Origin of the sequence: Roseomonas populi (assembly GCF_024594815.1) — a bacterium.
Taxonomy (GTDB): Bacteria; Pseudomonadota; Alphaproteobacteria; order Acetobacterales; family Acetobacteraceae; genus Roseomonas; species Roseomonas populi.
The window spans coordinates 1-55318 of record NZ_JANJOU010000033.1 but is presented as its reverse complement, the minus strand read 5'-3'; the positions used below and the strand labels follow the sequence as shown (position 1 = coordinate 55318).

57 protein-coding genes and 1 tRNA gene (1 of these 58 cut by a window edge) are annotated in these 55318 nt (G+C 70.5%); 26 read left to right on the top strand and 32 right to left on the bottom strand.

Annotated features, from left to right (window positions below; all coding sequences use genetic code 11):
* The 9 genes from NRP21_RS25470 to NRP21_RS25430 form a co-directional block, all read right to left on the bottom strand.
* Positions 1-219, bottom strand: the 5' end (the start) of a protein-coding gene (locus NRP21_RS25470; protein ID WP_257719051.1) for a TRAP transporter large permease. The gene continues 1089 nt to the left of window position 1, outside the view; 219 of the gene's 1308 nt are visible here — the first part of the coding sequence; its start codon is at positions 217-219; its stop codon lies beyond the left edge, outside the window.
* Positions 216-725 (bottom strand): TRAP transporter small permease, encoded by a 510-nt coding sequence (locus NRP21_RS25465; protein ID WP_257719050.1) that lies wholly within the window; start codon positions 723-725, stop codon positions 216-218. The genes NRP21_RS25470 and NRP21_RS25465 overlap by 4 nt, the downstream gene beginning before the upstream one ends.
* Before the next feature lie 13 nt (positions 726-738).
* Positions 739-1776 carry a TRAP transporter substrate-binding protein DctP gene (gene dctP, locus NRP21_RS25460; RefSeq protein ID WP_257719049.1) on the bottom strand — a complete coding sequence of 346 codons (1038 nt, stop codon included), beginning with the start codon at positions 1774-1776 and terminating at the stop codon, positions 739-741.
* Between the two features lie 256 nt (positions 1777-2032).
* Positions 2033-4075 (bottom strand): matrixin family metalloprotease, encoded by a 2043-nt coding sequence (locus tag NRP21_RS25455; RefSeq protein WP_257719048.1) that lies wholly within the window; start codon positions 4073-4075, stop codon positions 2033-2035.
* Positions 4076-4211: 136 nt separating this feature from the next.
* Positions 4212-4955, bottom strand: coding sequence for an ABC transporter ATP-binding protein (locus tag NRP21_RS25450; RefSeq protein ID WP_257719047.1), 744 nt, complete (start codon positions 4953-4955; stop codon positions 4212-4214).
* Positions 4952-5803: an ABC transporter ATP-binding protein gene (locus NRP21_RS25445; RefSeq protein ID WP_257719046.1), complete on the bottom strand. Its 852-nt coding sequence runs from the start codon at positions 5801-5803 to the stop codon at positions 4952-4954. The genes NRP21_RS25450 and NRP21_RS25445 overlap by 4 nt, the downstream gene beginning before the upstream one ends.
* A complete protein-coding gene (locus NRP21_RS25440; RefSeq protein ID WP_257719045.1) occupies positions 5800-6810 on the bottom strand; it encodes an ABC transporter permease in 1011 nt (336 codons plus the stop codon). The genes NRP21_RS25445 and NRP21_RS25440 overlap by 4 nt, the downstream gene beginning before the upstream one ends.
* Complete coding sequence (locus tag NRP21_RS25435) at positions 6807-7823, bottom strand: ABC transporter permease (protein WP_257719044.1); 1017 nt, start codon at positions 7821-7823, stop codon at positions 6807-6809. The genes NRP21_RS25440 and NRP21_RS25435 overlap by 4 nt, the downstream gene beginning before the upstream one ends.
* On the bottom strand, positions 7823-9421 hold the full coding sequence (locus NRP21_RS25430; protein WP_257719043.1) for an ABC transporter substrate-binding protein: 1599 nt from the start codon (positions 9419-9421) through the stop codon (positions 7823-7825). Before NRP21_RS25430 ends, NRP21_RS25435 begins: the two co-directional genes overlap by 1 nt.
* A gap of 74 nt (positions 9422-9495) precedes the next feature.
* Here NRP21_RS25430 and NRP21_RS25425 point away from each other — a divergent pair, with 74 nt between their 5' ends.
* Positions 9496-10161, top strand: coding sequence for a phosphoribosyltransferase (locus NRP21_RS25425; protein WP_257719042.1), 666 nt, complete (start codon positions 9496-9498; stop codon positions 10159-10161).
* Positions 10162-10242: 81 nt separating this feature from the next.
* Positions 10243-10962 (top strand): DUF1194 domain-containing protein, encoded by a 720-nt coding sequence (locus NRP21_RS25420; RefSeq protein WP_257719041.1) that lies wholly within the window; start codon positions 10243-10245, stop codon positions 10960-10962.
* A 33-nt stretch (positions 10963-10995) separates the two neighbouring features.
* Here the strand turns inward: NRP21_RS25420 and NRP21_RS25415 are convergent, their stop codons facing one another.
* Positions 10996-11430, bottom strand: a complete 435-nt coding sequence (locus tag NRP21_RS25415; protein ID WP_257719040.1) for a DUF3775 domain-containing protein — start codon at positions 11428-11430, stop codon at positions 10996-10998.
* 280 nt (positions 11431-11710) lie between these two features.
* On the opposite strand from NRP21_RS25415, the gene NRP21_RS25410 reads away from it, so the two are divergent.
* Positions 11711-11956, top strand: coding sequence for a hypothetical protein (locus NRP21_RS25410; RefSeq protein WP_257719039.1), 246 nt, complete (start codon positions 11711-11713; stop codon positions 11954-11956).
* Here NRP21_RS25410 and NRP21_RS25405 read toward each other — a convergent pair whose 3' ends face one another.
* From NRP21_RS25405 to NRP21_RS25395, 3 genes are read right to left on the bottom strand one after another with little or no spacing between them, the layout of a single operon-like run.
* Positions 11957-12784: an aldo/keto reductase gene (locus NRP21_RS25405; RefSeq protein WP_257719038.1), complete on the bottom strand. Its 828-nt coding sequence runs from the start codon at positions 12782-12784 to the stop codon at positions 11957-11959. It abuts the gene before it with no gap.
* A gap of 20 nt (positions 12785-12804) precedes the next feature.
* Positions 12805-13845 carry a WD40 repeat domain-containing protein gene (locus tag NRP21_RS25400; protein ID WP_257719037.1) on the bottom strand — a complete coding sequence of 347 codons (1041 nt, stop codon included), beginning with the start codon at positions 13843-13845 and terminating at the stop codon, positions 12805-12807.
* 2 nt (positions 13846-13847) lie between these two features.
* Positions 13848-14816: a CobW family GTP-binding protein gene (locus NRP21_RS25395; protein ID WP_257719036.1), complete on the bottom strand. Its 969-nt coding sequence runs from the start codon at positions 14814-14816 to the stop codon at positions 13848-13850.
* A gap of 140 nt (positions 14817-14956) precedes the next feature.
* Here NRP21_RS25395 and NRP21_RS25390 point away from each other — a divergent pair, with 140 nt between their 5' ends.
* Complete coding sequence (locus NRP21_RS25390) at positions 14957-15319, top strand: plasmid stabilization protein (RefSeq protein ID WP_257719035.1); 363 nt, start codon at positions 14957-14959, stop codon at positions 15317-15319.
* Between the two features lie 147 nt (positions 15320-15466).
* Here the strand turns inward: NRP21_RS25390 and NRP21_RS25385 are convergent, their stop codons facing one another.
* Positions 15467-17503 carry an AI-2E family transporter gene (locus NRP21_RS25385; protein ID WP_257719034.1) on the bottom strand — a complete coding sequence of 679 codons (2037 nt, stop codon included), beginning with the start codon at positions 17501-17503 and terminating at the stop codon, positions 15467-15469.
* A gap of 89 nt (positions 17504-17592) precedes the next feature.
* Entirely contained in the window at positions 17593-18918 is a 1326-nt protein-coding gene (locus NRP21_RS25380; protein WP_257719033.1) for an aspartate aminotransferase family protein, read from the bottom strand.
* Between the two features lie 136 nt (positions 18919-19054).
* Between NRP21_RS25380 and NRP21_RS25375 the strand changes: the two genes are divergently transcribed.
* The 7 genes from NRP21_RS25375 to NRP21_RS25345 all read left to right on the top strand — a co-directional run bounded on the left by NRP21_RS25375 (position 19055) and on the right by NRP21_RS25345 (position 25843).
* Positions 19055-20284 carry a glycoside hydrolase family 108 protein gene (locus NRP21_RS25375; RefSeq protein ID WP_257719032.1) on the top strand — a complete coding sequence of 410 codons (1230 nt, stop codon included), beginning with the start codon at positions 19055-19057 and terminating at the stop codon, positions 20282-20284.
* Between the two features lie 59 nt (positions 20285-20343).
* A tRNA-Arg gene (locus NRP21_RS25370) sits at positions 20344-20420 on the top strand.
* Between the two features lie 203 nt (positions 20421-20623).
* Positions 20624-21613 carry a Bug family tripartite tricarboxylate transporter substrate binding protein gene (locus NRP21_RS25365; protein ID WP_257719031.1) on the top strand — a complete coding sequence of 330 codons (990 nt, stop codon included), beginning with the start codon at positions 20624-20626 and terminating at the stop codon, positions 21611-21613.
* Between the two features lie 133 nt (positions 21614-21746).
* Positions 21747-22733, top strand: a complete 987-nt coding sequence (locus tag NRP21_RS25360; protein ID WP_257719030.1) for a Bug family tripartite tricarboxylate transporter substrate binding protein — start codon at positions 21747-21749, stop codon at positions 22731-22733.
* Positions 22734-22869: 136 nt separating this feature from the next.
* Positions 22870-23877: a Bug family tripartite tricarboxylate transporter substrate binding protein gene (locus NRP21_RS25355; protein WP_257719029.1), complete on the top strand. Its 1008-nt coding sequence runs from the start codon at positions 22870-22872 to the stop codon at positions 23875-23877.
* A gap of 23 nt (positions 23878-23900) precedes the next feature.
* Positions 23901-24866 carry an MBL fold metallo-hydrolase gene (locus tag NRP21_RS25350; protein WP_257719028.1) on the top strand — a complete coding sequence of 322 codons (966 nt, stop codon included), beginning with the start codon at positions 23901-23903 and terminating at the stop codon, positions 24864-24866.
* Positions 24866-25843, top strand: a complete 978-nt coding sequence (locus tag NRP21_RS25345; protein ID WP_257719027.1) for a Bug family tripartite tricarboxylate transporter substrate binding protein — start codon at positions 24866-24868, stop codon at positions 25841-25843. Before NRP21_RS25350 ends, NRP21_RS25345 begins: the two co-directional genes overlap by 1 nt.
* 82 nt (positions 25844-25925) lie before the next feature.
* Here the strand turns inward: NRP21_RS25345 and NRP21_RS25340 are convergent, their stop codons facing one another.
* Complete coding sequence (locus NRP21_RS25340) at positions 25926-26081, bottom strand: hypothetical protein (RefSeq protein WP_257719026.1); 156 nt, start codon at positions 26079-26081, stop codon at positions 25926-25928.
* A 283-nt stretch (positions 26082-26364) separates the two neighbouring features.
* On the opposite strand from NRP21_RS25340, the gene NRP21_RS25335 reads away from it, so the two are divergent.
* Positions 26365-27330, top strand: a complete 966-nt coding sequence (locus tag NRP21_RS25335; RefSeq protein WP_408639662.1) for a pirin family protein — start codon at positions 26365-26367, stop codon at positions 27328-27330.
* A 69-nt stretch (positions 27331-27399) separates the two neighbouring features.
* Here the strand turns inward: NRP21_RS25335 and NRP21_RS25330 are convergent, their stop codons facing one another.
* From NRP21_RS25330 to NRP21_RS25270, 13 genes are all read right to left on the bottom strand, one after another.
* Positions 27400-28725, bottom strand: coding sequence for an alpha/beta hydrolase family protein (locus tag NRP21_RS25330; protein WP_257719025.1), 1326 nt, complete (start codon positions 28723-28725; stop codon positions 27400-27402).
* A 251-nt stretch (positions 28726-28976) separates the two neighbouring features.
* A complete protein-coding gene (locus tag NRP21_RS25325; RefSeq protein WP_257719024.1) occupies positions 28977-29771 on the bottom strand; it encodes an ABC transporter ATP-binding protein in 795 nt (264 codons plus the stop codon).
* Entirely contained in the window at positions 29768-30574 is an 807-nt protein-coding gene (locus NRP21_RS25320; RefSeq protein WP_257719023.1) for an MlaE family ABC transporter permease, read from the bottom strand. The genes NRP21_RS25325 and NRP21_RS25320 overlap by 4 nt, the downstream gene beginning before the upstream one ends.
* Before the next feature lie 10 nt (positions 30575-30584).
* On the bottom strand, positions 30585-31679 hold the full coding sequence (gene alr, locus NRP21_RS25315; RefSeq protein ID WP_257719022.1) for an alanine racemase: 1095 nt from the start codon (positions 31677-31679) through the stop codon (positions 30585-30587).
* A complete protein-coding gene (locus tag NRP21_RS25310) occupies positions 31676-33208 on the bottom strand; it encodes a replicative DNA helicase (RefSeq protein WP_257719021.1) in 1533 nt (510 codons plus the stop codon). Before NRP21_RS25310 ends, alr begins: the two co-directional genes overlap by 4 nt.
* A 9-nt stretch (positions 33209-33217) precedes the next feature.
* Positions 33218-34516: an SAM-dependent methyltransferase gene (locus tag NRP21_RS25305; protein ID WP_257719020.1), complete on the bottom strand. Its 1299-nt coding sequence runs from the start codon at positions 34514-34516 to the stop codon at positions 33218-33220.
* A gap of 155 nt (positions 34517-34671) precedes the next feature.
* On the bottom strand, positions 34672-35238 hold the full coding sequence (gene rplI, locus NRP21_RS25300; protein WP_257719019.1) for a 50S ribosomal protein L9: 567 nt from the start codon (positions 35236-35238) through the stop codon (positions 34672-34674).
* 16 nt (positions 35239-35254) lie between these two features.
* Positions 35255-35533, bottom strand: coding sequence for a 30S ribosomal protein S18 (gene rpsR / locus NRP21_RS25295; RefSeq protein WP_043830720.1), 279 nt, complete (start codon positions 35531-35533; stop codon positions 35255-35257).
* 6 nt (positions 35534-35539) lie between these two features.
* On the bottom strand, positions 35540-36019 hold the full coding sequence (gene rpsF, locus NRP21_RS25290) for a 30S ribosomal protein S6 (protein ID WP_257719018.1): 480 nt from the start codon (positions 36017-36019) through the stop codon (positions 35540-35542).
* Positions 36020-36398: 379 nt separating this feature from the next.
* Complete coding sequence (locus NRP21_RS25285) at positions 36399-36623, bottom strand: hypothetical protein (RefSeq protein WP_257719017.1); 225 nt, start codon at positions 36621-36623, stop codon at positions 36399-36401.
* Positions 36624-36691: 68 nt separating this feature from the next.
* On the bottom strand, positions 36692-37375 hold the full coding sequence (locus NRP21_RS25280; RefSeq protein ID WP_257719016.1) for a Fe2+-dependent dioxygenase: 684 nt from the start codon (positions 37373-37375) through the stop codon (positions 36692-36694).
* Positions 37376-37490: 115 nt separating this feature from the next.
* The gene (locus NRP21_RS25275) at positions 37491-39746 is read right to left on the bottom strand and encodes a TonB-dependent receptor (RefSeq protein ID WP_257719015.1); all 2256 of its coding nucleotides are present in this window, start codon (positions 39744-39746) and stop codon (positions 37491-37493) included.
* 175 nt (positions 39747-39921) lie between these two features.
* Positions 39922-42174 (bottom strand): TonB-dependent receptor, encoded by a 2253-nt coding sequence (locus tag NRP21_RS25270; RefSeq protein WP_257719014.1) that lies wholly within the window; start codon positions 42172-42174, stop codon positions 39922-39924.
* 297 nt (positions 42175-42471) lie between these two features.
* Between NRP21_RS25270 and NRP21_RS25265 the strand changes: the two genes are divergently transcribed.
* The 8 genes from NRP21_RS25265 to NRP21_RS25230 all read left to right on the top strand — a co-directional run bounded on the left by NRP21_RS25265 (position 42472) and on the right by NRP21_RS25230 (position 48846).
* On the top strand, positions 42472-42744 hold the full coding sequence (locus tag NRP21_RS25265) for a hypothetical protein (RefSeq protein ID WP_257719013.1): 273 nt from the start codon (positions 42472-42474) through the stop codon (positions 42742-42744).
* A 99-nt stretch (positions 42745-42843) separates the two neighbouring features.
* Positions 42844-43803 carry an ACP S-malonyltransferase gene (fabD, locus tag NRP21_RS25260; RefSeq protein WP_257719012.1) on the top strand — a complete coding sequence of 320 codons (960 nt, stop codon included), beginning with the start codon at positions 42844-42846 and terminating at the stop codon, positions 43801-43803.
* An 8-nt stretch (positions 43804-43811) separates the two neighbouring features.
* Positions 43812-44267 carry a GNAT family N-acetyltransferase gene (locus NRP21_RS25255; protein WP_257719011.1) on the top strand — a complete coding sequence of 152 codons (456 nt, stop codon included), beginning with the start codon at positions 43812-43814 and terminating at the stop codon, positions 44265-44267.
* Complete coding sequence (gene fabG, locus NRP21_RS25250; RefSeq protein WP_257719010.1) at positions 44267-45004, top strand: 3-oxoacyl-[acyl-carrier-protein] reductase; 738 nt, start codon at positions 44267-44269, stop codon at positions 45002-45004. Before NRP21_RS25255 ends, fabG begins: the two co-directional genes overlap by 1 nt.
* A 204-nt stretch (positions 45005-45208) precedes the next feature.
* Complete coding sequence (locus tag NRP21_RS25245) at positions 45209-45448, top strand: acyl carrier protein (RefSeq protein WP_043830727.1); 240 nt, start codon at positions 45209-45211, stop codon at positions 45446-45448.
* Positions 45449-45600: 152 nt separating this feature from the next.
* Positions 45601-46884: a beta-ketoacyl-ACP synthase II gene (fabF, locus tag NRP21_RS25240; RefSeq protein WP_257719009.1), complete on the top strand. Its 1284-nt coding sequence runs from the start codon at positions 45601-45603 to the stop codon at positions 46882-46884.
* 38 nt (positions 46885-46922) lie between these two features.
* Positions 46923-47933, top strand: a complete 1011-nt coding sequence (mltG, locus tag NRP21_RS25235; protein WP_257719008.1) for an endolytic transglycosylase MltG — start codon at positions 46923-46925, stop codon at positions 47931-47933.
* A gap of 19 nt (positions 47934-47952) precedes the next feature.
* The gene (locus NRP21_RS25230) at positions 47953-48846 is read left to right on the top strand and encodes a DMT family transporter (protein WP_257719007.1); all 894 of its coding nucleotides are present in this window, start codon (positions 47953-47955) and stop codon (positions 48844-48846) included.
* A 26-nt stretch (positions 48847-48872) separates the two neighbouring features.
* Here the strand turns inward: NRP21_RS25230 and rutA are convergent, their stop codons facing one another.
* A complete protein-coding gene (gene rutA / locus NRP21_RS25225) occupies positions 48873-49958 on the bottom strand; it encodes a pyrimidine utilization protein A (RefSeq protein ID WP_257719006.1) in 1086 nt (361 codons plus the stop codon).
* 190 nt (positions 49959-50148) lie between these two features.
* Here rutA and NRP21_RS25220 point away from each other — a divergent pair, with 190 nt between their 5' ends.
* Positions 50149-50967: a TerC family protein gene (locus NRP21_RS25220; RefSeq protein WP_257719005.1), complete on the top strand. Its 819-nt coding sequence runs from the start codon at positions 50149-50151 to the stop codon at positions 50965-50967.
* Here the strand turns inward: NRP21_RS25220 and NRP21_RS25215 are convergent.
* The gene (locus NRP21_RS25215; protein WP_308219937.1) at positions 50906-51721 is read right to left on the bottom strand and encodes an SDR family NAD(P)-dependent oxidoreductase; all 816 of its coding nucleotides are present in this window, start codon (positions 51719-51721) and stop codon (positions 50906-50908) included. The genes NRP21_RS25220 and NRP21_RS25215 overlap by 62 nt on opposite strands.
* 27 nt (positions 51722-51748) lie before the next feature.
* Here NRP21_RS25215 and NRP21_RS25210 point away from each other — a divergent pair, with 27 nt between their 5' ends.
* From NRP21_RS25210 to NRP21_RS25200, 3 genes are read left to right on the top strand one after another with little or no spacing between them, the layout of a single operon-like run.
* Positions 51749-52642, top strand: coding sequence for a YicC/YloC family endoribonuclease (locus NRP21_RS25210; protein WP_257719004.1), 894 nt, complete (start codon positions 51749-51751; stop codon positions 52640-52642).
* Complete coding sequence (gene gmk / locus NRP21_RS25205; protein WP_257719003.1) at positions 52639-53274, top strand: guanylate kinase; 636 nt, start codon at positions 52639-52641, stop codon at positions 53272-53274. The genes NRP21_RS25210 and gmk overlap by 4 nt, the downstream gene beginning before the upstream one ends.
* 4 nt (positions 53275-53278) lie before the next feature.
* Positions 53279-54211 (top strand): AEC family transporter, encoded by a 933-nt coding sequence (locus NRP21_RS25200; RefSeq protein ID WP_257719002.1) that lies wholly within the window; start codon positions 53279-53281, stop codon positions 54209-54211.
* A gap of 35 nt (positions 54212-54246) precedes the next feature.
* On the opposite strand, the gene NRP21_RS25195 is transcribed toward NRP21_RS25200, so the two are convergent.
* Positions 54247-54522 (bottom strand): usg protein, encoded by a 276-nt coding sequence (locus tag NRP21_RS25195; protein WP_209370392.1) that lies wholly within the window; start codon positions 54520-54522, stop codon positions 54247-54249.
* A gap of 241 nt (positions 54523-54763) precedes the next feature.
* On the opposite strand from NRP21_RS25195, the gene groES reads away from it, so the two are divergent.
* Together groES and NRP21_RS25185 are read left to right on the top strand one after the other, a co-directional pair.
* Entirely contained in the window at positions 54764-55063 is a 300-nt protein-coding gene (gene groES / locus NRP21_RS25190; protein ID WP_257719001.1) for a co-chaperone GroES, read from the top strand.
* A gap of 52 nt (positions 55064-55115) precedes the next feature.
* The coding region (locus tag NRP21_RS25185) for a TCP-1/cpn60 chaperonin family protein (RefSeq protein ID WP_308219936.1) at positions 55116-55318 on the top strand (203 nt) is incomplete at its 3' end.

The window sequence follows — 55318 nt, the reverse complement described above, 5'->3', positions numbered from 1 at the left end:
CGCCCGCTCGAATACCATCCCGGCGAGGACGAACATGGGCAGGGCGAGGAGGGGGTATTTGGCGATGCCCGTCCAGATGTTGGTGGGCAGGGCCATGGCGCCCATGCCCTCCATCGCGATGACCAGGAAACCGGTGAGGCCCATGGCGACGCCGATCGGCACGCCGACAAGCATGAGCAGGATGAAGAGGCCGACGAGGAGGAGGATGGCGAGCGTCACGCGCGGGCCACCCGGATCATGCGGCCGATCAGGCGCGCGCAGATGACGAGGGACATGAGCGGCATCCAGCCCGTGTAGAGCCATTGCGGCACGCCGAGGCCGGGGGAGAGGACCTCGAAGCGGTACTCGTCCCAGGTGTAGAAGGCGCCGAACCAGGCGAGCGACCCGAAGACGAAGAGGCCGCAGAGGAGGACGAGGATCTCCACCATGCGGGCGGTGCGGATCGGCAGCTTCTCGGTGAAGTAGGTGACGCGGATGTGGCGGTCCGCCCCGAAGGCGGCGGCGCTGCCGAGGAAGGTCATCACCACCATGATCGCCACCGAGTACTCCTCGGTGAAGGCGATGGAGACGTCCGTCAGGTAGCGCATGGCGACGTTGGCCATGGTGATGACGGCCAGCACCGCCATGGCGGCGGCGGCCAGCGCGCCCTCTAGGGTGATGGGAACGCGCGGCGGGGCCTCCCCGAGCTGGAGGCCCGGGGCCTGGATATCGGCGTGCTCGGTCATGCGGTGCGGTGGGTCAGCTCACACGGGCGATGGCGGCCTCGGCCTTGCGGACGAGGTCGGTGCCGACGGTCTGCGCCCACTTGTCGTAGACAGGTTTCGTGGCCTGCGCGAAGGCGCGCTTCTCGGCGGCGGAAAGGTCGATCACCTCAACGCCGCGGCGGGCGCATTCCTCCAGCGAGGAGCGGTCGCTGCTGGGCGGAACGCCCAGGCCCTTGCGGGCGGCGTTGTTGCCGGCCTGCCCCGCCTCCCGCGCCGCCTCCACCACGATCTCGCGGTCCCGGGGCTCCAGGCTGGCGAGAACGGGCTTGCTGATGGAGACGATGCCGGCATCGGCGCAGTAGTTCCACATGGTCAGGTGCTTCTGCGCCAGCGTGTCCATGCGGAAGCCGAGGAAGAGGTTCACCGGGTTCTCCTGCCCGTCCACCGCGCCGGTGGAGAGGGCGGGCTGCAGGTCCGCGAAGGACATCTGCACGGGGTTGGCGCCGAGGGCGGTGTAGATCTCGGAGAAGATAGCGCCGGCGGCGAAGCGGATCTTCAGGCCGCGCAGGTCGGCGGGGGCGCGGATGGGGCGCTTGCTGTTGCTGATCTCGCGGAAGCCGTTCTCGCCCCAGGCCAGGGGCTCGATGTCGCGCTGGGCCAGGGTGCGGAACAGGGCGGCGCCCACCTCGCTCGCCACCAGCGCGTCGAAGGCGGCGTGGTTCGGCAGGAGGAAGGGGAGGGAGAAGAGGTTCATCTCCCGCACCTGGGGGGAGATGTTGATGGTGGAGAAGACGGCGCCGTCGATCACGCCCTGGCGGATCGCTACCAGCTCCCGCGTCTGGTCGCCGCCGACGAGGGAGGAGCCGGGATAGACCTTGAAGTTCAGCCGGCCCTCGCTGCGCTGGTTTACCAGGTCGGCCCAGACGAAGGCGGATTCCGAGAGGGCGATCGGGCGATTGCCGACCACCGTGATCTTGTATTCCGGCTTGTAGCGGGTCTGGGCCCGCAGCAGCCGCGGCGCGGCCAGCACGGGCAGGGCGGCGGCGGCCGAGAGCAAGGCTCGCCGGTTCATGGGCTGGGTCAATGCTTCCTCCCCCGGATCGTTGCGCGCACTCTGCGAGGGGAGGGCGGCGGCGGCAAGAGGGTGGCCGGGCGCCGCCCGCCGTGCGCTGCCGGGCAGGATCGGCGGCCGAGGCGGGACCGCAGCGCGGCGGCCCGGCCCGCGAGGGGGGTGGAGTCCTTGCCAAGGTGCGCCGCGCAGTCCGCGCGCCTTGGACCGTCACCTGCCCGGTGGCCTGCCGGCGGCCGGGCAGGGCCGCCGGAAGGGATCAGGCGTAGTTGGAAAGGGTTGTGTAGACGCCCCCGTAGCCGAAGCCGATGATGTCGTCGTGCCCGTCGCCGTTCACGTCGGCCAGCTCACGCGGGACGACGGCGTTGCTGGCCCAGCCGCCGGCCGAGGCACCGAAATCCGCGACCTGCAGCGCCATCGGCCCGAAATGGCCGCCCCCCGTGGCGAGGGAGGCGTAGGCGCCCCCGTAGCCGAAGCCGATGATGTCGGCCATGCCGTCGCCGTTCACGTCCGCCATCTCGCGGGGGAGGAGGGTGTTGTTGACCCAACCGCCGCTGTTGGCGCCGAAGGCGCCCAGCTCGAAGCTGGGGCCGGCGAAATGGCCGCCGCCGGTGGCGAGGGAGACGTACACCCCGTTGAAGCCGAAGCCGATGATGTCGTCCATGCCGTCGCCGTTCACGTCGGCCAGCTCGCGCGGCAGGAGATTGTCACTGACCCAGCCGCCGTTATTGGCGCCGAAGGCGCCCAGCTCGAAGCTGGGGCCGGCGAAATGGCCGCCGCCAGTGGCAAGGGAGACGTACACCCCGTTGAAGCCGAAGCCGACGATGTCGTCCATGCCGTCGCCGTTCACGTCGCCCATCTTGCGGGGAAGGACGTCGCTGCTGACCCAGCCGCCGCTGTTGGCTCCGAAGGCGCCCAGCTCGATGGTAGGGCCGGCGAAGTGGCCGCCACCGGTGGCGAGGGAGACAAGGACCCCATTGAAGCCGAAGCCGACGATGTCGGCCATGCCATCGCCGTTCACGTCGGCCAGCTCGCGCGGCAGGAGATTGTCGCTGACCCAGCCGCCGTTGCTGGCACCGAAGGCGCCCAGCTCGAAGCTGGGGGCGGCGAAGGCACCGAAGCCCGTGGCGAGCGAGACGAGGACGCCCCCGTAGCCGAAGCCGACAATGTCGGCCATGCCGTCGCCATTCACGTCCGCGAGGTGGCGGGGAACGAGGTCGTTGTTGACCCAGCCACCGGCAGAGGGCGCGAAATTCCCAAGGACAAGACCAACCGGGTGGAAGGCGGGGTCGTCCTCCCGCAGGATACCGACCCCGACGGCGTTGCTGAAGGAGGCATTGTTGGTGGCGCCGGAGAGGACGACGGCAAAGGTCTCGTTCGGGTCATGCATGCCATCCCCGAGGACGGCGACGGAGATCGTCTTCGACGTGGCGCCGCTCTCGAAGAACAGGGTGCCGGAGGTCGCGACATAGTCGGTGCCGGCCCGCGCCGCGCCATCCGACGTGGCGTAGTTCACGGAGAAGGCGGAGGTCCCGCCACTGCGGCTGACCGTGAAGTTCGCGAAGGTCGTGCCCCCCGTGCCTTCCGTGAGGACGACGTTGTTGATGGTCACCGCGCCGGGCCAGCTGCTGGCGGATCCGTAGATGGACCGGATGCCGGCGATGTCGTCGGCCTGGGGCGTGAGGGCGGCGTTGTGGTAGGCGTACATGATGGCGTTGGGGTCTGAGGAGTGGCCCAGCCCCAGCGCGTGCCCGATCTCATGCGTGGCGACGGCGAGGAAGGTGCTGGCGTTCCAGAAGCTGCCCTCGGCGCTGTCGAAGACGATGTCGCCGGCCGTGGCCACGTTGGCGGGGTTCGTATAGGAGGACGGGTAGAAGGCGGATCCCAGAACGCTGCTGTAGGGGTGGCCATCCACGTAGCCGCCGGCGATGCGGATGTTCGCGGAAAGGCCGGTGCCGATGTTGCCGCCGCCATCGGCCACCTGGACGAAGGTGATGTTCGCCACGGACGACCAGGCGGCGAAAGCCTGCGCGAGGACGGCGTTGTAGTCGAAGGACAGGAAGCTCGACAGCGACACGGTGCTGCCGGTGAAGAAATTGTAGGTGCCCGTCGTGTTGGCGAGCCCCGATCCGGCGATGCTCCAGGTCACCACGCCCCCGGCCGTGCCGTAGCTTCGGGAGGCGCCCCACTTGCCGTAGAAGGCCGTGTAGTCCTCCGGCTGCTCCACCGGCGCCGGGCCGGTCAGGTCGTAGAAGGAGTGGGGTTCAGGGGCGGCCTGCGGGGCGGGGAAGGAGTCGGACACCGTGTTCTCGTTTCACTCGGCATTTTCGGGTGCATGAGCCGGCGGCCGAGGGTCCGCGCTGACCGGGATGCCGTCTCCGGGCCAGAATATCAGCGGAATGTTCCGCACGTCAGCCCTTGACACCCGCGACGGAAAATCAGCCCGCCGGCTCCTCCAACACCCGGGAGAGCCGGATCAGGTCCTGGGTGTGCGGGTGCACCGCCCGGCCGGCGCGGAGGGCGGCCTCGTCCAGCTGCTCCACGATCTGGCCGCCCTGCATCACCGCCAGCCGGCCGCAGAGATGGGCGACGACCGCCAGGTTGTGCGAGACGAGGATGCAGGTGAGGCCCCGCGCGGCGCGGAGATCGGCCAGGAGGTTCAGGACCTCGGCCTGGACGGAGACGTCGAGCGCGCTGGTGGGCTCGTCCAGCAGCAGCACGCGGGGGTCAGCCACCAGGGCGCGGGCGATGGCCACGCGCTGCCGCTGGCCGCCCGAGAGCTGGTGGGGGTAGCGGAAGCGCGCCGTGCGGGGCAGGGCCACCTCCTCCAGCGCGCGGGCGATGCGGGCGTCGGCGTCTTTCACCCCGTGGACGACCAGGGGCTCCGAGAGGATGCGGTCCACCGTCTGGCGGGGGTGGAGGGAGCCGTAGGGGTCCTGGAACACCATCTGGACGGTGCGGAAGAAGGCGCGGTCGCGCTTCCGGCCGAGGGACTGGCCGTCCACGGCGATGCGGCCGGTCCAGTCCGTGACAAGGCCGGCGATGGCCCGCAGCACGGTGGACTTGCCGCTGCCGCTCTCGCCCACGAGGCCGAAGGTTTCGCCCTGGCCTACCTGGAACGAGACGCCGCGCACCGCGTGGTTGGCGCCGAAGCGGATGTCCAGCTTCTGCACGTCGATCATGGGCGGGGCGCCAGCCAGGCGGGGTCGCGCCGCAGGGTGGGCAGGCGTTCCCGCCGCTCTGAAAGGCTGGGCAGGCATTCCAGCAACCCGCGCGTGTAGGCGTGGCGGGCGTGGTGCAACTCGGCGGCGGGCAGCTCCTCCATCACCTGGCCGGCATACATCACCGCCACGCGGTCGCAGAAGCGGGCGACGAGGGGGAGGTCGTGGCTGATGAGCATCAGCGCCATGCCGCGCCGGTCCACCTGCTCCTCGATGAGGGAGAGGATTTCCGCCTGCACACTGGCGTCGAGGGCGGAGGTGGGCTCGTCCGCGATCAGCAGCTCCGGGTCGGGGGCGAGCATCATGGCGATCATCACCCGCTGGCCCATGCCGCCGGAGAGTTCGTGCGGGTAGGCATCATGGACGCGGCGGGGGTCGCGGATGCGGACGGATTCCAGCAGGGCCAGGGCGGCGTCGCGCGCCTCCCGCCGGCCCAGGCGCTTGTGGGCACGCAGCGCCTCCGCGATCTGGGCACCCGCGGTCATCACGGGGTTCAGGCTGTATTTCGGGTCCTGCAGGATCAGGCCGATGCGGCCGCCGCGCAGGGCGCGCATCTCCCGCTCGCCCGCCTGCAGGATGTCCGTGGTGCCGAAGCGCAGCACGTCCGCCCGCACCTTCGCGCTGCCGGGCAGGAGGCGCATCAGGGCGCGGCCCGTCACGGACTTGCCGGACCCGCTCTCCCCCACGATGCCCAGCTTCTCCCGCCCGATGGCGAAGGAGACGCCGCGTACGGCGTGGGTGACGCCGGTAGCGGAGGGGAAGTCGACGTGGAGGTTCCGCACCGCCACCAGGGGCTCATCGGTGATCATCGCTGCTTCGGGTCCAGCACGTCCCGCAGCCCATCGCCCAGCAGGTTGAAGGCGAGGGAGGCGGCGAAGATGGCGATGCCGGGCATCAGCGCCACCCACCACTGCTCCAGGATGAAGCGGCGGGCCGTCGCGATCATCGTGCCCCATTCCGGCAGGGGCGGCTGGGCGCCGAGGCCGAGGAAGCCGAGGCCAGCGGCGGTGAGGATGATGGAGGACATGTCCAGCGTGACGCGCACGACGAGGGACGGCAGGCACATCGGCATGACGTGGCGCATCACGATCCGGGCGGGTGAGGCGCCCGTCATCCGCGCGGCGGCCACGTAGTCCGTGCGGCGGATGGTCAGCGTCTCCGCGCGGGCGAGGCGGGCATAGGGCGGCCAGGCGGTGAGGGCGATGGCGATCACCGCGCTCTCCACCCCCGGCTTCATGGCGGCCACGAAGGCGAGGGCCAGGATCAGGCGGGGGAAGGCGAGGAACACGTCCGTGACCCGCATCAGCAGCCGGTCCCAGATGCCGCCGGCATAGCCGGCGATACAGCCCACCAGCAGGCCCAGCGGGGCCACCAGCAGCACCACCGCCACCACCATCCCCAGCGTGATCCGGCCGCCGTAGAGAAGGCGGGACCAGACGTCCCGCCCCAGCTCGTCCGTGCCGAGCCAGTGCGCGGCGGAAGGGGCGGCGAGGCGGTTGCCGAGTTCCTGCGCGCCCGGGTCATGGGTAGCGAGGAGCGGCGCCAGCAGGGCCAGCAGCAGCAGGACGACGACCACGCCCAGCCCCACCATGGCCAGAGGGTTGCGGCGGAAGGCGAGCCAGGCCTGGTAGCGGCGGCCCCAGGCGGCCTGGCTGCGCGAGGCGGGGGTGTCCGTCAGCAGCCAGTCGCGGCGCGAGGGGGCGGCGCCGGGCTGTGGCGGCGGGGGCGCCAGGGCGGCTTCCGGCGCCGTGTCCGGCACGGGCTCCAGCGCCGCGGTAGGGGTGGCGGCATCCGCGATGGGGCTGTCCTTGCTCATCGCGTGCGCGGGTCCATCAGGCGGTAGAGCAGGTCGGCCAGCAGGTTCAGCACCACGTAGATCAGTCCCACGACGAGGGTGGCGCCGAGCACCGCGTTCATGTCCGCGTTCAGGAGGGAGACGGTGAGGTACTGCCCGAGGCCCGGCCAGGCGAAGATCGTCTCCGTCAGCACCGCGCCCTCCAGCAGCCCGGCATAGGTGAGGAAGATCACTGTCACCAGCGGCACGGCGGTGTTGCGGAAGGCGTGGCGCCAGACGATCCGCATGGGGGAGAGGCCCTTGGCGCGGGCGGTGATGACGTACTCGCTCCGCAGCTCCGCCAGCATGAAGGCACGGGTCATGCGGGCGATGTAGGCAAGCGAGAAGAAGGCGAGGATCCCGGCGGGCTGGATCAGGTGCAGCACCGCGTCCTGAAAGGCGGGCCAGTCGCCGGCCAGGATCGTGTCGAGCGTCAGGATGCCCGTGACCGGCTCCACCATGTCCTGAAAGACGATGCCCTGGCGGCCGGGGCCAGGCAGCCAGCCCAGCCAGGCGTAGAAGACGAGCAGCGAGATGAGGGCGAGGACGAAGACGGGCAGGGAATGGCCCGCAAGGCAGAAGACCCGCACCGCTTGGTCTACCCAGGAGCCCTGGCGCGTGGCGGCGAGGACGCCGAGGCCGATACCCAGCACCGCGGCGATGAGGATGGCCAGCGTCGCCAGCTCGAAGGTGGCGGGGAAGTAGCGGGCGATGTCCTCCCAAACCGTGTTGGAGGTCATCACGGAGCGGCCGAGATTGCCGGAGAGGATGTCCGTCAGGTAGCGCCAGAACTGGGCGTAGAGGGGCTGGTCCAGGCCCAGCTCCACCCGCGCGCGCGCCACCACGTCGGCGGGCGCGCGGTCCCCCACCACGGCCAGCACCGGGTCGATCGGCACCACGCGGCCGATGAAGAAGGTGACGACGGCCAGGCCAAGGAGGGTGATGGGGATGCTGGCGGCGGTGGCCGCCAGCGCCCGGAGACGCGCGAGGGGCATCAGGCCTTGGTGATGCCGGCGTAGGCGGTGCGGTCGTTCAGCACGCCGATCTGCACGCCCTTCACCGTGTTGCGGGCAACGGCCACCTCAAGGTCCTGCAGCATGATGGCGAAGGGGCTCTGCTGCTGATGATCGCGCTGCAGGGCCTCGTACATCGACACCCGCTTCTCTCCATCCGTCTCCTTCACGGCCGCGATGGTGCGGGCGGTCAGCTCGGGGATGTTCCAGGCGGAGCGCCAGGCGAGGGTCTTGTTGCGCGCATCGTCCCCGTTGTCGGGGTTCATGCTGAAGGCCTCGGCGTTGCTGTGCGGGTCGAAGTAGTCGGACCCCCAGCGCAGCAGGGCGAGGTCGTGCTGGCGCGCGCGGGTCTTGGTGATGACCGCGCGCATCTCGCCCGGCAGCATGCGGGCGCGGATGCCGATGGCGGCCAGGTTGGCCTGCACGGCCTGGGCGATGTCGTTCACCGGCGGGCCGGAGAAGAAGTCGAACCCGATCTCAACGCCGTCCGCGTGGCCGGCCTCGGCGAGGAGCTTCTTGGCCGCGGCCACGTCGGCCTTGAAGGGCTTCTCCGTCAGCGCGCCCGGCAGGCCCTCCGGCAGGAAGGCCTGGTGCACGGCGTAATTGTTCGGGACGATGTTGCGCTGGATACCCTCGTAGTCGATCGCCCACTTGATGGCCTGCCGGACCTGCGGCTTGGACAGGATGGGGTGCTTCTGGTTCATGGCGATGTAAAGCAGGCCCGCCTTGCGCTGCGTGACCACGGTGTAGCGGCTATCGCCCTGCGCCGACTTGATCTGATCAGAGGCGAGGTTGCGCGCCACGTCGTAGTCGCCGCGCTGCAGGCCGAGAAGCTGCGCGGAGGGATCGGCGACATGGCGCAGGATGATGCGGCGGGTCGCCGGCGCCTTCGCGGCGTTCGCGTTGGCGTCCAGCGTCACCGCCTCGCTCGCGCGCCAGGAGACGATGCGGTAGGGCCCGCTGCCGGCGGAGTTGCCCTTCAGCCAGGCATTGCCCCAGTCGTCGCCCTGGGCGCGCGAGGCGACGGTGGCCTTCTCCACGATGCTGCCGACGGCCGCGGAGAGGCAGTAGAGCAGGAAGGAGGTGGCGGTGGGCTCGGCGGTGGTCAGCACCACCGTGCGCGGGTCCGTGGCGCGGATGGTCTGCGCCATGTTGTCCCTGGTGAAGCCGAACTGGTTGATGATGAAGGCCGGGCTCTTGTTCAGCGCCACCACCCGCTGGAGGGAGTAGACCACGTCCTCCGCCGTCGCCTCCTTGCCGGAGGCGAACTTCTGGCCGGTCCTCAGCGTGAAGGTGAAGGTCTTCGCGTCGTCGCTCGCGGTCCAGCTCTCCGCGAGGTCGCCGACGAGGCGGGAGGGATCCTCGGCCGAGGTGGTGGCGAGCTTCTGGTAGACGTTGCCGCAGACCTCGGTGCCCGTGAACTCAAAGCTCTCGGCGGGGTCGAGCGAGATGACGTCGTCGATCTGCTTCGCCATCACCAGCACGCCGGGCGGGGTCTGGCCCCAGGCGGCGCGGATCGTGGCGTCCCAGCCCAGGAAGGCGGCGCCCGAGGCGGCGAGGAGGTTGCGGCGGCTGGGCATGGCTCGTCTCCGGCAGGGATTCGCGTGTTTGTACGAGGCTGGACCGCCGCGCGACACCGTGCCAAGCGCATAGGATGGATTTCTGGCAAGGTTTTGAACCCGCCCCGGACACGCCGCCTCATCGGGACAGCGTGGCCCTGGCCATGCCGGACGGCTCCGCCCTGCGCCTGCCGCTGCGTGACTACGGGGATGTGGCGGTCACCGGGCTGATCGCGAACCAGACCTCCTTCGCCGTGCAGCGGCGCCTGGCGGGCTGGATGGCCGATGCGGCGCGGCCGCTGGGGGCGGAGGCGGTGTGCGGCCTGCCCACGCTGGGCCATGCCCTGGCGCCGCTGGTGGCCGAGGCGCTGGGGCACCCGAACTGGGTGGCAGCCGGCTACTCCCGCAAGCGCTGGTACGAGGAGGCGCTCTCCGCCTCCGTCTCCTCCTCCACCGCGCCGGGGCAGCGGCGGATCTGGCTCGACCCGCGCGTGCTGCACCGGCTCCAGGGCCGCCGCGTGCTGCTGATCGACGATGTGATCAGCACCGGCACCTCCGCCCTGGCCGGGCTGGCGCTGCTGGCGAAGGCTGGGGTGCGGCCGGTCGGCCTCCTCGTGGCGATGGCGCAAGGGGACCGCTGGGTGGCGGGCTGGCCGGGGGACGTGCCGGTCCTCGCGGCCTTCGCGGCGCCGCTGCTGCGGCCGGTGCCGGGCGGCTGGGCGCCGGACCCATCGACCGTTCCGGCCGTGCACCTTCCCTGACAAGCGCGTGCGCCATTCAAAAGTCATTGCGGTGGAGTGGACACGCCTGATCTGATCGCCGGATCAGCAGAGGGCAGGTCCATGCGGCGTCGGTCCCTTCTCGCGGCGAGCGGCGCCGCGATGCTTCCCACCGCAGGCCCCGCGCGCGCTGAGGAGGCGGTGGACCTGCTGCTGGTGCTGGCGGTGGACGTCTCCCGCTCCATCGATGACGACGAGGCGCGGCTGCAGCGCGAGGGCTATCGCAACGCCATTACCGATCCGCGCGTGGTGGAGGCGATCCGCTCCGGCATGACCGGGGCGATCGCGGTGGCCTATGTCGAGTGGGCGGGATCGGACTACCAGCGGCTGGTGATCCCCTGGACGCATATCGGCAGCCAGGCGGAGGCGGAGGGCTGGGCCCTGGCGCTGGAGCAGGCGCCGCGCGTCGCGCTCTCCTGGACATCCATCTCCGGCGGGCTGGATTTCTCCTTGCGCACCCTCTCGGAAAGCCCGTTTGAGGGAACCCGGCGCGTGATCGACGTCTCCGGCGACGGGGTGAACAACAGCGGCCAGCCCGTGGAGAGCGTGCGCGACCGGGTAGTGGCGGAGGGCGTGACGATCAACGGGCTGCCGATCATCAACGACCGCCCGACCTTCGGGAGGCCGTCGCCTATCCCGCTGGACGCCTACTACCGGGAATCGGTGATCGGAGGGGACGGCGCCTTCCTGATCGCGGCCGAGGACTTCGAGGCCTTCGGCAACGCGGTTCGCCGAAAGCTGGTGCGCGAGATCGCGGGATTGCCGGGGCCGGTCTTCGGATAGGACCGGCCCGCGGCGCGGGTCAGGCGATCCGGGTCAGCGCTCGATCTCTTCCACGACGATGCCGAAGGCGGCCAGGCCTTCGGCCAGCAGGTCGCCGAGCAGGTCCATGCCCATGAGGTAGCCGGCCGTGTCGGCCTCGTTGCGCTCCCGGGCAAGGCCCAGCGCCTCGCCCCACTCGTCCGGCTCGTAGTCGCCCCGGCCAACCCAGGCGAGGGCGATGAGGGCGGCCTGCTCGTCCTCGTTCAGCTCCTCAATCAGGGTCTCCAGGTTCTCGCCGGTCAGGTCGGGCTTGGCGTCGTCGGCATTCTCCATCTCGACGTCCTCGTTCAGCTCGTCCTCCTCCGTCTCGTCGGAGGCGCGGGCCGCGTCGATGATGTTGGCGACCGCCTGGACGCTGATGCCGAGATCCACCTCGTCATCGTCGTCCTGGGGAGAAACGCCGGGGATTCCGGTGGGCTTGTCGCTCATCTGGTCGCTCCTGGGAGGGCCTGATCGGGTGTTTGGATTGTCGCCGCCCGCCCAACGCTTGACCCGCCTTTCGGCTTCGCGAGAAACCGCCGCCACGACTCCGCGTTCATTCCGCAGAGGGCGACGCAAGAAGCGACGCTAACTAGTTGATCTGGAATGGAAGAGGGGGTCGGGGATGCGGAATTGGGGAACGATCGCACTCTTCGGAATGCTGGCTGGGGCTGTGGCTTTTGCGCCATCTGCAAGCGCGCAGGACGCTCCGGCCTTCGTTAATGCCACCATGTGCGACGTGGCGGCCCCGATCTCCTCCGGCGCGACCATCTTCTCCCGCCAGGTTCGGGCGGAGCGGCCCGTGGCGGCCCCGTCCCGCCGCCGCGCCCCGGCCGCCCGGCCGGCGCCGCGCAAGCCGGTGGAGCAGGCCGCGGAGGCCGAGGCCCCCGCCGCCGAGGCCGCGGCGGTTCTCTACCCGGCCGTGCACTTCTGCGTCTCGCCGGCCGGCGCCGCGAAGCCCGTCCGCTACACCTGATCAGGCCGACCAATCCGGCGCAAAGGCCGGATTCACGAGGCGCTGGTCTTTTGGCAGCGCATCCAGCTCCGCTACATCCGCATCGGTGAGCTGACCCGCGAGGGCCAGTGCCTCCAGGTTCGCGCGCTGACTCTCCGGGCGTGAGGCCTTGGGAATGGCAGCCACGCCATCCTGCCGCAGCAGCCAGGCCAGTGCGACCTGCCCGGCGCCGGTGCCGTGGCGCGCGGCCACGGCCTGGATGACCGGGTTCTCCGTCATCACGCCGCGGCCGAGTGGGGAATACGCGGTCAGCACGATGTTGTTGGGCCGGGTGATGTCCAGCAGCCGGTCCTGCGAGAGCTGGGCATGGTACTCCACCTGGTTCGCCGCGATCGGCGCGCCTGTCTCGATGGCGCGCTTCAGCAGATGCGGCGGGAAGTTCGCCACGCCGATCGCGCGGGTCAGGCCTTCCTCGCGCAGCCGGGTCATGTCGTGCATCACGCGATGCAGATCCATGTCGGCGGCCGGCCAGTGCACGAGGTAAAGGTCCAGGTAGTCCGTGCCGAGCTTGCGGAGGGAGGTCTCGCAGGCCTGGCGGATCTCGCCGGGGCTGAGATGGTCCCACCAAACCTTGCTGGTCACGAAAATGTCTTTGCGCGGCAGGCCGGAGGCGTGGAGGCCTGCCCCGACTTCCGCCTCGTTGCCGTACATCTCGGCCGTGTCCAGGGCGCGGTAGCCCATGGCCAGGGCCGATTCCACGGCGGCCTGCCCCGCCGGCCCGGTCAGGCGGTAGGTGCCCAGGCCGAGGCGGGGAATGGAGAGGAGGGGGGTCGTGATGCGATCGCTCATGACCCCAGGGTGGGGCTGGCCTAGCGCTTCGCCAAGTCGATGAGCCCGGCAAAGCCGGATTCCGTGCCGAAGGCGAGGTGCGTGCCGGCCGCGTTCCAGGCCAGCGCCGAGATGGCGCCGCGCCCGGGCGCCGCGACGGGCACCACCTTGCCGGAGGCGATCTCCGCCATCAGCACCAGCCCGTCCTGGAACCCCGCCACCACCACCTCGTGCTGCGGGTGGCAGGCGACGCGGGTGCAGATCACCTGGTCGCCGCCCGCGATCTCCGTCGGCGCCTTGCCCATGGGGCCACCGCCGAAGAAGGGCCAGAGCACAACCGAATCCGCGCCCGACGAGGCCAGCCAGCGGCCCTTGGCGGTGAAGGAAAGGGAGTGGGTCTTCGCGGGGTAGCCGGACATCCGCATGTGCTGGCTATCCGTCAGGCGCCAGCCGTGCAGCGCGTTCTCCTGCATCCCCGTGACTACGTTCTGGCCATCGGGGGAGACGGCGATGGCGTGGTGGCTGCCCTTCCACTCCAGCACGCGCGGCTTGTCCTCCTTCGCGCCCACGAACCAGGAGGAGACGCCGTTGTAGTGGGAGGCGAAGACGCGCTTGCCCTTGGCGTCGATCGCCACGCCGCCGACGGTGGAGGGGTGCGGGCCGAGGGTCTTCAGCTTGGCACCCTTGCCGTCCAGCAGGTGGACGTTCTTGCCCACCGCGATCGCGCGCAGCCCGGAGGGATGGGCGGCGAGGTGCGCCACCCACTTCATCATTCCGAAATCGGAGACGACCTCCACCGTGCCGTCCGGCGCGACGTGCAGCAGCTTGCCGTCGTCGCCGCCGGAGAGCAGGCCGTCGGCGCTGTCCGGGATCATGTTGAGGACGGCGCCGTCATGCGCTTCCAGCTTCCGCCACTCCCCCGTATGGTCCGCGGGGGTGGCGAGGTGGATGCTGCCATCCGAGAGGGCGAAGGCGGCGGAGCGCCCCTCCTTCCCGAAAGCGACGTCGGCCACCCAGGCGCCGAGCTCGCGCCCGGTGCCGCGCTGGTCCAGCAGGAAATCCGCGTCCGCAACGTCCGACATGTTCAGGCCGCCGTGGATTCGAAGCCGCGGCGCAGCTTGGGCCGGTTCAGGTCGCGCCCGATGAAGACGATGCGGGACTTGCGCGGATCGCCCTCCTTCCAATCGCCGATGTAGTCGCCGTCAGCGATCATGTGCACGGCCTGGAAGGCGAAGCGCCGGTCGTCGCCCTTGTAGTGCAGGATGCCCTTCGTCCGCAGCAGGTCCTGGCCCTTGGTCTGGAGCAGCTCGCCGATCCAGGCGTTGAACTTCTCGGGGTCAACCGGCTTGTCGAGCTCGAAGGAGACGGACTGCACGGCGCTGTCGTGGCTGTGCTCGTCGTCGCCGGAGAGGAACTCGGGCTCCCGCGCCAGGATGCGGTCCAGGCTGAAGGCGTCGCGGCCGATCACGGCGTCCAGCGGCACCTCGGACTTGATGGCGCGGCGGATCTCCACGGTCGGGTTGATGGCGCGGATGCGGCGCTCCACCTCGTCCGCCTCCTCCGCGCTCACGAGATCCATCTTGTTCAGCACGATCACGTCGGCGAAGGCCACCTGGTCCTCCGCCTCCGGGCTGTCGCCCAGGCGGGTGAGGAGGTGCTTGGCGTCCACGACAGTCACGATGGCGTCCAGGCGCGTGGCGCGCTTCACGTCCTCGTCCACGAAGAAGGTCTGGGCGACGGGGGCGGGGTTCGCCAGGCCCGTGGTCTCCACGATGATGCCGTCGAACCGGTCGCGGCGCTTCATCAGCCCGCCGATGATGCGGATCAGGTCGCCGCGCACGGTGCAGCAGATGCACCCGTTGTTCATCTCGAACACTTCCTCGTCCGCGTCGATGACGAGGTCCTGGTCCACGCCCATCTCGCCGAACTCGTTGATCACCACCGCGAACTTGCGGCCGTGATTCTCCGTGAGAATACGGTTCAGCAGGGTGGTCTTGCCGGCGCCGAGATAGCCGGTGAGGACGGTAACGGGGGTAGGAGCGGTTTCGGACATGAGGGGTGCCTTCGGGCAAGTCTCGGTGGCCCTCGGGGGAGGGCCGCTTCGCCGCGTTATATGGTATCGGGGTGGCCGATTGAACCGGGCCCGGGGTTCATGCGTTTGTCCCGCCATCCGCATGGCAGGAGACCGATCCGATGCCCCGTGGTGACAAATCCGCCTATACCGACAAGCAGAAGCGCATGGCCGAGCACATCGAGGATTCCTACGAATCCCGGGGCGTGCCGGAGGAAGAGGCGGAGCGCCGCGCCTGGGCGACCGTCAACAAGGAGACGGGCGGGGGCAAGAAGAGCGGCTCCGGCCGCGGCAAGCCGATGAACAAGGAGCCGTCGCGGACAGGCGGCAAGCGGGGCGGGGCCGCCAGCGCGGCACGGCCGGCGAGCGACCGCTCTGCCTCGGCCAAGAAGGCGGCCGCCCGGCGCACGCCGGAGGAGCGTTCGGCCGCCGCGAAGAAGGCCGCGGCCACCCGCAAGCGGAACGCCGAGCGCAAGAGCGCCTGAAGGTCCCAGCCCCGGACCGCCGCCGCGGCGCCGCCCTTCGATCATCCTATCTGCGGCAGCCCGATCGCGGGGTCCGGGGTGGCCGTTGCCACCCCGGCGGAGGGTCTGGGAAGTAGAGCCTCCCAGGGCCAGGCGCGCCCCCCCTGTTCAGCCCGGCAGGGGCTTCCTGTCCGCCTTCTCCATCGCTGCCTGGGCGGCGCCCGGGCTCTGCGCGCCGGAAACGGCGGCCTTCAGGCAGGCCATGACGGCCGCGTGGAGAGAGGATGTGTAGTAGTCGGCCCCCACGGCCTTCGCGAGGCTGGCATCGGTCAGCACCGCATCGCCCTCGGGCCAGAGGCCGACCAGCAGCGGCACGCCCGGCAGGTGCTGGCGCAGGCGGCGCAGCAGGTAGCGCAGATGCGCGGGACTGCCGGAGATGTCGAGGTAGGAGACGCAGACCATCGCGACCCCCGCCGTCTCCAGCCGCCCGACCTGCTCACGCGAGCTGGCCTCGTGCGGCACCACGCGGGCGCCGAGGCCGTGCTTGGCGAGAAGCTGGGAGAGCATGGCGGAGGCGGCCTCGTCCAGGGGGCCGCGACCGGCGAGGCAGAGGACGGATGTCTCCGAGCCCCAGTTGCCCGCGCGTTCGGCACGGGGCGGCAGGACGATGTCCGGGGCGGGCTGGCTCGGCACGGCCTTCTCGTCCGCCGTCCGCCCGGCCGGCATCGCCTCGGGCTCCGCCTTCTGCGGCTTCGGGGGCGGGTCGCCGTCCGGCACGTCCGACAGGTCGTTCACCAGCCCGTTCACGGCGTTCCGGATGCGCTCCAGGCGCCCCGGCGGCAGCACGCCGCGCTCCGCGTCGTTCGCGGCCAGGCGCAGGCCCTTGAGGGCTACCTCGTCGTAGTAGGAGGTGAGGGATCGGTCCTGCAGCAGCGTCTCGGCCTGGGAGAGGGCCTCGTCCGTGTCGCCGGCCAGGATGCGCTGGTAGAAGTTCTCCACGGGGGTCAGGGCGGGGCGGTCGCCCAGCATGACGTCGAGGAATTCCAGCCGCTCCACGTGCCGCCCGAGCACGACGAGGCACAGGGTGAGCGGCGTGGCCAGGATCAGGCCGATCGGACCCCAGAGCCAGGTCCAGAAGATGGCGGCCACGATCACGGAGACCGGCGAGAGGCCGGTGGAATGGCCGTATACCATGGGCTCCACCACCTGGCCCATGACGGATTCCGTGACGAGGAAGAGGACGCCGGTCCAGATCACCATCGACCAGCCCGGCTCCGTGGCCGCGGCCAGCACCAGGGGCATGGCCGCGGCGAGGATGGATCCGACATAGGGCACGAAGCGGAAGAGCGCGGCCAGGATGCCCCAGACGATCGGGCTGGGCACGCCGATGATGAAGAGCCCGATGGCGACCAGCACGCCGAAGGAGCCGTTCAGCATGAGTTGGGCGAGGAAGTACTTACTGAGGCGCCGCCCGGCATCGTCCAGCGCCTCGGTGGTGCGGTGGAGGTCGCTGGAGCCGAAGAGGCGGATCAGCCGGTCCCGCAGGTCCTCCTGCTGGAGGAGGACAAAGACGGCGACGATGAAGACGATGAAGGTCGTCTCCAGCGGGCCAAGGACGGGCGAGACGATCTTGCGGGCCAGTTCGACCGCGGAGGATTCGCCGGGGCGGATCTCCACCGGCACGGGGCGGCGCTCGTCGCCTCCACCCAGCCCGGGCAGGGCCGGGGTGGCGGGGATCGTCCCCTCCGGCCCACGAGGGTCCGGGGCCGGGGCCGGCGCTGGGGGCGCCGCCTCGTTGCTCAGGCGGCGGGAGAAGTCGCGGATGCGGCCGAAAACGGTGTCCTGCGCGGCCTCCACCTTCTCCTGCACCGCGCTCTGGTAGCGGGGCGCGTCCCGGGCCAGGCCGGCGATCTGCACGCCGATGATGCTGCCGATCAGCAGGATCAGGCCCAGCGCCAGCAGCACGGAGAGCAGCACCGCCGGCACGCGCGGCAGCCGCAGGCGGCGGAGGAGGCCGACCAGGGGCGCGAGGACGAAGGAGAGAAGGATGGCGAGGGTGATGGGGATCAGCACCTCGCGCGCCAGGTAGAGCCCGGCGACAACGACGACCCCCACCACCACGGTGAGCAGATGGCCCAGCTCCGGGCTGGACGGCGGCGGAACCTGGGCGGGCGGGCGCCCCTCGGGCGCCAGGGTGGTGCTCATGGGCGCGGCGGGCTCCGTCGTTCAGGATGCCCAACGCCACGCGGCGAACGCAGGTTACGGAGGGGGAGCCGAGGCTCCCCCTGTCCGCCTCAGTGAATGGCGTGGATCGCGTCGCTCAGGGTGCCGAAGATACGGTCCACATGCGGCTTCTCGATGATCAACGGCGGGGAGAGGGCCACGATGTCGCCCGTCACGCGCACCAGGACGCCGTCGTCGAAGCACTTGCGGAAGATGTCCATTGCGCGGGTGCCGGGCTTGCCTTCGCGCGGGGCGAGCTCAATGCCGGCGATGAGGCCGAAGTCGCGGATGTCCACCACGCCCGGCGCGCTCTTCAGCGAGTGCGCGGCCTCCTGCCAGTAGGGCTCGATCGCCCGCGCCCGGCCGGGCAGGTCCTCCTCCCGGTGCAGGGCGAGGGTGGCGATGGCGGCGGCCGAGGCGAGCGGGTGGCCGGAATAGGTGTAGCCGTGGAACAGCTCGATCCCGGCAGCGGAGTTGTTCACCACCGTGTCGTAGATCTCGTTGGAGGTGGCCACCGCCCCCATCGGCACGGCTGCGTTGGTCAGGCCCTTCGCCATGGTCATGATGTCCGGTGTCACGCCCAGGCGCTCCGCCCCGAAATCCGTGCCGAGGCGGCCGAAGCCGGTGATCACCTCGTCATAGATCAGCAGGATGCCGTTGGCGTCGCAGATCTCGCGCAGGCGCTCCAGGTAGCCCTTCGGCGGCACCAGCACGCCGGTGGAGCCCGCCACCGGCTCCACCATCACGGCGGCAATGGTGTCGCCATGCAGGGCGACCAGGTCCTGCAGGCGGTTCGCCAGCTCCACCCCGTGCTCCGGCTGGCCCTTGGTGAAGGCGTTGCGGGCAGGGTCGTGGGTGTGGGGCAGGTGGTCCACGTAGGGGAGCATGGCGCCGAACTGCTTGCGGTTGCCGCCAATGCCGCCCACCGACATGCCGCCGAAGCCCACGCCGTGGTAGCCGCGCTCCCGCCCGATCAGGCGCACGCGCTGGGCCTGGCCGCGGGCGCGCTGGTAGGCCAGGGCGATCTTGAGGGCCGTGTCCGCGCTCTCGCTGCCCGAATTGGTGAAGAAGACCTTGTCCAGGCCCGCCGGCGTCATCTCCGCCACGCGCGCCGCCGCCTCGAAGGCAATGGGGTGGCCGAGCTGGAAGGTGGGGGCGAAGTCCATCACCGCGGCCTGCTTCTGGATGGCCTCCGTGATCTCGCGGCGGCCGTGGCCGGCGTTGCAGCACCACAGGCCCGCCGTGCCGTCCAGCACCTCGCGACCTTCCGGCGTGAAGTAGGACATCCCCTCCGCCCGCGCGAGCATGCGGGGCGTGCCCTTGAAGTGCCGGTTGTCGGAGAAGGGCATCCAGAACGAGTCGAGGTTGTTCGGACGCGAGGGGGACATCTCGTTCATCGCAGGCACCTTGGGGCGGAAGGGGGCACCATGCTCCCGGTGGGGGGAAGCAACAAGGCGGAACGGCCGAAAAGGCTTGATTTCCTATAGCGCTTCGGCTTATGTTCCTGTTTGGTTCTTTGACAGGAGTTCCTGCATGGCCTTCCCCCTCGTCGCCATTGCCGCCTCCCTGGCGCCGGAGATCATCCGCCTCATTGCCGGCGACCGGGCCGGCACCCTGGCCGGGACGGTGGCCGATGCCGTTCGGCAAGTGGCGGGCACGGAGGACCCTGCCGCCGCCCGCGCGGCGCTCGCCGCGGACACGGAGAAGGTGAATGCCTTGCGAATCCGCTTGGCCGAGATCGCGCTGGAGGGCGAGCGGCTGGGCGCCGAGCGCGAGGCCGGGCAGAGGAATGCGGCGCTGGACACGTTGCGCGCCACGCTGAGCGACACGCAATCCGCCCGCGCGAGCATGGCGGAGATGCTGCGGGGCGGCAGCCGCCTGGCCTGGGGGCCGGCCACCGTCTCCTCCCTGGTGGTGCTGGGGTTCTTCGCCGTGCTGATCCTGCTGGTGACCCTGGATGCCGGGCCGGGCGGCGCCGCGCGCTTCGATCCGCAGGTGGCCAGCGTCATCAACATCACCGTCGGCTCCCTCGGCGCCGCCTTCGCGGCGGTGGTGAACTTCTGGATCGGTTCCTCCCAGTCCTCGCGGGAGAAGGACGCGATCGTCGGGCGGCTGCAGGACGCCCAGGCACAGCAGGTGCAGGCGGCCATGGCGACGCTGCGGGATGCGGCGCCCGCGCCATCGGTACGGCCGGTCTCCTTCCTGGCCGCGCCCGGGCCCGCCGATGAGGACCGCTTCGAGGCCTGCCTGGACGAGGTGCTGAAGTCAGAGGGCGGGTTCGTGAACCACCCGGCCGATCCCGGCGGGGCGACCAACATGGGCATCACGCTCCGCACCCTCTCCGAGTTCCGGGATGGGGAGGTGACCGAGGCCGATATGCGGGCCCTGACCCGGGCCGAGGCGCGCGAGATCTACCGTGTGCGCTACTGGACCCCGATGCGCTGCGCCGAACTGCCGGCCGGGGTGGACCTGATGGTCTTCGACTTCGGGGTGAACGCCGGGCCGGGTCGGTCCGTGAAGATGCTGCAGAAGGCGGCCGGGGTCTCGGTGGATGGGTCGGTGGGGCCGATCACGCTGGCGGCGGCGCGGGCCTGCCGGGCGCCGGACCTAATCAGGCGCCTAGCCGAGGCCCGGATGGCCTATTACCGGGGGCTAGGGACTTTCCCGAGCTTCGGGCGCGGCTGGATGCGGCGGGTCGACGCGACGCGGCAGGTGGCGCTGGAAATGGCGACGAGACCTGGGACCCTGCCCTTGGTGGCGTAAATATGCGCGGCGCGCCGGGGGTTCCCCCCGGCGCCCGGGTAGGGTATGGGAGGGGCAACGGACCCGTAGCTCAGCTGGATAGAGCGTTGCCCTCCGAAGGCAAAGGTCGTACGTTCGAATCGTATCGGGTCCGCCAATTCTCCCCAAATATGTTGTTTGAGCCGATCTGCCGGGCGGCAGGATCGGCTTCTTTCGTGCGCGAGCGGCACGTGCAGGCGCCCCTCTCGACATCGAACTTTCCGGACCGGGAACCCCCTGGCGCAACTCCTCCCGAAGTGGAATGACCGGCTCCGACACTGCGGAAGGGGACCGGCACCCCTCCGTCGGGAGGAGAACGAGATGAGCCCTGACGACCTCGCGCCGACCCGGCGCGCCCTGCTTGGCGGCGCGGCGCTCGCGGCCCTGGCGCCCGCTGCCCGCGCGCAGGAGGCCTGGCCCTCGCGCCCCGTCCGCATGATCGTGCCCTTCCCGCCGGGCGGTACGCCGGACACGGCGGCGCGGGCCCTGGTGCCGCACTTCTCCGAGGCGTTCGGCCAGCCCTTCGTGGTGGATAACCGCTCCGGCGCCGGCGGCAACCTGGGTACGGACCTGATCGCGAAGGCGCGGGACGGGCACACGATCGGGGTCAGCATCAACGGCCCACTGGTGACGGCCCCGGCCCTTTACACCCGGCTGCCCTACGACCCGGCGACGGACCTGACCTACCTCTCCCAGCTCGTGCGCGGGGCGCAGCTGCTGGTGGTGCACCCCGACGTGCCCGCGCAGGACCTCGCCGCCTTCGTCGCCTATGCGAAGGCCAATCCGGGCAAGATGAGCTTCGGCTCCGTCGGCCCCGGCTCGGCGGGGCACCTGGCGATGGAGGAGCTGAAGGCGCGGCTGGGGATCGACCTCGTCCACGTGCCCTATCGCGGCTTCCCGGAAGCGACGGTGGATCTCGTGGCCGGGCGCATCCAGGCCATGATCCAGATCGCCGCGGGCATTATCCCGCAGGTGCAGGACGGCAAGGCGCGCGCCCTGGCGGTCACGGCGGACCAGCGCCTGGCGAAGCTGCCCGAGGTGCCCACCCTGGCCGAGGCCGGAGTGCCGGACGCGGCGAGCTACGCCTGGATCGGGCTCGTTGCCCCCGCGGCGACGCCCGCGAACGTCGCCGCGCGCCTGTCCGCCGAGGCGCGGACGGCGCTGACGGACCCGAAGGTGCGCGGCGTGCTGGAAGGGGCGGGGTTCGAGGTGGTCGCCTCCAGCCCGCAAGCCTTCACCGAGCTGACGGCGGCGGAGCGCCAGCGCTGGGCCGGGCTGATCAAGCGCCTGGGCATCACCGCGGACGGCTGAGGTGGATCGCGGAAGGGCGACAACGCCTGGATGCGTGAATCCGCAGGGCCGCTCAACGGTTGACGAGACCGGAGCAGGGCGCTCCCGTGGCCCCGGACGCGCCGGACAAGGCGCGCCGGAGGAAGGAAGCGCCATGACCCTGTCCCGCCGCACCCTCGGGGGATCCCTCCTCTCGGGCGCCCTGCTGCCCGTGGCCGGGCGCGGCGCCCGGGCGGCGGAGACCTTCGCCGCCACGCGCCCCGTGCGCCTGCTGCTGGCCTTCGGCACGGGAACGGGCGCGGATGTGCTGGCCCGGGAACTGGGGCAGCGCCTTGGCGCCGTGGTGGGACAGCCCGTGGTGGTGGAGAACGTGACCGGCGGCACCGGCGTGGTAGCGCTCCGCACCCTCGCGCGCGCCGCGCCGGATGGGCACACGCTGTTCCTGGCCGCGCTCGGCAATGTGGTGATCAATCCCATGGTCAGCGCGGCCGCGCGCGGCACGGACGCGCTCGCGCGGCCGGTCGGGCAGATGAGCGACAATCCGCACGTGATGCTCATCCACGGCGCGCTGCCCGTGAAGGATGTGCGGGAGTTCGTGGCCTACGCGAAGGCGCGCCCAGGCGAGATCAATTTCGCATCGCCGGGCGCGGGCGGCGTCTCCCACCTCGGCGCGGAGCTGTTCCAGTCGGTCGCGGGCATCCAGGGCGTGCACGTGCCCTACCGCGACGGTTCCCAGCTGCTGACGGACATGATGACGGGCCGCGTGCAGGCCGGGTTCATGAGCGCGGGCGGGCTGATGCCGATCCTGGCGGACGGGAAGATCCGCGCGCTCGGCGTGACGGCGCCGACCCGCGTGCCGGAGCTGCAATCCCTGCCCGTGGTGGAGAGCCAGGGGCTGACAGGCTTCCGCTACAGCACCTGGTATGGCCTCTACGCACCGGCCGCGACGCCGGACGGGCTGATTGGCCCGTTGAACGCCGCGCTCCGCGCCGCGCTGGACGATGAGGGGCTGCGGACACGGCTGACGGCCCAGGGTGCCGAGTTGCGGACGGGATCGGCGGGGGATCTTGCGGCGCTGATGGAGGCCGATGCCCGCACTTGGCGCGCCATCATCCAGAGCCGCGGGATCATGGCGGAGTAGCCGGCCGGGCCTTCGAAAAACGGCCCGGACCTATTCCGGCCGCTTATATCGCGGCCTCAAAAAGCCATAGGACGGGCAGGGGCGCGACGCGTAGCCTCCGGCCATCCCGCCCGAGAGCGGGGCGGAGGAACGTTGTATGAGCGGGATGCGATCGCAGCCGGCGATGCCACTGTCGCGCCGTGCCGCCCTGGCCAGCCTGCTTGCCCCGCTGGCGGTCCCTCGCCTGGCTCGCGCGCAGGGCGGCTGGCCGGACCGGCCGGTGCGGATCGTCGTGCCCTTCACCCCCGGCGGCTCCACCGACATCATCGCCCGGGCGCTCGCGGCGGAACTGCAGGACAGTCTCGGCCAGCCTTTCGTGGTGGAGAATCGCGGCGGCGCCGGCGGCACCATCGGCACGGAGGTGGTCGCCCATGCGCCGGCGGATGGCTACACCCTGCTGATGGGGCATATCGGCACGCTCGCCGTGAACCCCACCCTGTACCGCAACCTGTCCTTCGACACGGTGACGTCCTTCGCTCCCATCACCCTCGCGGCAGTGGTCCCGAACGTGATGGTGGTGAATCCCCGCAAAATGCCCTCCGGCGGGATCCAGGAGCTGGTGGCGATGGCGAAGCGCCGCCCGCGCTCGCTCACCTACGGGTCCGGCGGGAACGGCTCTGCCGCCCACATTGCCATGGCGGCCTTCTGCCTGGCGACGGGGGTGGAGATGGAGCACATCCCCTATCGCGGCACGGCGCCGATGATGAACGACCTGATCGGCGGCACCATCGATCTGACTTTCACCGGCGGCCCGCCCATCCTGCCGCCCGTGCGCGCGGGCATGCTGCGCGCCCTCGGCGTCTCCTCCGACCACCGCCTCGCCGGCGCGCCGGACATCCCCACCGTGGAGGAGCAGGGCGTGGCGGGCTTCGAGGCGAACCAGTGGTACGGCCTCGTCGCCCCCGCGGGCACGCCGCGCCCGATCGTGGACCGGCTGAACGCGGAGTGCACCCGCATCCTGAAGGGCGACAAGCTGCGGCCCCGCCTGGAATCGGAGGGCGCGGAGGCTGCGCCGGGCACGCCGGAAGCCTTTCGCGACTTCATTGTCGCCGAGCGCGCCCGCTGGGGCGAGGTGGTGCGGCGCGCGGAGCTGAAGCCGGACTGATCGGAAGCACGGGAGGAAGGGTCATGATCACGCGTCGTCAGGCGGGCCTGTCGCTGGCCGCCACCACTCTCGCCGCGGGCGCCGCACGGGCGCAGGGCACCGCGCCCCAGCCCGCGGCCCAGCCCGCGGCACCGGGGGTGGGTTTCCACCGCTTCCGCGTCGGCGGCTTCACCGCCACGACGGTCTTCGACGGTACGGCGACCCTGCCGCTGGAGAACTTCGTGCTGAACGCGCCGGTCGAGGCGGTCCGCGAGGTGCTGGCCGAAAGCTTCCTGCCGCGCGACCGCTACGTGACGCCCTACACCCTCACCGCGTTGCAGGCGGGCGGGCGCACGGTGCTCTTCGATGCCGGTACGGGCGGGCAGCTGGCGCCCACGGCCGGTTCGGCGATGGCCAACCTGCGCGCGGCGGGGATCGAGCCGGAGCGGGTGGACCTTGTCGTGCTGACGCATGTGCACGGAGACCACATCACCGGGCTGGCGACGGCCGACGGCAAGGCGGTGTTCCCCAACGCCGAGATCGTCATCCCCGAGGCCGAGTGGCGCTACTGGAGCGACGCGGGGAACGAGACCTCCGCCCCCGCGCGGCAGAAGCCGAACTTCGCCAACCTCAAGCGCCGTCTCGCCCCCTATGGGGGCCGTGTGCGGCGCGTAGAGGAGGGGCAGGAGGCGATGCCGGGCATCCGCGCCGTCACCACGCCTGGCCACACGCCCGGACACACCTCCTGGCACGTTGCGGACGGGGACGGGCAGCTCCTGGTGCTGGGCGACGTGACGCACCGTCCGGAGCTCTTCGCCCGCCGCCCCGGCTTCCACGTGATGTTCGACTTCGATCCCGCTGCGGCCGAGGCGACCCGCCGCCGCGTGCTGGATCGCTGCGCGGCGGATCGCGTGCGCGTCACCGGCTACCACTTCCCATTCCCGGCGAATGGCTACATCGCGCGGGAAGGCGAGGGCTTCCGCTTCGTCCCCGCAGACTGGACCGCCTGATGCAGAACTTTCTCCTTCGCCGCCGCGCCCTGCTCGGCGGCGCGGCAGCGGCCGGCCTGCCTTTCGCGGCGTGGGCTGCCTTCCCCGACCACGACGTGCGGCTTCTCGTCGGCTTCTCTGCCGGCGGCGCCGTGGACCTCGTCGCGCGGCTGGTGACGGACCCGCTGCGCGTCGCACTCGGCCAGAACGTGGTGGTGGATAACCGCCCCGGCGCCTCCGGCCTGATCGCGGCGGAGGCGGCGGCCAAGGCGCCGCCGGACGGGCACACACTCTATGTCGTGGCGATGAGCGCCTATGCCGTGCTGCCGCAGCTGCCCGGCCAGCCCATGCCGATCAACATGGAGAAGGACCTGGCCCCTGTGGGGAACGTGGCGGGCGTGCTGAACGCGCTCGTCGTCTCGCCGAACTCTCAGTTCCGTTCCGTGTCGGACCTCATCGCCTACGCGAAGGCGAACCCGGACAAGCTGACCTATGCCTCCACCGGCAACGGCACCAGCCAGCACCTGGCGGGCGAGCTCTTCGCGCGGCAGGCCGGCATCAAGATGACGCACGTGCCCTATCGGGGCGGTTCCAATGCCATCGTGGACATCACCGCGGGGCGGGTGGACATGATGCTCGGCAACTTCCCGGAGTTCATCGGGCAGATCCGCGATGGCGGGCTGCGGCTACTGGCCTTCGGCGGCACGCAGGCCTCGCCGCTGTTCCCGCAGAAGCCGCTGATCCGCGACACCTTGCCGGGCTTCGAGGTGACGAGCTGGATCGGCCTGGCCGGGCCCGCCGCCATGCCGCAGGAAGCGGTGGAACGATGGGACGCTGCGATGGCGAAGGTGACAGCCGACCCGGAGTTCCGGCGCCGCGTCACGGAGAACGGGATGGAGGTGCTGGGTGGGGATCAGGCCGCCTTCCGCGCCACCATCGCCGCCGACCGGCAGCGCTGGGGCGACGTGATCCGCGGGGCCAACCTTCGGGCGGAGTGACTGACCGGACCCATAGCGCCTCTCCCGGGCGAGAGAGGGTGCCCACCTGCATCGACTCTCACACGGGGGCTTTACGCGCGCCTCACATGCTGGGGATCGGGACCAGCGCTTTTCCTGCCAGGGCGCTGTCGAGCCCCAGCGCCCGCGCCCTCTCGGGCGCGAGGGCGACGACATGCGTGCCCAGGGCGGCCTGGTACTCGACCAGCACCTTCCTCACGCCATCCGCAGGATCGAGCATCTCGGCAATCCGGATGATCCAGGCGAAGCCAGGCGGTGGTGCTATCAATCGCTTTGGTCCAGGGCTGGGGGTGGAAGGCCGGACGCTCTAATGGCCGACGCTTTCGGCAAGCTTTCGGAAGCGGAACTTGCGCCGGCTCGCGCTGGTGCGACCGGCGGCAAGAGGTTTCCGACACCCGATATGGGGGCGGAAGCTGCATCCGGAACCCTGCCGGGGTAGATCCCTCGCGACGTGACCGGCCCTCCCTGGGCATGGCAGGATGCGTCCATCGGAGGGTTTCATAATGAGCGTCGATGGCGATCCGACGGGGCTGATGCCCGAATGCGGTGCGGGGCCGGTGGGGCAGGTGATCCTGCCCCGCGCACACGACATTGGCGGCTTCGAGGTGCGCCGCGCCCTGCCGGCGAAGGGGCGCCAGATGGTCGGGCCCTTCATCTTCTTCGACCAGATGGGGCCGGGCGAGTTCCTGACGGGCCAGGGGCTGGACGTGCGGCCGCACCCGCATATCGGCCTTTCCACCGTCACCTACCTGTTCGAGGGCGAGATCCAGCACCGGGACACGCTGGGGTCAGACCTGCCGATCCGCCCGGGCGACGTGAACTGGATGACGGCCGGGCGCGGCATCGCGCACTCGGAGCGCACGGCCCAGGCGCGGCGGAGCCATCCCAACCCGCTCTACGGCATCCAGTCCTGGGTGGCGCTGCCGCGCGCGCAGGAGGAGGCGATGCCGGGCTTCGTGCACCACCCTGCCGCCACCCTGCCGGTGATCGAGGACCGGGGCCTGCGGCTGCGGCTGATCGCGGGCACGGGCTGGGGCGCGCGCTCGCCCGTCGTCACCTCCTCCGAGCTGTTCTACGCGGATGCGGTGATGGCGCCCGGCGCGTCGCTGCCGCTGCCCGAGCATGAGGAGCGCGGCGCCTACGTGGTGGAGGGTGCTGTCGAGATCGCCGGCGACCGCTTCGAGGCCGGGCGGATGCTGGTGTTCCGCGCCGGCGACGGGCTGGCGATCACGGCGGGGCCGCAGGGCGCGCGGCTGCTGATGCTCGGCGGCGCCGCGATGGACGGGCCGCGCTTCCTGTTCTGGAACTTCGTCTCCTCCTCCCGCGAGCGGATCGAGCAGGCGAAGGATGATTGGCGCGCGGGGCGCTTCGGGACGGTGCCGGGGGACGACAAGGAGTTCATCCCGCTGCCGGTGGAGCGGGTGCGCGCGCATGTGCAGGCGCCCTCCGGCGGGTCGCCGACGAGCTGACGCCGGGCGCGCCGGCGTTCGGGGCGGCCGCGCTGAAGGGCCGTTAGGCCCTTGAGCCCAGCCGACCTTTCACCTCGGGAAGCGCTGCTCGGTCCAGCGGGCGATGTAGTCGAACATGTTACGCACGCTGTTGCGGAACGCCTCCGGGTTCGGGTCGCACGGGATGCATGGCGTGAAGCCGTGCGTCGCTCCTTCGATGAAGACGAGATCCTTGTCGGCCGTGGTGGCGGCCTCGAACTCCTCCTCGGAGTCGCGGATGAAGAGGTAGCCGCCCATGCCCATGACGAGGAGCGGCCGGGTGATGACGCCCACCGCGCAGACCGTGGAGTTGTTCGAGGAACAATGGTCGATGCCGTCCAGGGAGTTGGTGGAGCGGACAGCCTGCGCACTGAGGTAGGACCGGATGGACAGCAGCTTGGTCCCACGATCGAAGCTGTTGGTCGTTGCGTGGGTTTCCAGCTCCGGGGGGCTCACGGAGTTGACGATCTGGCGCACGACGGTTCCGTCGTTCCTGAGGAATTGCTGGGGCCTGAGCGTCCGCCGCAGCGGCGCCGCCACGTCCAGGCTGTGAAGCTGGGAGGCGCCACCGGGGCCGGCCCCGGGATTTCCGCCATGCGGGATGACGACGATGTCGTTGTCGGGATAGGGGCCGCGGCCCTCGGCAATGCGCTGGCGGCGCGCCAGGATGTCGTCGGTGAGCCGGTTCATGCGGGCGGACTGCGCGGCATAGTACCGGCGTTGGAACTCGGGCGTGTAGTGCGAGGACCCGTTCGGCTCGTAGCCGTTGGCGCGGCTGTACGGATCCAGGCCCGGGTCGAACTGGCGCGGGGCCTCGTTGACCGAGGCGCCGTTGAGGCTCCGCAGCAGGATCACGGGAACGCCGGGGTGCGCATCCGCCAGGATCAGGGCATCGGCCGGAGGCAGCCCCGCGAGATCGTCGCGGCACGGCACGAGCTTCCGCGGGTCCTGGCAGAACGCCGTGCCGGCCTCCGCGACGGCCTGGTAGAAGCTCAGCGTCGGGCCGCCGCCGCTATGCCCCAGCAGGACGATGCTGCGGATGCCGGGCTGCCCTCGCAGGAAGGCCACGCCTTCCTTCACGTCGAGCGCGATGCGGTCCCAATCCACGAGCAACTCGTTGTTGACGTAGCGCGTGTTCATGCAGAGGGCGGCGAAGCCGCGGCGCGGCAGCTCGGCGCAGCCGATGTGGCGGAGGTAGTCCGCCGTCCGGTGAATGATGAGGAAGGCCACATGGGGATCCGGCCCCTCCGGCTTGTAGAACATGCCCTGCGCGGCGCCGAGGCGCACCGGAACCGGGGCGACCTCCGCCTGGGCCAGGCGGGCAAGGCCGGCCACGGCCAGGAGTGCCGCGCAGATCACCCGGACTCTTCGTTTCAACGGACCATCCCTCCATGTCGGCGCGCGCTCTGCCCGGCGCATGCCGCATGAAATCATCAGGAGGGAGGCCCTGCCATCCTCATGTTACGGGACCTCTTGTTGCTGGGCCCACGCGATCCTGAAACGGGATCGATGCGGCGCTGAGTGGCACAGGCCGGACGAGAGCAACCCTGGCCCGTGCCGCAAGCGCCCCGGCCCGGTGCCAGAGCAGGCAGCTGCGGCGCGGCATCGCTTGGAAGCGCGGAGCTGCCCTAGCGCCGAAGCTCCATCGCGATCGGCCCTTCACGCTCCCCGCGGGCGAACTGGTCCACCAGGGGATTGCCGGTGTGGCCCAACTCGGCAGCCGGGCCGGTCCAGACGATGCGGCCCTTGTGGAGCATCGCCGCGTCGTCGCCGATGCGGCGGGCGCTGGCCATGTCGTGGGTGATCGTCACGGCCGTGGCGCCCAGGCGCTTCACGCAGTCCACGATCAGCCCGTCGATCACGGCGCCCATGATGGGGTCCAGCCCCGTGGTCGGCTCGTCGAAGAAAATGATGTCGGGCTGGGAGGCGATGGCGCGGGCGAGCGCCACGCGCTTCTGCATGCCGCCGGAGAGGGAGGCCGGGTCCATCTCCCCCACGCCCATGCCGAGGCCGACATCCACCAGCGCCTCCACTGCGCGCTGCCGGGCCTTCTCGCGGGAGATTCGGCCCTGGGCGAGGAGCTTGAAGCAGACATTCTCCCAGACCGGCAGGCTGTCGAAGAGTGCGCCGTTCTGGAAGAGCATGCCGGTGCGGTCCAGCACCGCCGCGCGTTCCCGCCGGGACATGGTCAGCACGTTCCGGCCGTCGATCTCGATGGTGCCCTCATCCGGCTCGATCAGGCCGAGGATGCACTTGATGGTCACGGACTTGCCCGTGCCGGAACCGCCGAGGATGACCATGGAGCGGCCGGGCATGACGTCCAGGTCCACCCCGTCCAGCACGGGCTTGCCGTTGAAGGACTTCTTCAGCCCGCGCAGGCGGATCTTCGGAGTCCGGGTATCCGGTGCCTGGGCCTCGCTCATCGGGCGAAGAACGCCTCGGTCAGCACGTAGTCGAGTGCGAGGATGAGGATGGAGGAGGAGACGACAGCCGCGGTGGTGGCCGCGCCCACGCCCTGCGCGCCACCGCGGGAGGTGTAGCCGCACCAGGTGCCCAGCAGCGCCACGACGAAACCGAAGACCGCCGCCTTCACGAGGCCGCTGACCACGTCCATCCACTGCAGGAAGTCCAGCGTGGCCTTGAGGTAGGCGGGGCCGGAGAAGCCGAGCTTGAGCGTGCCGATGAGATAGCCGCCCATCACCCCGAGAATGTCCGCCACCAGCACCAGCAGCGGCATGGCCAGGATGCCGGCCAGCAGCCGGGGGGTGACGAGATACTTCATCGGGTCGGTGGAGAGGGTGGTGAGGGCGTCGATCTGGTCGGTCACGCGCATCGTGCCGATCTCCGCCGCGAAGGCGGCGCCGATCCGGCCGGAGACCATCAGCCCCGCCAGCACCGGCCCCAATTCCCGGGTAATGGAGAGGACGACGACGTTGGCGACGGCCCCTTCCGCCCCGAAGCGGGAAAAGCCGGAGAAGGATTGCAGCGCCAGCACCATGCCGGTGAACACCGCGGTCAGCCCCACCACGGGCAGGGAGAACCAGGCGATCTCCAGGAAGGCCCGCAAGAACAGGCGGGGGTGGAAGGGCGGGCGCAGCAGGTGGCTCAGCCCCGTGAGCGCGAAGAGGGCCACGGCGCCGGTGCTGCGGCACAGGCCGATGGTGGCGCGGCCCAGGGCCGCCACCCAGTCGAGCGGCCGGAAAGCCAGGGGGGTGGGGGAATTCACGCGGCCGGGTTCACGCGGCGCTGTAGGCGCGGCGGTAGCGCGCCCCAAGGGAGGTCAGCACCTCGTAGCCGATGGTGCCGGCGCGGGCCGCCACCTGGTCCGGCGAGTTGCCGGGGCCGATCAGCTCGATCATGGAGCCGGGGCCGATGGCGGGATGGTCTGTCACGTCGAAGGCGGAGAGGTCCATGGAGATCCGGCCCACGAGGGGCACATCCTGCCAGTTGTGCCGGCCGATCGCGCGGCCGGAGAGGGACCTGAGATAGCCATCGGCGTAGCCCGCGGCAACGGTGGCGATCCGCGAGGGGCGCTGGGCGGTCCAGCCCGCGCCGTAGCCGACCGGGGTGCCGGCCGGGATCTCCCGCACCTGCAGGACGGGCGCGGCCAGCCGGACCGTGGGGCGCATGGGGTTGGGGCGCCCCGGGGTGGGGTTGAGGCCGTAGATCGCGCAGCCCGGCCGGGCGAGGTCGGAGGCGAAGTCCCGGCCGAGGAAGATCCCGGCGGAGTTGGCGAAGGAGAAGGGCACGGCGGGCAGGCGGGCGCGGGCGGCGGCGAAGCGGGCGGCCTGCGCGGCGTTCATCGGGTGGGCCGGCTCGTCCGCGCAGGCCAGGTGGGTCATGACGTAGCGGAGACGCAGGCCGTCGAGCGGGGAGGGGTCCTCCGCCAGCGCCTCCAGCTCGGCGGGGGAGAGGCCGAGCCGGGCCATGCCCGTGTCCACGTGCAGGATGGCGCCCCGCCCCGTGCCGGACCAGGCGGCGATATCGCCCGGGCTGTTCAGCACGGGGGTGAGGGCCGCGTCCTCGTCCGCCCCGGGAGGGAAGCCGTTCAGCACGGCGATGGTCGGCCCAGGGCCGTGTGACGAGCAGAGCAGCGGGCGCAGCGCCATGCCCTCGGCGAGCTGGGCGACGAAGAAGCGGCGGCAGCCGGCGGCGGCCAGGGCGGGGGCCACCGCCGCGGCGCCCAGGCCATAGGCATCGGCCTTCACCGCCGCGCCCGTTTCGCCCCCGCCGGCCTCCGCGTGAAGATCCCGCAGGGTACGCCAGTTGGCAGTGATGGCGTCGAGATCGACCGTCAGGACGCCCGCGGGCTCAGGCGATCCCGGATTCACTCATAATTGTCCTGGTCGTGGGTCTGGTCGAGGTCGCCGAAGCGGGTGAACTCGCCCTCGAAGAACAGGCGGATGGTGCCGGTGGGGCCGTGGCGCTGCTTGGAGACGATCAGCTCGGCCTTGTTGTGGGCCTGCTCCATGTCCTTCTGCCACTTGTCCAGGGCTTCCGTGTACTTCTCGTTGTTGTCGAAGTTCAGCTCCTTCGGCATCTTCTGGGCGAGGTAGTACTCGTCGCGGTACACGAACATCACCACGTCGGCGTCCTGCTCGATCGAGCCGGACTCACGGAGGTCGGCCAGCTGCGGCCGCTTGTCCTCGCGGCTCTCCACCTGGCGGGAGAGCTGGGAAAGGGCGATCACCGGCACCGACAATTCCTTGGCAATGGCCTTCAGCCCCTGGGTGATCTGGCTGATCTCCTGCACGCGGTTCTCCGGACGGGTGCCGGCGGCGGGGCGCATCAGCTGCAGGTAGTCCACGATGATGAGGCTCAGCCCCTTCGTCCGCATCAGCCGCCGGCAGCGGGTGCGGAGCGCGGAGATGGTGATGGCCGGGGTGTCGTCGATGAAGAGGGGAATGGAGGAGAGCTCGCGGCTCACCTCCACGAACTTGTCGAAGTCGCGCTGGGCGATGTCGCCGCGGCGGATACGGTCGCCGGAGACGCGGGACTGCTCCGACAGGATACGGGTGGCGAGCTGGTCGGCGCTCATTTCCAGGGAGAAGATGGCGACGCCGCCGCGCACCACGGCGTTCGGGTCCTTGTCCCGCGCCTCCCGGATCACGGCCTGGGCGGCACCGAAGCCGATCTTCACGGCCAGCGCCGTCTTGCCCATGGCCGGGCGGCCCGCGAGGATCAGGAGATCCGACGGGTGCAGGCCGCCGAGCTTGCTGTCCACGTCCCGCAGCCCCGTCGAGAGGCCGGAGACGCCGCCGGGGGTGGAGAAGGCGCGCTCCGCGAGGTTCACCGCCTCGGCCAGCGCCTTCTCGAAGGTGACCATGCCGCCTTCGGTCGTGCCGTCGGTCGCCAGGTCGAAGAGGGCCTGCTCGGCCGCCTCCAGCTGGGCCTTGCCGTCCAGCTCCGGCTCCGCCCCGAAGGCGCGGTTCACCACCACCTCGCCCAGGTCCACCAGCTGGCGGCGCAGGTGGCAGTCGTAGATCACGCGGCCGTACTCGCCGGCGTTGATGATGCCGACCATGGCCGTGAGGAGCTGGGTGAGGTAGGCGGGGCCGCCCACCTCGTCGAGCAGGCCGGAATGCTCGAACTCCGCCCGCAGCGTGACCACGTCGGCGAGCTGCCCGGCCTCGATCCGGCGCTGGACGGCGTGGAAGATGCGGCCGTGGATCGGGTCGGCGAAGTGCTCCGCCGCCAGGAACTCCGAGACGCGCTCATAAGCCTTGTTGTTGGCCAGAAGCGCGCCCAGCAGGGCCTGCTCCGCCTCCACGTTGGAGGGGGGCAGGCGCTGGGAGAGGCCCAGCAGCCCGTTCCCGGACGGCTCGGCCCCCGGCTGGATGAGGGAGTCGAAGGCGTTCATGGGGCCAGTCTAGCCCCCGGCGCGCTCCGCGTCCTGCCCGACCTTTTCCCGGGGCGCTGTGGATGGCGGTGGATCATGTGGATAAGCCGCCGCCCGCCCGGCCGCCCGTTCCGCCTCGAACATGTAGTCGCGGGTCAGCGGCAGGGCATCCACCTTCCTCGCCACCTGCACCTGCCAGTTCATATGGCCCCAGCGGCGGAAGGCCAGTTCCGAGGCGGCCAGATAGTACTCGAACATGCGGCAGAAGCGCTCGTCGTAGATCGCCTTGATCGCATTGCGGTTGGCCGCGAAGCGCTCCCGCCAGTGGCGGAGGGTGAGCGCGTAGTGCAGGCGCAGGATCTCCAGGTCGGTGACCCAGAGGCCGGCCTTCTCGATCGCGGGGATCACCTCGGACACGGCGGGGGAGTAGCCGCCGGGGAAGATGTACTTGGTAAGCCAGGGGTTGGTGGTGGCGGGACCACCGGACTGGCCGATGGCGTGGATCAGCGCCACGCCGTCCTCCTTCAGCGCGTCCCCGACCGTGCGGAAGAAGGCCGTGTAGTGATTGATGCCTACATGCTCGAACATGCCGACGGAGACGATACGGTCCATCGGACGGTTCCAGGCGCGGTAATCCACCAGCTCGAACTTCACCCGGTGCGACAGGCCGGCGGCCTCCGCCCGGGCCCGGGCCTCGGCCAGCTGCTCCTCCGAGAGGGTAAGGCCGGTGACGCGGGCGCCGTAGTCCTTCGCCAGGGTCAGCGCCAGGCCGCCCCAGCCGCAGCCGATGTCCAGCACCTCCAGGTCCGGCCGGTCCAGGCGCAGCTTGGAGGCGATGTGGCGCTTCTTCAGCACCTGGGCCTCCTCCAACGTCTCCTGCCCCGTGGGGAAGTAGGCGCAGGAGTACTGCCGGTCGGCGTCGAGGAAGAGGGAGTAGAGCGTGCCGTTCAGGTCGTAGTGGTGGGCGACGTTGCGCTTGCTGCGCACCGCCGTGTTCAGGTCCAGCAAGCGGCGGCCGGCCTGGCGCAGCATCTCGCCGGCGCGCATGGCGGGGTGGGTGCCGCCCTCGGCCAGGTTGAGGATCAGGACGTCCAGCACGTCGTAGATCGTCGAGCCCTCAATGGGCTCGATGCTGCCGTCCATGTAGCCCTCGCCGAAGCCGAGGGAGGGATCCCAGAGAAGGCGGCGGGCGATCTCGGGGGTTTTCAGGGCGAGGGCGGCACCTGGGCCGGGGCTGGTGCCGCCGAAGGTGCGGAAGGTTCCGTCCGGGCGGCGGAGCCGCAGGGTGCCGCGGCGGATCAGGCGGGAGAGGATGGGATCGAGAAGCAACGTCGGGCCTCCTTCAGTCACGAAGGCTGTCCCTCTCCGGCGGGAGCTTCAATTACGGGACGATACCATCACGCTTACGTGATGGAGCAGATATGCAAATGGCCGCCCCCTTGCGGGGACGGCCATTCGTTCAACGCGCTTGTGGCGCGAGTCGCTTACTCGCGGGCGGCGCCCAGCTCGGAGAGCTCGGCGGCCAGCTCGGCCTCGAGGGAAGCCTCCTCGGCCTCCTGCTCGGCCCGAAGGTCCTCGCCGCGCGCCTGCTTCTCGGCCTCTTCCGGGGAGCGGGCGACGTTCACGATCACGGGGATCGAGACCTCCGGGTGCAGCGCGACGCGGACGGTGGTGAGGCCCAGCGTCTTGATCGGCTGCTCCAGGACGACCTGGTCGCGGGTGATGATGAGGCCAGCGTCCTTCACCGCGTCCGCGATGTCGCGGCCGGAGACGGAGCCGTAGAGCGCGCCGCTCTCGCCGGCAGAGCGGATCAGGACGACCTGCAGGCCCTCCATGCGCTCGGCCACGCGCTCGGCCTCCTCGCGCCGCTTGATGTTCAGGGCCTCGAGCTGCGCGCGCTCGGCCTCGAACTTCTTGAGGTTCGTCTCGGTCGCGCGGATGGCGCGGCCGGAGGGGAGGAGGAAGTTGCGGGCGTAGCCGGGCTTCACCTTCACGGTGTCGCCCATCTGGCCGAGCTTCTCGACCCGCTGCATCAGGATGACGTTGATCATGGTGCTGTGCCCCCGATCAGTCGTTGATGACGTAGGGGAGCAGCGCCAGGAAGCGGGCGCGCTTGATGGCGTTCGCCAGCTCGCGCTGCTTCTTGGCGGAGACCGCCGTGATGCGGGACGGCACGATCTTGCCGCGCTCGCTCAGGAAGCGGGAGAGCAGGCGCACGTCCTTGTAGTCGATCTTCGGCGCGTTCGGGCCGGAGAAGGGGCAGGACTTGCGGCGGCGGTAGAAGGGCCGGCGGGCGCCGACGGCCGGGCGGCGCGCGGCGGGGGTCAGGTCGGTCGTGTCGGACATCTTGGCTTACTCCTCGCCGCCCATGCCGCCCATGCCGTCCGCCTCGTCGCGGGGGCGGGCGCGGAACTCCTCGCGGTCATCGCCGCGCTCGCGGCCACGGCCGGAGCCGAAGCGGCCGGCCGGGCGGGGGCCGCGGAAGCCGCGGTCGCGCTCACGGTCGTCGCCGCGCTTGGCGAGGATGGCGGAGGGGGCGTCGTCGATCGTCTCGATCCGCAGCGTCATGTGGCGCAGCACGTCCTCGTGCAGGCCCAGCTGGCGCGCGGTCTCCTTCTCGGCCTCGGCCGAGCAGTCCAGGCCCAGCAGCATGTAGTGGGCCTTGCGGTTCTTCTTGATCTTGTACGCGAGGCCGCGGAGGCCCCAGTACTCGCGCTTGCGGATCTCGCCGCCGGTAGCGCCGACGATCTCGCCGACCTGGTCGGCGATGGCCTCGACCTGCGCCTGAGTCAGATCATTCCGCGCAATCAGCACGGTTTCATAAAGCGGCATCTGTTTCCCTTCGGATGTCTCAGCCCTGGTGGCCGACGCGGGATGCGAAGGCCGGAAAAAGGGCATAGCCGCGCACGATGCCTCGCGCCCGGCAGGGTGGCGGGGGCGTATAGCGGGGCGGCCCCTCGGGGGCAAGCTGTTTCGCGGGCGGCAAAGCGCTTCGCCCCCTGGAACCCCCATCTGACTGCCGCCGCGCCGTCCTGGGACGGTGCTGCTCCGTGGTGGGCCCGGTCCTGACCCTGCGGTCGCCTGAGCTCATGGACGCCAGGCACACCGTCAGCAGGGTTCAAACCAAACTCTAGAAAAACAGATGGTAAGGGGGCCAGGGAGAGGAAGAGTTCCTTCTTTCTCACCCTGGCCACGGACGGACAGCGAAGGATCAGCCCGTGCCGCCGTCGTCCGTTTTGCTGCCCGATGCCAGCTTGCGCAGCTCCTCCGAGCTGAGTCCGGCGGGGACGGAGCCGGCCAATGTGCCGTCCCCAGCCTCCTCATGGGCCTTGTTGGTGGGGGCGCCGCCCCCGGTGTGGGTCTCGCTCCCCTGGGCGGGCGAGGGGCTCTGGTCCCGGCTGTGGTCCTGGCCCGACTGGTCCTGCTTGCCGCTCATCGGTCTCTCTCCGTTGCTTGGGGCCTGCGGAGAGAAACGCGCGAGGGCCGCGAGGTATGCCGCCGGCCTCAGATCTCCACCCAGCGGCGGAGGAGGTTGTGATAGCCGGAGGTCATGGCCAGCACCCCGGGGTGGTCGTCCGGCAGGTCCTGGCGCAGGGCAATGATCCCCATGTCCATCTCGTAGAGGAAGGCGCGCTGGGCGTCGTCCTTCACCATGGACTGGGTCCAGAAGAAGGAGCCCCAGCGGCTGCCCCGGGTCACGGGATTCACATGGTGGAGCGAGGTGGAGGGATAAACCACCATGTCCCCGGCCGGGAGCTTCACCTCCTGCGTGCCATAGGTGTCCTGCACCACCAGCTCGCCGCCCTCGTACTCCTCCGGGGCGGTGAGGAAGAGGGTGGAGGAGACGTCGGCGCGGATGCGCTGGCCAGTACCGGGCACGGCGCGGATGGCGTTGTCCACATGGGGCCGGAAGGTCATGCCCGGGTCGTAGCGGTTGAACATGGGCGGCAGCACCCGAAGCGGCAGGGCGGCGGTGGCGAAGAGGGGGCTGCGGCCAAGGGCGCGGAGAACGAGGTCGCCCAGCTCCCTCGCCACGAGGGAGTCAACGGGGACCTGCAGGTTGTGCTTCACCTTGGCGGACTGCTCGCCGGCGGTGGCGCGTCCGTCCTGCCAGGCGGCGGCCTCCAGGCGCTCGCGGCAGAGGGCGACCTCGGTGGGCGTCAGGACCTGGGGGATGCGGACGAGCATCGCGGGCGCTCCGAATGTTAAAAAAGCAAGCGGGCGGCAGGGTGGCATTGTGCCACCCCGGCCGCCCGCCGTCAGGCCCGGGAGGCGCCGGCGGGCGCCCCTGGTAGTCCTGCCGTCAGAAGTCGGCGGCGAGGGAGACGAGCACGGTGCGGCCGGCCGCGACCACGGCGCGGTTGCTGAACAGACCCTCGTAGTTGGTGCGGTCCGTCAGGTTGTAGCCGTTCACGCGCACGGTCAGGTTCTGGTTGACGCGGTGCTGGATCAGGGCGTCCAGGCTGAAGTTGTCCGGCACCTCGGCGGTGTTGGTCGTGTCGAGGAAGACCTGGCTGCGATAGACGATCCCCGCGCCGAGGGTGACGTTCCAGGGCGTGTCCCGGCCGATGTCATAGGTGGTCCAGACCGAGGCGGAGTGCTTCGGCACGTACTGCACGCGCCGTCCGACATTGGCGGCGGTGGCGGAGCGCGTCGTCTCGCTGTCCAGGTAGGTGTAGTTGGCGAGGATGTTCCACTCCGGCGTGATGCGGCCGGTGACGCCCAGCTCCACGCCGCGGATCCGCTGCTTGTCGTTGGTGGCCACGAAGGCGCCCACGTCCGTATCTGAGGGGACCAGGGCGTTGCTGCGCTCGGCGTGGAAGAGCGCGGCGGTCAGGCCCAGGCGCTGGTCGAGCAGGCTGATCTTCGCGCCGATCTCGTGGTTGGTGTTCCGCGTCGGCTCGAAGTTGCTGTTGAAGTTGGTGGCGTCGGCGGGGAAGGTCGTGAAGAAGGTGCCCGGCGGCGTCGTGGAGGTGGAGAAGGAGTAGTAGTAGGTCTGGCTCGGCGTCGGCTCCCAGATCAAACCGGCGCGCGGGTCGAAGAAGCTGTCGTGGACGCTGACGTTCTGGCTCGCCGCAAGGCCCGGCGTGCCGGCCTTGTAGTCGAAGTCGTAGTTCGTCCAGCGGAAGCCGCCATAGACCGAGAGCGTGGGCAGCACGTAGAGGCGCTCATTCAGGAACAGGCCGAGATTGGTGGATTCGGTGTTCCGGACGTTGTTGGCCGCGCCCGTGTTCAGCATCAGGTCGTTGTTCGTCCAGGGCGTGAGCAGGGACACGCCCGGGCGGGTGGGGGAATAGGGGTAGGCGGTGCGGTCCACCGTCTCGTGCGCGATGTCGACGCCGGCCGTCAGCTCGTGCCGGAAGGGACCGGTGGTGAAGCGGGCGAGGGCAGTGGTGAGGTTCTGGATGCCCTCGTTCACCTGGTTATACGGCGCGTTGCTGCCGCCGCCGTAGGCTAGGGCAGGATTCAGGCCGCGGAAGAACTGGCCGGAGCAGGAATTGAAGTAGGAAACCGTCGCGGTCTGCGTGCCGCAGGTGGCCGCCGTCAGCGCGGTGTAGCGGTCCACATGCGTGTAGCGCGTGTCGTTGGTGACCGTCAGCCAGTTACTGAATCGATGGGACAGGCGGCCGGTGATGCGGTCCACGTCCACGTTGTCCATGTCATTGTCAATGCCGTAGAAATTGGCGCGGCGCACGCCGTACTCAGAGGCTGGGCGGCCAGTGGCGCCGATGCCCCTGTAGACGATCGGCATGCCGCCATCGATCGTGTGGCTGTCGTGGTAGTGCAGGTATTCCAGTGAGAAGGTGGTCGGCGTGCCGAGGCCGAAGGCGATGGAGGGAGCGACGCCCCAGCGGCGGGTATCGATGTCGTCGCGGCCCACCAGGCTGCTGGACTGGCCCATGACGTTGATGCGCGCCGCGATCGTCTCGCTGATGCGCTGGTTGATGTCCAGCGTGCCGCGGGCGAAGGGCCCCATGCCGCCGGTAACCACGCCGGAGTAGCGGTTCTCCAGCGTCGGCAGCTTGCTGTTCACGTTGATGCCGCCGCCGATCGAACTGGTGCCGAGAGCGAAGCCGGAGGCGCCCTTCAGCACCTGCACGTCCTCATAGGTGAAGGCGTCGCGCGAGTAGGAGCCGAAGTCGCGCAGGCCATCGACCAGCACGTCGTTCTGGGCGGAGAAGCCGCGGATGCGGAACTGGTCGCCGCTGACGCCGCCATTGCCCTCGCCGATGGTGGAGGTGATGCCGGGAACGTTCCGCAGCGCCTGCTCCAGCGTGGTGACGGTCTGCTGCTGCAGGATCTCCTGCGGCACGACGGTGATGGTCTGTGGCGTGTCCTGGATGGAGTTGGGCAGGCGCGGGTTGCCGGTGGGGGCGAGCAGCTGGTTGACCGGCCTGGCGCCGGAGACGGAGACCTCGGGGACCATCAGGGTGGCCGGGCCGTCGGTAGCGGGAGCCTGCGCGAAGGCCGTGTTCCCCGCCATGGCCGCGCCGAGGCTTAAGCCAGCGACCAGGGCGGTATTGGGAACGCCGCGGCCCCGGCTCGTAACGCTACTCATGCAGAACCCCCTCACGCTTTGATAATGAGAGTCGCTCCTAATTGCATTTGAAACGGGTGGTCAAGAACGCGTGACGAATTGGTCACATGGATGTCGTCCAGCGTGACGCAGGAGACACGCTGGCGAGGGCCGCTGTCCGGGACATCAGAGCTGACGCCCCGGGCGGTTCTGCGCGTCAGAACTCCGCGGCGACGGAGAAGAGGACGGTCCGGCCGGCCGCAACCACCACGCGATTGGCGAAAAGGCCCTCGTAGTTGGTCCGGTTCGTCAGGTTGTAGCCGTTTACCCGCAGGGTCAGATTCTGGTTGATGCGGTGCTGAACCAAGGCGTCCAGGCTGAAGTTGGAAGGCGCCTCCGCGGTATTGGCCTGGTTCAGGTAGACCTGCCCGCGCCAGGTGACGCCCAGGCCGACGGTCGCGTTGTAGGGCATCTCGCGGGCTATATCGTAGGTGGTCCAGAGCGAGGCCGCGTTCTCCGGCACGAACTGCACGCGCTTGCCGACATTGACGGCAGTGGTGGAGCTCGTCGTTTCGCTGTTCAGGTGGGTGTAGCTCGCCAGGATGTTCCATTCCGGCGTGATGCGGCCGGTCGCGCCGATCTCGATGCCCTGCACGCGCTGGCGGTCGCCGGTCTGGATGAAGGTGCCCGGGGAGGACGCGTCCTCGGCCAGAGCGTTGCTCTTCTCGGAGCGGAACAGGGCGCCGGTCAGGCCCAAGCGCTGCTCGAAGAGGCTGATCTTCGCGCCCACCTCGTAGTTGGTGTTCCGCTCAGGCTCGAAGGCCGTGCTGTTGGCCGTCGCCTGGGAGGGGATGGTGGTGAAGAAGGTGCCGGGCGGGGTGGAGGAGGTGGAGTAGGAGAAATAGTAGGTCTGGCTCGGCGTCGGTTCCCAGATCGCGCCGGTGCGCGGATCCCAGAAGTTCCGGCCGAGGCTGACATTCGTTGTCAGCGCCTGGCCTGGCGTGCCGGCCTTGTAATCCAGGTCGTAGTCGGTCCAGCGGAAGCCGCCGTAGATCGAAAGAGTGGGCAGCAGCCACAGGCGCTCGTTCAGGAAGAGGCCGAGGCTGGTGGCATCCGTTGAGCGCTGGTTGTTGGCGGCGCCGAGGGAGAGCAGCGTGTCCTGCGTGTAGGGATTGCGGAGCTGGAAGCTCGGCCGCGCCGGGAGGTAGGGGTAGCCGGTCCGGTCCACGTTCTCGTGGAAGATGTCCACGCCGCCGACCAGCTCATGCCGCAGCGGCCCCGTGTTGAAGCGCGCGACAGCTGTCGTCACGTTCTGGATGCCGAAGCTCTGCTGGCTGTAGGGGCCGGGGCCGCCGGGGTTCACCACCGGGTTGATGCCGCGCAGGAAAAGGTCGGAGCAGCTGCCGGCATAGGGATTGGCCGTGCTCGGGCCGTTGGTGCTCGAGCAGCTCAGCGGTGTCAGTGCCGTCACGCGGTCCACCCAGGTGGCGCGGAAGTCGTTGGTGACGGTGAGCCAGTTGGCGAAGCGGTGGGAGAGGCGGGCCGTGATCCGGTCCACGGTCACGTCGTCGATGTCATTCTTGACGCCGAAGAAGAGGGACCGGTCGAGGCCGAACTCCGGCGCAGGGCGGCCGACGCGGCCGAAGGGCGTGATGACCGGCGTGCCGCCATCGATGGTGTGGCGGTCGTGGTAGTGCAGGTACTCGACCGTGAGCGTGGTCGGCGTGCCGAGGCCGAAGGCGACGGAGGGGGCGACGCCCCAGCGGTCCGTGGTCTGGGACTGGCGGTCCACGAGGTTGCTGCTCTGGCCCATGACGTTCAGCCGGACCGCCATCGTCTCGTTGATGCGCTGGTTCAGGTCCAGCGTACCGCGGATATAGGGCCCCATACCGCCGGTGATGGTGCCGAGGTAACGGTTCTCGAGCGTCGGCGTCTTGCTGTTGATGTTGATCGCGCCGCCGACGGAGCTGCTTCCGAAGGCGAAGCCGGCAGCGCCCTTCAGCACCTGCACATCCTCGAAGGTGAAAGCATCGCGGGTGTAGGAGCCGTAGTCGCGCAGGCCGTCCACGTTGATGTCGTTCTGGGCCGCGAAGCCGCGGATGCGGAACTGGTCGCCCGAGACGCCGCCGCCACCCTCGCCGATGGTGGAGGTGATGCCGGGGACGTTGCGGAGCGCCTGCTCCAGTGTGGTGGCGTTCTGCTGCTGCAGGATCTCCTGCGGGACCACGTTGATGGTCTGCGGTGTGTCCTGGACGGTGGAGGGGAGGCGGCTGACCCCCGTGGGAACCTGGAGCTGGTTGGCGGGGGCCACGCCGGAAACGGCAACCTCCGGCACCGGGATGGTGGGGGTGGCGTTGGGCGCGATTTCCTGGGGAAGGGCAGGGCTACCCACCATCGCGGCGCCAAGGCTGAGGCTTGCGACCAGGGCAGTGTTGGGGGCCGTTCGGCCTCCCACGGGGACGCGGCGCATGAGGGCAACCTTGCGATGTTTGCTAATGAGAATCGCTCTTAATTAGGCCAGTAACATTCGGTCAAGATTGCGTGTGATTATCATCCTCAAGGAAACTCGGGAGATTCAGGCGTTTGGCTCACAATTTTTGGAACGTTTTCCTCCGTATTGCCGGATTGTAATCCGCCGGGCCGTGAAGGCTGGTGAGCTCGCTGAAACGCATCGTCACCTGCTGCCTTCATTCTGCCGCCGCCCGGCCTTTGTGCCGGGCCGATCCGGCCGCACTACCGGCCGGTCAACGACAAGGAGGTTGCGACAATGTCCTGGCTTTCCCGTTCCATCCTGCTGGCCGGCCTGGTAGCCGGTGGCGCGGCTCTCTCCCCGGCCCAGGCGGCACCGGCCTCGGCGGGGCTGATGCTGGCAGCGCCTGCCGTTTCCTCCGACCTGCTGCAGGATGTGCGCTATGTCACGCGCTGCCGCCCGGTGACGAGCGTTCGGCGGGACCGCTTCGGCCGGCCGGTGCGGGTGACCCGCGAGCGCTGCCAGCGCGTCTGGGTGGGCGGCCCGCCGCCCCGCGTCTATCGCTACTGATCGCGGCAGCCCGTTGACAGGGCTGTGACGCCGCCGCTACCCCGCCGCGCCACGGCGGGGTAGCGGCTCCCTGCCGGGAACAGCAGGAAACGGATCATCATGGCCCTCGCGCTCGTCTTCCCCGGCCAGGGTAGTCAGGCCGTCGGCATGGGCCGGGAACTGGCCGCGGCCTTTGCCCCCGCGCGGGAGGTATTCGAGGCGGTTGACGAGACGCTGCACCAGAATCTCACCCGCCTGATGTTCGAGGGGCCGGCCGAGGAGCTGACCCTGACGGCGAATGCCCAGCCGGCGCTGATGGCCGTCTCGCTCGCCGTGCTGCGGGTGCTGGAGGCCGAGGGCGGCTTCGACATTAAGGAGAAGGTGGCACTGGTGGCCGGGCACTCGCTCGGGGAATACAGCGCGCTCGCGGCCGTGCGGGCCTTCGACGTGCCGCAGGCGGCGCGGCTGCTGCGGCTGCGCGGGGACGCCATGCAGAAGGCGGTGCCGGCGGGCACGGGCGCCATGGCGGCGCTCCTGGGCGCCGAGATGGAGCAGGCGCGGGCCATCTGCGAGCGCGCGGCCGAGGATCCGGCGACGGGCGAGCGCCAGGTGGTTGAGGCTGCCAATGACAATGGCGGCGGGCAAGTGGTGATCTCCGGCCACAAGGCCGCGGTGGAGCGGGCGGTGGAGATCGCGAAGGCCGAGGGGGTGAAGCGCGCCATGCTGCTGCCCGTCTCCGCGCCCTTCCACTCCTCCCTGATGGCCCCGGCGGCCGATGCCATGGGCGAGGCGCTGGAGCGCGACCCGCCGAAGGCGCCGCTGGTGCCGGTGGTGGCCAACGTGACCGCTGCGAAGGCGACGGACCCCGACACGATCCGCGACCTTCTCGTCCGCCAGGTGACGGGCACGGTGCGCTGGCGCGAGTGCGTGGCCGCCATGACCGCCATGGGCTGCGACCGCTTCATCGAGGTGGGCGCGGGCAAGGTGCTGACGGGACTGATGAAGCGCAACGCGCCGGACGCCACCGCCATGGCCTGCGGCACTCCGGCCGAGATCGAGGCGGTGCTGAAGTCCCTGTGAACGATGGCATGAGCGACGGCACCCACCTGACCGTCGAGGACGCGGCGGACCCGGCGGCCCGCGCGGCCGTGCTGGACGGGCTGATCGCCTTCAACACGGCCCGGACCGGGCCGGGGACCTTCGATGCCCAGCCCCTGCTGGTGGTGCTGCGCGATGCCGGCGGCGCGCCGATCGGAGGGCTGGTGGGGCGCAACCGCGCGGGCTGGCTCTATGTCGAGCTGCTCCACATCCCCGAGTCTCAGCGCGGCCGCGGGCTGGGGCGCAGGATCTTGGAGCGGGCCGAGGCGGAGGCGCGGGCGCGCGGCCTCGCCGGGGTCTGGCTGGAGACCTACGCCTTCCAGGCGCCCGGCTTCTACGCCCGCATGGGCTACACGACCGTGGGCACCTTGCCCGGCTGCCCGCCGGGCCAGGCCTGCCACTTCCTTGCCAAGCGCCTGGACGGCGCGCCCCTGGAGGCCCCCTGATGTTCGACCTGACCGGCAAGTCCGCCCTCGTCACCGGCGCCACGGGGGGGATCGGCGCCGCCATCGCCCGCGCGCTGCACGCCCAGGGGGCGAAGGTGGCGCTCACCGGGCGGCGGGAGGCGGAGCTGGCCTCCCTGGCCTCCGAGCTGGGCGAGCGCGCCTTCGTGGCCCCGGCCGACCTTTCCGACCCCGCCGCCCCGGCGGCGCTGGTGGAGAAGGTGGAGACCGAGTTCGGGGCGCTGGACATCCTGGTGAACAATGCCGGGCTGACGCGGGATGGGCTGGCCCTGCGCATGGGCGACAAGGACTGGTCCGACGTGATCGAGGTGGACCTGACCGCCCCCTTCCGCCTGGCGCGTGCCTGCCTGCGGGGAATGATGAAGCGGCGCTCCGGCCGGATCGTCTCCATCGCCTCCATCGTCGGCGTCACCGGCAATCCCGGGCAGGCGAACTACGCCGCCGCCAAGGCCGGCCTGATCGGGATGAGCAAGGCCCTGGCCCAGGAGGTGGCGCCACGGGGCGTGACGGTGAACGTGGTGGCGCCGGGCTTCATCAAGACCGCCATGACGGACGCGCTGAACGACGCCCAGAAGGCCGCGCTGATGGGGCGGATCCCCATGGGCAAGATGGGCGCCTCCGAGGATATCGCGGCCGCCGTGGCCTATCTGGCCTCCGACGAGGCGGCCTGGGTGACGGGGGTGACCCTACACGTCAACGGCGGCATGGCGATGATCTGAGGTGGCAGGGGCGGGAAAAGGGTGCGGCGCGGGAACAACGCTTCTTGAACCGCGCCCTTCGCGTCCCTTCCTACGGCCTAGGCCGCGTGACAGAGGCGTGCTAAGGCGCGCCCCCAATGTGCCGGGGCGCCGTCCTGCGACGTGCGCCCGGTTGCATGAAGAAGTTTCCCGGCGGGCAGCCGCCATCAGGAGAGAGCAAGCGCGATGAGCGAAACCGCCGAGAAGGTGAAGAAGATCGTGGTCGAGCACCTCGGCGTCGAGGAGGCGAAGGTGACCCCGGAGGCTTCCTTCATCGACGACCTGGGCGCCGACAGCCTGGACACGGTCGAGCTGGTCATGGCCTTCGAGGAGGCCTTCGGCGTGGAGATCCCGGACGACGCGGCCGAGAAGATCACCACCGTCGGCGACGCCATCACCTATATCGACGCGCACAAGACGGCCTGAAGGCCCCATTCGACGATCGGCGGGCCGGCCCCCCGGGGATCCGGCCCGACCGCTTGCAGGATATGACGCGCGCGGCGGGGCCGGTTCCAACGGCCGCCGCCCTGCCCCGCGGAAGCGGCCGGGGCCCAGGCGCGGGTAGGGAGTAAGCGAGAGTGTTCGGTCAGCTCACGGCCCCGCGCCGCGTCGTCGTTACAGGCATGGGCATTGCCAGCCCGCTGGGGCTGGGCGTGGAACATGTCTGGAAGCGGATGTTGGCCGGGGAATCCGGCATCTCCGCCATCCAGTCCTTCGACGTGGCCAACATCCCGGCCAAGATCGCCGGCACCGTGCCGGTCGGCACGAAGGCCGATGGCGCGCTGGACCTTGCCGAGTGGATCCCGGTCAAGGACCAGAAGAAGATGGACCGCTTCATCCAGCTCGCGCTGGTGGCGGCCACCGAGGCGGTCGAGGATTCCGGCTGGGTGCCGGAAACCGAGGAGGACCGCCACGCGACCGGCGTGATGATCGGCTCCGGCATCGGCGGGCTGCAGACGATCTACGAGGCCTCGCAGCTCATCGCCTCGGGCAAGCACCGGCGGCTCTCGCCCTTCTTCATCCCCTCGGCGCTGATCAACCTCGCCTCGGGGCATGTCTCCATCAAGTACGGCTTCAAGGGCCCGAACCACTCGGTGGTCACGGCCTGCGCGACCGGCGTGCACGCGCTGGGCGATGCCGCGCGGCTGATCGCGCTCGGCGATGCCGACGTGATGGTGGCCGGCGGCGCCGAGGCGGCGGTCTCCGAGCTCGGCATGGCGGGCTTCGCCGCCTCTCGCGCGCTCTCCACCGCCTTCAACGACACCCCAGCGGCGGCGTCCCGCCCCTGGGACAAGGACCGCGACGGCTTCGTCATGGGCGAGGGCGCGGGCGTGCTGGTGCTGGAGGAGTTCGAGCACGCCAAGGCGCGCGGCGCGAAGATCTATGGCGAGGTGATCGGCTACGGCATGTCCGGTGACGCCTATCACATCACCGCCCCGGCCGAGGGTCATGAGGGCGCGTTCCGGGCGATGAAGGCCTGCTTCCGCTCCGCGGGCCTCGGGCCGGAGGACGTGCAGTACATCAACGCCCATGGCACGAGCACGCCGCTGGGCGACGACCTGGAGCTGGAGGCGGTGGAGCGGCTGTTCGGCGATGCCGCCAAGGGCGTGGCCATGTCCTCCACCAAGTCGGCAATCGGGCACCTGCTGGGCGCGGCGGGCGCGGTGGAGGCGATCTTCTCCCTGCTCGCCATCCGCGACGACGTGGCGCCGCCGACGCTGAACCTGGAGGAGCCCTCCCACCCCTCGGCGATCGACCGGGTGGCGAAGGAGGCGCAGCCGCGCAAGATCGACGTGGCGCTGTCCAACTCCTTCGGCTTCGGGGGCACCAACGCCTCCATCCTGTTCAAGGCCGCTGCCTGAGCCCCTGCCACGGGCGCTTCTGAAGGGACCGCCCGCCGATGGGACGTGCGATCCGCGCGCTGCTGATCCTGGTGCTGCTTCTCGGCCTCGCCGGGGGCGGCGCCTTTCTCTATGCCCGGCACATCTATGAGCAGCCGGGGCCCCTGGCGGAGGGGAAGCCCTTCGTGGTGCCGCGCGGGGGCAGCGAGGCGATCGGGGCGGCGCTGCAGCAGGCCGGGATCGTGGCGGATGCGCGGGCCTTCTTCGCCGCTGCCTGGGTGACGCGCGGGGAAGGGCCGCTACGGGCCGGGGAATTCGCCTTCCCGGCCGGGGGTTCCCTGAAGGACGTGCTGGAGGTGCTGCGGACGGCGCGGCCGGTGCAGCGGCGCCTGACGGTGCCCGAGGGGCTGACGGCGCGGCAGATCGTGGCCGTCATCGACCGGGCCGAAGGGCTGACGGGCGAGACGCCGCCGATCGACGAGGGCGACCTGCTGCCCGAGACCTATACCTATCAATGGGGCGATACGCGCGCGGCGATTGTCCGCCGCGCGGAGGCCGCGATGGGCGAGGCGCTGCGCGAGGCCTGGGCCGCGCGGGCGCCGGACCTTCCGATCGCCTCCCCGCGCGAGGCGCTGGTGCTGGCGAGCATCGTGGAGCGGGAGACGGGGATCGCGGCGGAGCGGCCGCGCGTCGCCTCCGTCTTCATCAACCGGCTGAGGCGGGGGATGCCGCTGCAGTCTGATCCCACGGTGGCCTATGCCGCGGCCGAGGGGGCGGCGCTGGACCGGGCGCTGACGCGGGCGGACCTGGACCGGGACCACCCCTTCAACACCTATCGCAACCGGGGCCTGCCGCCCGGGCCCATCGCATCCCCGGGCAAGGAGGCGCTGCGGGCGGTGACGCGGCCGGAGGCGACGGAGTTCCTGTACTTCGTGGCGGACGGCACGGGCGGCCACGCCTTCGCCCGCACGCTGGAGGAGCACAACCGCAACGTGGCGCGCTGGCGCGAGGTGGAGCGCGGGCGGGCCGCGCCGGCCCCGGCACCGGCCGCTCCGGCAGCGGGGCGGTGAGGCCCGGCGGGGCTTCGACTTGAGCGGAGCGCCGCTCTCGGGTTGGCCACTCTGGTGGCGGCTGCTGCTGATCTCGGCGCTCTGGGCCACATCCTTTCCCGTGGTGCGGCTCATCACCCGCTCCATGCCGCCCTTCGCGCTCTCCTTCGGGCGGGGGGTGGCGGCGGTGCTGGTGATGCTGGGCTTTGCCCTGGCGACCGGTGCCTTCCGCGGGGTTCCGCGCGGCATCTGGCGGCACGGGATGCTGCTGGGCACGACCAATGGCTGGCTGCCGAACTGCCTCATTTCGGTGGCGCTGATCTCCATGGGGGCGGCGGCGGTGGCGCTCATCCAGTCCACCACGCCGCTCTTCGTCGCGCTGCTGGCCTTCGCCTTCCTGCCGGCGGAACGGCCGGGGGGTCGGACCCTGGCGGGGATGGCGGTCGGCTTTGCCGGCATCGCGGTCATCCTCGGTCCGCAGGCGCTGCTGGGCGGGCATGGGCTGCTGGCGGGTGGGCTGGTGCTGCTGGGGGCGCTCTCCTACGCCGCCGGCACGATCTATGTCCGGCTGCGGCAGCCGGGTTCGCCCGTGGCGCTCTCGGTCGGGCAACAGGCCGGCAGCGCGGTGGGGGCGGGGGTGATGACCCTGTTCTTTGAGCCGGCCGGCGCCTTCGACCAGCCGATGGAGGTCTGGGGCGCGGTGCTCTGGGTGGGGGTGGTGGGCTCCGCCCTGCCGCTGACGCTGTACCTCGCCCTGGCGCAGCGGGCGCGGGCGACGGATGCGGCCATGACAGGTTATCTGCAGCCCGGCTTCGCCGCCCTTTTCGCCGCGCCCTTGCTGGGGGAGTGGCCGGAGCCGCGGGTTTGGCTGGGCGGGGCGGTGGTGCTGCTCGGCGTCTGGCTGGCGACCGGCAGGAGGGAGCGGGGGCCGTAGCTCCCGCCCCATCCGGCATCCGGTGTTCAGGAGAGCGCGGGTTCCCTCAGATGGGCGCGGCTCTTCATCAGGGGCTGGATGTGCTGGCCGAAGCCTTCGATGCCCTCGATGAAGTCGTCGAAGGTGAGGAGGACGCCGGAGAGGCCGGGGACCTCCGCCATCTCGTCCAGCATGCGCGCGACGGAGGCGTGGGAGCCGACCAGCGTGCCCATGTTCAGGTTGATGGCGCCTTCGGGCAGGGCGTACTGCTTGGCGTTGGCATCCGCGCCCGACTTGGTGTCGGCGGCGGCCTGGCCGGCCATCCAGGCGATGGCCTCTCGGTCCGCGCCGGCCTGATAGTGGTTCCACCGGGCCCAGGCGGCCTCGTCCGTCTCGTCCGCGATGAGCATGATGAGGGCGAGGGAGCCGACCTTGCGGCCGGTGACGGCGGCGGCGGCCCCGGTGCGGGCGACCATCGGCGCCAGCGCCTTCGGCGTGTTGATCCCCTGGCCCAGGCAGAAGTTGTAGTCCGCGTACCTTGCCATGAAGTCCAGCCCGGCGGCGCTCTGCCCGGCGCAGACGATCTTGATGTCGCTGCTGGGCTTCGGCAGCAGGCGGCAGTCGTCCATCTGGAAGAACCGGCCTTTGAAGTCCGACTGCCCGGTGGACCAGAGCTCCCGGATGACGGTCGCGTACTCGGAGAGGTGATCGTAGCGGGAGGCGAAGTGCTCGTCGCCCGGCCAGAGGCCCATCTGCGAGTATTCCGGGCGCTGCCAGCCGGTGATGAGGTTCACCCCGAAGCGGCCGGGGGCGATGGAATCGATCGTCACGGCCATGCGGGCCATGATGGCCGGGGGCAGCACCAGGGATGCCGCCGTGGCGAAAAGCTTGATGCGGCTCGTGACGGCGGCGAGGCCGGCCATGAGGGTGAAGGATTCCAGGTTGTAGTCCCAGAACTCCGTTTTGCCCCCGAAGCCGCGCAGCTTGATCATGGAGAGAAGGAAGTCCAGCCCGTAGTGCTCGGCGCGCTGGGACACCTGCTTGTTCAGCTCGAAGCTCGGCCTGTACTGCGGCGCGTTGGCCGAGATGAGCCAGCCGTTGTTGCCGATCGGGATGAAGACGCCGACGTCCATGGTGGGTTGGCTCCCTGCTGAGAGCGGGAGCCGAGCAAATCCCGTTCCAGGCGGCGATGGCCGTCTGGAACCGGGGCGCCGGAAACGGGTTGTAACAAAAAGATGGGGCGCAACTGGCGAGCCAAACCTTTCAGAGTGCCGCCTGCCTCACCATACCTGGGCGCACATTACAGAAAGGACATGTCTGGCCGTGGAAGCCGAGGTTCTCGTCGCCCTGGTGGCGCTCATCGGGATGGAGGTGGTCCTTGGGATCGACAACCTCGTCTTTATTGCCATCCTGACCAACCGCTTGCCGGTGGAGCGGCGGCGCTCGGCGCGGCTGATCGGCCTGGGGCTGGCCGTGATCATGCGGCTGGGCATGCTGGCCGGCGTGGGCTGGCTGATGACTCTGACAACGCCGCTCTTCTCCGTGATCGGCAACGAGTTCTCCGGCAAGGACCTGATCCTGCTCGCGGGCGGCCTGTTCCTGATCGGCAAGGCCGTGATGGAGATCCACCACCGCGTCGATCCGCAGTCGCAGGCCGAGGCGAAGGTATCGGACAAGCTGACCGCGAGCTTCGGCGCCACCGTGTTCCAGATCATCCTGATCGACATGGTGTTCAGCGTGGACAGCATCCTGGCCGCCATCGGCATGACGCAGGTGATGTGGGTGATCGTGGTCGCGATCCTCGTCTCCGTCGCCGTCATGCTGCTCTCGATGGATGCCCTCTCCAACTTCATGGAGAAGAACCCGACGGTGGTGATGCTGGCGCTCGCCTTCCTCGTGATGATCGGCATGGTGCTGATCGGCGAGGGGCTGGGGTTCCACGTGCCGAAGGGCTTCGTCTACGTCGCCATGGCCTTCGCGGCGGGCGTGGAGGGGCTGAACATCTGGGCGCGGCGCTCCGCGGGGCACCGCACGGTCTCGCCGGGTTCCTCCAGCCTCGCGGCGCCGGGGGAGGTCTCGGTCAGCCAGGGGGCGGTGGCGGAAGAGGTTCTCGCGCATCGGCCTTCGCCGGGAGTCGGCTGAGCCAGGAGACGGGCAGCGCGCCGGCGAGGCGCGCCGCCGCATAGAGGGGCCAGGGGAAGACAACCCTGGCCCTTCCTTTTTGTACCCCCGCCAGGGTTCGGCGCGCAGCTTCCTCCGGCTCCATCAGGAAGGGCATGGGGAACCTGTTCGGCGCCGTCATCGGCGTGCGGATGAAGCCCGGGCAGACCGCGTGGAGACGGATGCCCTCGGCGCGGGCGGTGGCGTCGGTGGCTTCCGTCCAGCGCTGGAGGGCGGATTTGGAGGCGCAGTAGGCCGGGGCGCCGGGAGAGGCGGTGAAGGCCGCGATCGAGGCGATGGCGGCGACCCGGCCGCGGATGCCGTCCGGGCCCGGGGGCTGGGCGCGCATGATCTCCAGCGCGGGCATGATCGTGTTCAGGGCGCCGGTGAGGTTCACGGCAAAGATGCGGGCGACCTGATCGGCCGATTCCCGCGTGCCGCCGGTGCCGGCGGAGGTGCCGGCATTGGCGACGAGAAGGTCCAGGCCGCCGGTGCCACGGATCCAGACGGCGGCGGCCCCGGCATCGCGCACGTCGAAGGCGGTCTCGGTCACGGTGGCGCCGCGGGCGCGGCAGGCGGCGGCGGTGGCGCCGAGGCGGGCGGCGTCGCGGCCCGACAGGTGCAGGGTGCGGCCGGGGGCGGCAAGCTCCAGCGCCAGGGCGGCGCCGAGCCCGGAGGAGGCACCGGTGATCGCGGCGCGCGGCCAGGGCCAAGCGGTGCTGCTGCCTTGCATCATGCCCTCTCCCGCCGCAGAAGGCCGCGTATGGCCATCCGATCCATGACCGGCTTCGCGCGTGCCACCGGAACGCTTCCGGACGGCACCCCCTTCACCTGGGAACTTCGCAGCGTCAACGGGCGGGGGCTGGACGTGCGGCTGCGCCTGCCGGGCGGGCTGGACGCGCTGGAAGCGCCCTTGCGGGAGGCGGCGGCGGCGCGGTTCGCGCGGGGGAACGTCTCGGCCACGCTGACCCTGAAGCGGGAGGACCGGGCGCCGAGGCTGGTGCTGGACCCGGCGGCGCTGGAGAGGGCCCTGGCGCTGGTCTCGGACTTGGCGGCGCGGATGCCCGGGGCGGCGGCGCCGCGGCCGGAGGCGGTGCTGGCCCTGCCGGGCGTGCTGCGGACCGAGGTGGAGGTGCCGGACGAGACGGCGGAGGGGGCGCGGCGCGCCGCCGTGTCCGAGGGGTTCGGGGAGGCGCTGGCCGATCTTTTCGCGGCCCGGGCGGCAGAGGGGGCGCGGCTGCACACGATCCTGAGCACGCTTCTGGACGAGATCGAGTCCCTGCGGGTGCAGGCAGTGCAGGAGGCCGCGGCGCAGCCGGCGGCGCACAAGGTTCGGCTGGAGGCGGCGCTGCGCGACCTGCTGGAGGGCGAGCGGCGCGTGCCGGAGGAGCGCCTGGCGGCGGAAGTGGCGCTGCTGGCCGCGCGATCCGACGTGCGGGAGGAGCTGGACCGGCTGGGCGCCCATGTTGAGGCGGCGCGGGCGCTGCTGGCGGAAGGGGCGCCGGTGGGGCGCAAGCTGGAGTTCCTGACCCAGGAATTCGGGCGGGAGTCGAACACGCTGGGCGCGAAATCGGGCAGCCTGGCGCTGACCCGGCTCTCCCTGGAGTTGAAGGCGGCCGTGGAGCGGCTGCGCGAGCAGGCGGCGAACGTGGAATGACCCCCGTGAATCCAAACATGCGGCGGCGCGGGCTGTGCCTGGTTCTGGTGGCGCCTTCCGGCGCGGGGAAGACGAGCGTCTCGCGCGCCCTGCTGTCGCGGGAGGAGGAGCTGTCCCTCTCCATCTCCGCCACCACGCGGGCGGCGCGGCCGGGGGAGGTGCACGGGGTGCATTACTTCTTCCACGCGATGGAGGAGTTCGAGGCCATGGAGGCGGCCGGGCACTTCCTGGAGAGCGCGCATGTCTACGGGAAGCGCTACGGAACGCCGCGCGCCCCGGTGGAGGAGGCGCTGGCTGCCGGGCGGGACGTGCTGTTCGACGTGGACTGGCAGGGCCACCTGCTGCTGCAGAAGGCGATGCCGGGCGACGTGGTGGGGGTGTTCCTGATGCCGCCCTCCATCCCCGAGCTGGAGCGGCGGCTGCGGGCGCGCGGGACGGATAGCGAGGAGGAGATCATCCGCCGCATGGGCAAGGCGCGGGACGACGCCTCCCACTGGCGGGAGTTCGACCACGTGCTGGTCAATACCGACTTCGCGGAGACGGTGGACACGGTGCAGGCCATCCTGCGGGCGGCGCGCACGGCACGGAGCCGGAACCTGTGGCTGGGGGATTTCGTGGCGAGGATGGGCTAGTCCCGTGCTCGACGTCCTCGGCCTCGTCGCGCCGGTCTTCCTGCTGATCGCGCTGGGCTACGTGGCCAGCGTGCGGCGGATGCTCTCCGACGAGGCCATCAAGGGGATTAACGACTTCGCCTTCTGGCTCTGCGCGCCGGCGCTGCTCTTCGTCTCGGCGGCCTCGGGCGGGGGGCTGGCGGCACATGGCGGGCGGCTGGAGGTGGCCTTCTTCTCCTGCGTGCTGCTCGTCTATGCCGTGTGCCTCGTGCTGTGCCGGGTGGTGGCGCGGCGGGGGCTGGCGGAATCGGGGCTGTTCGCCCTGAACTGCGCCTTCGGGAACACGCTGATGATGGGCGTGCCGGTGGTGCTGGCGAGCTTCGGGCAGGCGGGCGTGGCGCCGGCCACCGCCGTCGTCGGGCTCTACTCCATGGTGATGCTGCCGCTGACGACGATCGTCGCCGAGGCGGGGCTGAACGCGGGGGCGAGCGTGATGCGCGTGCTGCGGACCACCGCGCGCTCCGTGGTGCGGAACCCCGTGGTGATGGCGGTGCTGCTGGGCAATCTCTGGGCGCTGCTGCTGCCGCCGCCGCCGGCACCGATGCGGAACTTCCTGCAGCTGCTGGGCGGGGGAATGAGCCCCATGCTGCTCTTCTGTCTCGGCGCCTCGCTGCGGGATTTCCAGATCCGGCGCGACTGGGTGGATGCGGTGGCGATCAACGTGGTGAAGCTGGCGGTGCTGCCCGCGGTGGTGTTCCTGGTCGGGCGCTGGGCCGGGCTGGGGGCGCTGGAGCTCTCCGTCGTCGTGGTGATTGCGGCGATGCCGACGGGGGCGAACGCCTTCCTCCTCTCCCGCCGCTACGCGGTGGGGATGGAGCGGGCGGGGGCGGCGGTGCTGCTGGGCACCGTGGCCTCCGTGGTGACGCTGACGATCGTGCTGGGCATCGTGCCCCGCTGAGGCGGCCGGCCGGGCGGGCCTGGCCGCCGCGGCGCTCAGTGCAGGCGCAGCTCGCCATCCGCGTAGGTGAACTCGGCGGGCTTCCAGAGGGCGGCGGAGGCGACGCGGACGGAGTGGAGCGCGCCCTCGATGTCCTTGCGCCAGAAATCCAGGAAGCCGTGCAGCTCCGGAAAGGTCGGGGCGCGGTCCACCTTCTGCCAGATGAAGCTCTGCAGGACGGCCGGGTGGTCGGGCAGGCGGTAGAGGATCTCGGCCGTGGTCAGATGCCATTCGGGGATGCGGACGACGCGCTCGATACCCCGCAGATGCATGTCCTTTCCTCCTGAAGCCGGGCGGCAGGGGCGCCGCCAGGGGCGAATGGTGCCATGAGGAAGCAATGTTCGGCCGCAAAAAATGTTTCATATCAATGCAATGGCACTCTTCGATCCCGAGTGCTGCCGAACCCTTGACGGGGCAGGGGGCGATCTCCTAGATCGCTGGCACTCGCCGGGGGTGAGTGCCAACAAGTTCCCGGCCGGGCTCAACCATGATCAAGGCTCAGGAGAGGATCGCATGGCGAACTTCCGTCCCCTGCATGACCGCGTTCTCGTCCGTCGCGTGACGGCCGAGGAGAAGAGCGCGGGCGGCATCATCATCCCCGACACCGCCAAGGAGAAGCCCCAGGAGGGTGAGGTCGTGTCCGTGGGTTCGGGCGCGCGCAACGAGCAGGGCCAGGTCGTGGCGCTGGACGTGAAGGCCGGTGACCGCATCCTGTTCGGCAAGTGGTCCGGCACCGAGGTGAAGCTGAATGGTGAGGAGCTCCTGATCATGAAGGAGTCCGACATCATGGGCATCGTGGAGAAGGCCGCCTGATCTCCCGCTAGGGACTGATCGGCGCATTTCCGACACAGAAAGGAAGAACAGAATGGCTGCGAAGGACGTCAAGTTCGGCGCCAATGCCCGCGAGCGCATGCTGCGCGGCGTGGACATCCTGGCCGACGCCGTGAAGGTGACGCTGGGCCCGAAGGGCCGCAACGTCGTGCTCGACAAGAGCTTCGGCGCGCCGCGGATCACCAAGGACGGCGTGACCGTCGCCAAGGAGATCGAGCTGGCCGACAAGTTCGAGAA

Coding starts and splice junctions, on each gene's coding strand:
- NRP21_RS25465 (WP_257719050.1), bottom strand. CDS start 725: ATGACCGAGCACGCCGATATCCAGGCCCCGGGCCTCCAGCTCGGGGAG.
- dctP (WP_257719049.1), bottom strand. CDS start 1,776: ATGAACCGGCGAGCCTTGCTCTCGGCCGCCGCCGCCCTGCCCGTGCTG.
- NRP21_RS25450 (WP_257719047.1), bottom strand. CDS start 4,955: ATGATCGACGTGCAGAAGCTGGACATCCGCTTCGGCGCCAACCACGCG.
- NRP21_RS25445 (WP_257719046.1), bottom strand. CDS start 5,803: ATGATCACCGATGAGCCCCTGGTGGCGGTGCGGAACCTCCACGTCGAC.
- NRP21_RS25440 (WP_257719045.1), bottom strand. CDS start 6,810: ATGAGCAAGGACAGCCCCATCGCGGATGCCGCCACCCCTACCGCGGCG.
- NRP21_RS25435 (WP_257719044.1), bottom strand. CDS start 7,823: ATGCCCCTCGCGCGTCTCCGGGCGCTGGCGGCCACCGCCGCCAGCATC.
- NRP21_RS25430 (WP_257719043.1), bottom strand. CDS start 9,421: ATGCCCAGCCGCCGCAACCTCCTCGCCGCCTCGGGCGCCGCCTTCCTG.
- NRP21_RS25425 (WP_257719042.1), top strand. CDS start 9,496: ATGGATTTCTGGCAAGGTTTTGAACCCGCCCCGGACACGCCGCCTCAT.
- NRP21_RS25420 (WP_257719041.1), top strand. CDS start 10,243: ATGCGGCGTCGGTCCCTTCTCGCGGCGAGCGGCGCCGCGATGCTTCCC.
- NRP21_RS25415 (WP_257719040.1), bottom strand. CDS start 11,430: ATGAGCGACAAGCCCACCGGAATCCCCGGCGTTTCTCCCCAGGACGAC.
- NRP21_RS25410 (WP_257719039.1), top strand. CDS start 11,711: ATGTGCGACGTGGCGGCCCCGATCTCCTCCGGCGCGACCATCTTCTCC.
- NRP21_RS25405 (WP_257719038.1), bottom strand. CDS start 12,784: ATGAGCGATCGCATCACGACCCCCCTCCTCTCCATTCCCCGCCTCGGC.
- NRP21_RS25400 (WP_257719037.1), bottom strand. CDS start 13,845: ATGTCGGACGTTGCGGACGCGGATTTCCTGCTGGACCAGCGCGGCACC.
- NRP21_RS25395 (WP_257719036.1), bottom strand. CDS start 14,816: ATGTCCGAAACCGCTCCTACCCCCGTTACCGTCCTCACCGGCTATCTC.
- NRP21_RS25390 (WP_257719035.1), top strand. CDS start 14,957: ATGCCCCGTGGTGACAAATCCGCCTATACCGACAAGCAGAAGCGCATG.
- NRP21_RS25385 (WP_257719034.1), bottom strand. CDS start 17,503: ATGAGCACCACCCTGGCGCCCGAGGGGCGCCCGCCCGCCCAGGTTCCG.
- NRP21_RS25380 (WP_257719033.1), bottom strand. CDS start 18,918: ATGAACGAGATGTCCCCCTCGCGTCCGAACAACCTCGACTCGTTCTGG.
- NRP21_RS25375 (WP_257719032.1), top strand. CDS start 19,055: ATGGCCTTCCCCCTCGTCGCCATTGCCGCCTCCCTGGCGCCGGAGATC.
- NRP21_RS25365 (WP_257719031.1), top strand. CDS start 20,624: ATGAGCCCTGACGACCTCGCGCCGACCCGGCGCGCCCTGCTTGGCGGC.
- NRP21_RS25360 (WP_257719030.1), top strand. CDS start 21,747: ATGACCCTGTCCCGCCGCACCCTCGGGGGATCCCTCCTCTCGGGCGCC.
- NRP21_RS25355 (WP_257719029.1), top strand. CDS start 22,870: ATGAGCGGGATGCGATCGCAGCCGGCGATGCCACTGTCGCGCCGTGCC.
- NRP21_RS25350 (WP_257719028.1), top strand. CDS start 23,901: ATGATCACGCGTCGTCAGGCGGGCCTGTCGCTGGCCGCCACCACTCTC.
- NRP21_RS25345 (WP_257719027.1), top strand. CDS start 24,866: ATGCAGAACTTTCTCCTTCGCCGCCGCGCCCTGCTCGGCGGCGCGGCA.
- NRP21_RS25340 (WP_257719026.1), bottom strand. CDS start 26,081: ATGCTCGATCCTGCGGATGGCGTGAGGAAGGTGCTGGTCGAGTACCAG.
- NRP21_RS25335 (WP_408639662.1), top strand. CDS start 26,365: ATGAGCGTCGATGGCGATCCGACGGGGCTGATGCCCGAATGCGGTGCG.
- NRP21_RS25325 (WP_257719024.1), bottom strand. CDS start 29,771: ATGAGCGAGGCCCAGGCACCGGATACCCGGACTCCGAAGATCCGCCTG.
- NRP21_RS25310 (WP_257719021.1), bottom strand. CDS start 33,208: ATGAACGCCTTCGACTCCCTCATCCAGCCGGGGGCCGAGCCGTCCGGG.
- rplI (WP_257719019.1), bottom strand. CDS start 35,238: ATGATCAACGTCATCCTGATGCAGCGGGTCGAGAAGCTCGGCCAGATG.
- rpsR (WP_043830720.1), bottom strand. CDS start 35,533: ATGTCCGACACGACCGACCTGACCCCCGCCGCGCGCCGCCCGGCCGTC.
- rpsF (WP_257719018.1), bottom strand. CDS start 36,019: ATGCCGCTTTATGAAACCGTGCTGATTGCGCGGAATGATCTGACTCAG.
- NRP21_RS25285 (WP_257719017.1), bottom strand. CDS start 36,623: ATGAGCGGCAAGCAGGACCAGTCGGGCCAGGACCACAGCCGGGACCAG.
- NRP21_RS25280 (WP_257719016.1), bottom strand. CDS start 37,375: ATGCTCGTCCGCATCCCCCAGGTCCTGACGCCCACCGAGGTCGCCCTC.
- NRP21_RS25275 (WP_257719015.1), bottom strand. CDS start 39,746: ATGAGTAGCGTTACGAGCCGGGGCCGCGGCGTTCCCAATACCGCCCTG.
- NRP21_RS25270 (WP_257719014.1), bottom strand. CDS start 42,174: ATGCGCCGCGTCCCCGTGGGAGGCCGAACGGCCCCCAACACTGCCCTG.
- NRP21_RS25265 (WP_257719013.1), top strand. CDS start 42,472: ATGTCCTGGCTTTCCCGTTCCATCCTGCTGGCCGGCCTGGTAGCCGGT.
- fabD (WP_257719012.1), top strand. CDS start 42,844: ATGGCCCTCGCGCTCGTCTTCCCCGGCCAGGGTAGTCAGGCCGTCGGC.
- NRP21_RS25255 (WP_257719011.1), top strand. CDS start 43,812: ATGAGCGACGGCACCCACCTGACCGTCGAGGACGCGGCGGACCCGGCG.
- fabG (WP_257719010.1), top strand. CDS start 44,267: ATGTTCGACCTGACCGGCAAGTCCGCCCTCGTCACCGGCGCCACGGGG.
- NRP21_RS25245 (WP_043830727.1), top strand. CDS start 45,209: ATGAGCGAAACCGCCGAGAAGGTGAAGAAGATCGTGGTCGAGCACCTC.
- mltG (WP_257719008.1), top strand. CDS start 46,923: ATGGGACGTGCGATCCGCGCGCTGCTGATCCTGGTGCTGCTTCTCGGC.
- rutA (WP_257719006.1), bottom strand. CDS start 49,958: ATGGACGTCGGCGTCTTCATCCCGATCGGCAACAACGGCTGGCTCATC.
- NRP21_RS25215 (WP_308219937.1), bottom strand. CDS start 51,721: ATGATGCAAGGCAGCAGCACCGCTTGGCCCTGGCCGCGCGCCGCGATC.
- NRP21_RS25210 (WP_257719004.1), top strand. CDS start 51,749: ATGGCCATCCGATCCATGACCGGCTTCGCGCGTGCCACCGGAACGCTT.
- gmk (WP_257719003.1), top strand. CDS start 52,639: ATGACCCCCGTGAATCCAAACATGCGGCGGCGCGGGCTGTGCCTGGTT.
- NRP21_RS25195 (WP_209370392.1), bottom strand. CDS start 54,522: ATGCATCTGCGGGGTATCGAGCGCGTCGTCCGCATCCCCGAATGGCAT.
- groES (WP_257719001.1), top strand. CDS start 54,764: ATGGCGAACTTCCGTCCCCTGCATGACCGCGTTCTCGTCCGTCGCGTG.